General features: G+C 65.6%; 53 protein-coding genes and 2 pseudogenes (2 of these 55 only partly in view). 25 read left to right on the top strand and 30 right to left on the bottom strand.

What is annotated here, in order from left to right; all coding sequences use genetic code 11:
• A protein-coding gene (locus BIWAKO_RS30705; RefSeq protein WP_069881867.1) for an efflux RND transporter permease subunit crosses the window boundary here: on the top strand, positions 1–1,405 show its end. It extends 1,769 nt beyond the left edge of the window; the window shows 1,405 of its 3,174 coding nt (coding positions 1,770–3,174); its start codon lies off the left edge, out of view; the stop codon is at positions 1,403–1,405.
• A 27-nt stretch (positions 1,406–1,432) separates the two neighbouring features.
• Here the strand turns inward: BIWAKO_RS30705 and BIWAKO_RS30700 are convergent, their stop codons facing one another.
• Both BIWAKO_RS30700 and BIWAKO_RS30695 read right to left on the bottom strand, forming a co-directional pair.
• Positions 1,433–2,701, bottom strand: coding sequence for a Gfo/Idh/MocA family protein (locus BIWAKO_RS30700; protein WP_244523594.1), 1,269 nt, complete (start codon positions 2,699–2,701; stop codon positions 1,433–1,435).
• 85 nt (positions 2,702–2,786) lie between these two features.
• On the bottom strand, positions 2,787–3,527 hold the full coding sequence (locus BIWAKO_RS30695) for a GntR family transcriptional regulator (protein ID WP_069881866.1): 741 nt from the start codon (positions 3,525–3,527) through the stop codon (positions 2,787–2,789).
• A 415-nt stretch (positions 3,528–3,942) separates the two neighbouring features.
• Here BIWAKO_RS30695 and BIWAKO_RS30690 point away from each other — a divergent pair, with 415 nt between their 5' ends.
• The 6 genes from BIWAKO_RS30690 (at position 3,943) to BIWAKO_RS30665 (ending at position 10,332) form a co-directional block, all read left to right on the top strand.
• Positions 3,943–5,229: an ABC transporter substrate-binding protein gene (locus BIWAKO_RS30690; RefSeq protein ID WP_069881865.1), complete on the top strand. Its 1,287-nt coding sequence runs from the start codon at positions 3,943–3,945 to the stop codon at positions 5,227–5,229.
• A gap of 4 nt (positions 5,230–5,233) precedes the next feature.
• Positions 5,234–6,178 (top strand): carbohydrate ABC transporter permease, encoded by a 945-nt coding sequence (locus BIWAKO_RS30685; protein ID WP_069881864.1) that lies wholly within the window; start codon positions 5,234–5,236, stop codon positions 6,176–6,178.
• Complete coding sequence (locus BIWAKO_RS30680; protein ID WP_141740298.1) at positions 6,171–7,049, top strand: carbohydrate ABC transporter permease; 879 nt, start codon at positions 6,171–6,173, stop codon at positions 7,047–7,049. The genes BIWAKO_RS30685 and BIWAKO_RS30680 overlap by 8 nt, the downstream gene beginning before the upstream one ends.
• A gap of 11 nt (positions 7,050–7,060) precedes the next feature.
• Positions 7,061–8,101 carry a Gfo/Idh/MocA family protein gene (locus tag BIWAKO_RS30675; protein WP_069882947.1) on the top strand — a complete coding sequence of 347 codons (1,041 nt, stop codon included), beginning with the start codon at positions 7,061–7,063 and terminating at the stop codon, positions 8,099–8,101.
• Entirely contained in the window at positions 8,101–9,177 is a 1,077-nt protein-coding gene (locus BIWAKO_RS30670; protein WP_069881862.1) for a Gfo/Idh/MocA family protein, read from the top strand. Before BIWAKO_RS30675 ends, BIWAKO_RS30670 begins: the two co-directional genes overlap by 1 nt.
• Positions 9,178–9,255: 78 nt before the next feature.
• Positions 9,256–10,332, top strand: coding sequence for an ABC transporter ATP-binding protein (locus BIWAKO_RS30665; RefSeq protein ID WP_069881861.1), 1,077 nt, complete (start codon positions 9,256–9,258; stop codon positions 10,330–10,332).
• An 86-nt stretch (positions 10,333–10,418) separates the two neighbouring features.
• Here the strand turns inward: BIWAKO_RS30665 and BIWAKO_RS30660 are convergent, their stop codons facing one another.
• Together BIWAKO_RS30660 and BIWAKO_RS30655 are read right to left on the bottom strand one after the other, a co-directional pair.
• Complete coding sequence (locus BIWAKO_RS30660) at positions 10,419–12,005, bottom strand: MDR family MFS transporter (protein ID WP_069881860.1); 1,587 nt, start codon at positions 12,003–12,005, stop codon at positions 10,419–10,421.
• A gap of 48 nt (positions 12,006–12,053) precedes the next feature.
• On the bottom strand, positions 12,054–13,232 hold the full coding sequence (locus BIWAKO_RS30655) for an HlyD family secretion protein (RefSeq protein WP_069881859.1): 1,179 nt from the start codon (positions 13,230–13,232) through the stop codon (positions 12,054–12,056).
• Between the two features lie 112 nt (positions 13,233–13,344).
• On the opposite strand from BIWAKO_RS30655, the gene BIWAKO_RS30650 reads away from it, so the two are divergent.
• A complete protein-coding gene (locus BIWAKO_RS30650) occupies positions 13,345–13,992 on the top strand; it encodes a TetR/AcrR family transcriptional regulator (RefSeq protein ID WP_069881858.1) in 648 nt (215 codons plus the stop codon).
• Positions 13,993–14,077: 85 nt separating this feature from the next.
• Here BIWAKO_RS30650 and BIWAKO_RS30645 read toward each other — a convergent pair whose 3' ends face one another.
• Positions 14,078–15,421, bottom strand: a complete 1,344-nt coding sequence (locus BIWAKO_RS30645; RefSeq protein ID WP_069881857.1) for an aminotransferase-like domain-containing protein — start codon at positions 15,419–15,421, stop codon at positions 14,078–14,080.
• A gap of 172 nt (positions 15,422–15,593) precedes the next feature.
• Here BIWAKO_RS30645 and BIWAKO_RS36925 point away from each other — a divergent pair, with 172 nt between their 5' ends.
• Positions 15,594–15,908, top strand: a complete 315-nt coding sequence (locus BIWAKO_RS36925) for a hypothetical protein (protein ID WP_244523593.1) — start codon at positions 15,594–15,596, stop codon at positions 15,906–15,908.
• 70 nt (positions 15,909–15,978) lie between these two features.
• A complete protein-coding gene (locus tag BIWAKO_RS30635; RefSeq protein WP_069881855.1) occupies positions 15,979–16,737 on the top strand; it encodes a sulfite exporter TauE/SafE family protein in 759 nt (252 codons plus the stop codon).
• A gap of 89 nt (positions 16,738–16,826) precedes the next feature.
• Here BIWAKO_RS30635 and BIWAKO_RS30630 read toward each other — a convergent pair whose 3' ends face one another.
• On the bottom strand, positions 16,827–18,824 hold the full coding sequence (locus BIWAKO_RS30630) for a transcriptional regulator (protein WP_069881854.1): 1,998 nt from the start codon (positions 18,822–18,824) through the stop codon (positions 16,827–16,829).
• Between the two features lie 130 nt (positions 18,825–18,954).
• On the opposite strand from BIWAKO_RS30630, the gene BIWAKO_RS30625 reads away from it, so the two are divergent.
• Entirely contained in the window at positions 18,955–20,043 is a 1,089-nt protein-coding gene (locus tag BIWAKO_RS30625) for a PLP-dependent cysteine synthase family protein (RefSeq protein WP_069881853.1), read from the top strand.
• Between the two features lie 15 nt (positions 20,044–20,058).
• Complete coding sequence (locus BIWAKO_RS30620; RefSeq protein ID WP_069881852.1) at positions 20,059–21,558, top strand: pyridoxal phosphate-dependent decarboxylase family protein; 1,500 nt, start codon at positions 20,059–20,061, stop codon at positions 21,556–21,558.
• 103 nt (positions 21,559–21,661) lie between these two features.
• On the opposite strand, the gene BIWAKO_RS30615 is transcribed toward BIWAKO_RS30620, so the two are convergent.
• The 6 genes from BIWAKO_RS30615 to BIWAKO_RS30590 all read right to left on the bottom strand — a co-directional run bounded on the left by BIWAKO_RS30615 (position 21,662) and on the right by BIWAKO_RS30590 (position 29,281).
• On the bottom strand, positions 21,662–22,831 hold the full coding sequence (locus tag BIWAKO_RS30615; RefSeq protein WP_069881851.1) for a cystathionine beta-lyase: 1,170 nt from the start codon (positions 22,829–22,831) through the stop codon (positions 21,662–21,664).
• A gap of 513 nt (positions 22,832–23,344) precedes the next feature.
• Complete coding sequence (locus BIWAKO_RS30610) at positions 23,345–23,995, bottom strand: TetR/AcrR family transcriptional regulator (protein ID WP_176733446.1); 651 nt, start codon at positions 23,993–23,995, stop codon at positions 23,345–23,347.
• A 133-nt stretch (positions 23,996–24,128) separates the two neighbouring features.
• The gene (locus tag BIWAKO_RS30605) at positions 24,129–27,263 is read right to left on the bottom strand and encodes an efflux RND transporter permease subunit (protein ID WP_069881850.1); all 3,135 of its coding nucleotides are present in this window, start codon (positions 27,261–27,263) and stop codon (positions 24,129–24,131) included.
• Between the two features lie 15 nt (positions 27,264–27,278).
• Positions 27,279–28,388, bottom strand: coding sequence for an efflux RND transporter periplasmic adaptor subunit (locus BIWAKO_RS30600; protein ID WP_069881849.1), 1,110 nt, complete (start codon positions 28,386–28,388; stop codon positions 27,279–27,281).
• A 215-nt stretch (positions 28,389–28,603) separates the two neighbouring features.
• A complete protein-coding gene (locus tag BIWAKO_RS30595; protein ID WP_069881848.1) occupies positions 28,604–28,834 on the bottom strand; it encodes a hypothetical protein in 231 nt (76 codons plus the stop codon).
• Between the two features lie 33 nt (positions 28,835–28,867).
• Positions 28,868–29,281, bottom strand: a complete 414-nt coding sequence (locus BIWAKO_RS30590) for a YunG family protein (RefSeq protein ID WP_069881847.1) — start codon at positions 29,279–29,281, stop codon at positions 28,868–28,870.
• A 367-nt stretch (positions 29,282–29,648) separates the two neighbouring features.
• On the opposite strand from BIWAKO_RS30590, the gene BIWAKO_RS30585 reads away from it, so the two are divergent.
• Complete coding sequence (locus BIWAKO_RS30585; RefSeq protein ID WP_069881846.1) at positions 29,649–30,098, top strand: hypothetical protein; 450 nt, start codon at positions 29,649–29,651, stop codon at positions 30,096–30,098.
• 109 nt (positions 30,099–30,207) lie between these two features.
• Here BIWAKO_RS30585 and BIWAKO_RS30580 read toward each other — a convergent pair whose 3' ends face one another.
• The gene (locus BIWAKO_RS30580) at positions 30,208–30,891 is read right to left on the bottom strand and encodes a TetR/AcrR family transcriptional regulator (RefSeq protein ID WP_069881845.1); all 684 of its coding nucleotides are present in this window, start codon (positions 30,889–30,891) and stop codon (positions 30,208–30,210) included.
• Between the two features lie 52 nt (positions 30,892–30,943).
• On the opposite strand from BIWAKO_RS30580, the gene BIWAKO_RS30575 reads away from it, so the two are divergent.
• The 6 genes from BIWAKO_RS30575 (at position 30,944) to BIWAKO_RS30555 (ending at position 35,986) form a co-directional block, all read left to right on the top strand.
• Entirely contained in the window at positions 30,944–31,765 is an 822-nt protein-coding gene (locus tag BIWAKO_RS30575; protein ID WP_244523592.1) for a cyclase family protein, read from the top strand.
• Positions 31,766–31,816: 51 nt separating this feature from the next.
• Positions 31,817–32,743, top strand: a complete 927-nt coding sequence (gene kce, locus BIWAKO_RS30570) for a 3,5-dioxohexanoate:acetyl-CoA acetone transferase (RefSeq protein ID WP_069881844.1) — start codon at positions 31,817–31,819, stop codon at positions 32,741–32,743.
• Between the two features lie 8 nt (positions 32,744–32,751).
• Complete coding sequence (locus tag BIWAKO_RS30565; RefSeq protein WP_069881843.1) at positions 32,752–33,774, top strand: SMP-30/gluconolactonase/LRE family protein; 1,023 nt, start codon at positions 32,752–32,754, stop codon at positions 33,772–33,774.
• A gap of 44 nt (positions 33,775–33,818) precedes the next feature.
• On the top strand, positions 33,819–35,030 hold the full coding sequence (locus BIWAKO_RS30560; protein WP_069881842.1) for an ABC transporter substrate-binding protein: 1,212 nt from the start codon (positions 33,819–33,821) through the stop codon (positions 35,028–35,030).
• A gap of 106 nt (positions 35,031–35,136) precedes the next feature.
• Positions 35,137–35,283, top strand: a complete 147-nt coding sequence (locus BIWAKO_RS36215; RefSeq protein ID WP_176733445.1) for a hypothetical protein — start codon at positions 35,137–35,139, stop codon at positions 35,281–35,283.
• On the top strand, positions 35,270–35,986 hold the full coding sequence (locus BIWAKO_RS30555) for an amino acid ABC transporter ATP-binding protein (RefSeq protein WP_069881841.1): 717 nt from the start codon (positions 35,270–35,272) through the stop codon (positions 35,984–35,986). Before BIWAKO_RS36215 ends, BIWAKO_RS30555 begins: the two co-directional genes overlap by 14 nt.
• An 89-nt stretch (positions 35,987–36,075) precedes the next feature.
• On the opposite strand, the gene ubiA is transcribed toward BIWAKO_RS30555, so the two are convergent.
• The 6 genes and pseudogenes from ubiA to BIWAKO_RS30525 all read right to left on the bottom strand — a co-directional run bounded on the left by ubiA (position 36,076) and on the right by BIWAKO_RS30525 (position 41,553).
• The gene (ubiA, locus tag BIWAKO_RS30550) at positions 36,076–36,990 is read right to left on the bottom strand and encodes a 4-hydroxybenzoate octaprenyltransferase (protein ID WP_069881840.1); all 915 of its coding nucleotides are present in this window, start codon (positions 36,988–36,990) and stop codon (positions 36,076–36,078) included.
• Between the two features lie 213 nt (positions 36,991–37,203).
• Positions 37,204–37,719, bottom strand: a complete 516-nt coding sequence (gene msrA / locus BIWAKO_RS30545; protein WP_069881839.1) for a peptide-methionine (S)-S-oxide reductase MsrA — start codon at positions 37,717–37,719, stop codon at positions 37,204–37,206.
• A gap of 261 nt (positions 37,720–37,980) precedes the next feature.
• On the bottom strand, positions 37,981–38,379 hold the full coding sequence (locus BIWAKO_RS30540; protein WP_069881838.1) for a cupin domain-containing protein: 399 nt from the start codon (positions 38,377–38,379) through the stop codon (positions 37,981–37,983).
• Between the two features lie 257 nt (positions 38,380–38,636).
• Positions 38,637–39,653 carry an alpha/beta fold hydrolase gene (locus BIWAKO_RS30535; protein ID WP_084652046.1) on the bottom strand — a complete coding sequence of 339 codons (1,017 nt, stop codon included), beginning with the start codon at positions 39,651–39,653 and terminating at the stop codon, positions 38,637–38,639.
• A gap of 11 nt (positions 39,654–39,664) precedes the next feature.
• Positions 39,665–40,144 (bottom strand): annotated as a pseudogene (locus BIWAKO_RS30530) (VOC family protein); the annotation flags it as partial.
• 107 nt (positions 40,145–40,251) lie between these two features.
• The gene (locus tag BIWAKO_RS30525; RefSeq protein ID WP_069881837.1) at positions 40,252–41,553 is read right to left on the bottom strand and encodes an epoxide hydrolase family protein; all 1,302 of its coding nucleotides are present in this window, start codon (positions 41,551–41,553) and stop codon (positions 40,252–40,254) included.
• Between the two features lie 202 nt (positions 41,554–41,755).
• On the opposite strand from BIWAKO_RS30525, the pseudogene BIWAKO_RS37455 reads away from it, so the two are divergent.
• Positions 41,756–41,944 (top strand): annotated as a pseudogene (locus BIWAKO_RS37455) (LysR family transcriptional regulator); the annotation flags it as partial.
• A gap of 28 nt (positions 41,945–41,972) precedes the next feature.
• Positions 41,973–42,440, top strand: coding sequence for a GGDEF domain-containing protein (locus tag BIWAKO_RS30520; protein ID WP_069881836.1), 468 nt, complete (start codon positions 41,973–41,975; stop codon positions 42,438–42,440).
• A 100-nt stretch (positions 42,441–42,540) separates the two neighbouring features.
• Here the strand turns inward: BIWAKO_RS30520 and BIWAKO_RS30515 are convergent, their stop codons facing one another.
• From BIWAKO_RS30515 to BIWAKO_RS30505, 3 genes are all read right to left on the bottom strand, one after another.
• On the bottom strand, positions 42,541–43,035 hold the full coding sequence (locus BIWAKO_RS30515) for a hypothetical protein (protein ID WP_069881835.1): 495 nt from the start codon (positions 43,033–43,035) through the stop codon (positions 42,541–42,543).
• A 227-nt stretch (positions 43,036–43,262) separates the two neighbouring features.
• A complete protein-coding gene (locus tag BIWAKO_RS30510; RefSeq protein WP_069881834.1) occupies positions 43,263–44,192 on the bottom strand; it encodes a hypothetical protein in 930 nt (309 codons plus the stop codon).
• 11 nt (positions 44,193–44,203) lie between these two features.
• The gene (locus tag BIWAKO_RS30505; protein WP_069881833.1) at positions 44,204–45,010 is read right to left on the bottom strand and encodes a MerR family transcriptional regulator; all 807 of its coding nucleotides are present in this window, start codon (positions 45,008–45,010) and stop codon (positions 44,204–44,206) included.
• 156 nt (positions 45,011–45,166) lie between these two features.
• Here BIWAKO_RS30505 and BIWAKO_RS30500 point away from each other — a divergent pair, with 156 nt between their 5' ends.
• The 3 genes from BIWAKO_RS30500 to BIWAKO_RS30490 all read left to right on the top strand — a co-directional run bounded on the left by BIWAKO_RS30500 (position 45,167) and on the right by BIWAKO_RS30490 (position 48,937).
• A complete protein-coding gene (locus BIWAKO_RS30500; protein WP_069882943.1) occupies positions 45,167–45,385 on the top strand; it encodes a hypothetical protein in 219 nt (72 codons plus the stop codon).
• Between the two features lie 428 nt (positions 45,386–45,813).
• The gene (locus BIWAKO_RS30495) at positions 45,814–47,721 is read left to right on the top strand and encodes a potassium transporter Kup (protein WP_069881832.1); all 1,908 of its coding nucleotides are present in this window, start codon (positions 45,814–45,816) and stop codon (positions 47,719–47,721) included.
• A gap of 580 nt (positions 47,722–48,301) precedes the next feature.
• Positions 48,302–48,937, top strand: a complete 636-nt coding sequence (locus BIWAKO_RS30490) for a DUF1062 domain-containing protein (protein WP_069881831.1) — start codon at positions 48,302–48,304, stop codon at positions 48,935–48,937.
• A 68-nt stretch (positions 48,938–49,005) separates the two neighbouring features.
• Here the strand turns inward: BIWAKO_RS30490 and BIWAKO_RS30485 are convergent, their stop codons facing one another.
• The gene (locus BIWAKO_RS30485; RefSeq protein ID WP_084652042.1) at positions 49,006–51,342 is read right to left on the bottom strand and encodes a xanthine dehydrogenase family protein molybdopterin-binding subunit; all 2,337 of its coding nucleotides are present in this window, start codon (positions 51,340–51,342) and stop codon (positions 49,006–49,008) included.
• 105 nt (positions 51,343–51,447) lie between these two features.
• On the opposite strand from BIWAKO_RS30485, the gene BIWAKO_RS37200 reads away from it, so the two are divergent.
• Positions 51,448–51,579: a hypothetical protein gene (locus BIWAKO_RS37200; protein WP_274533602.1), complete on the top strand. Its 132-nt coding sequence runs from the start codon at positions 51,448–51,450 to the stop codon at positions 51,577–51,579.
• Here the strand turns inward: BIWAKO_RS37200 and BIWAKO_RS30480 are convergent.
• The 7 genes from BIWAKO_RS30480 to ada form a co-directional block, all read right to left on the bottom strand.
• On the bottom strand, positions 51,576–51,821 hold the full coding sequence (locus tag BIWAKO_RS30480; protein ID WP_069881830.1) for a hypothetical protein: 246 nt from the start codon (positions 51,819–51,821) through the stop codon (positions 51,576–51,578). The two genes, BIWAKO_RS37200 and BIWAKO_RS30480, sit on opposite strands and share 4 nt — an antisense overlap.
• Before the next feature lie 308 nt (positions 51,822–52,129).
• Positions 52,130–52,516 carry a DUF6157 family protein gene (locus tag BIWAKO_RS30475; RefSeq protein WP_069882941.1) on the bottom strand — a complete coding sequence of 129 codons (387 nt, stop codon included), beginning with the start codon at positions 52,514–52,516 and terminating at the stop codon, positions 52,130–52,132.
• Between the two features lie 89 nt (positions 52,517–52,605).
• Complete coding sequence (locus BIWAKO_RS35670; RefSeq protein WP_274533621.1) at positions 52,606–52,707, bottom strand: MGMT family protein; 102 nt, start codon at positions 52,705–52,707, stop codon at positions 52,606–52,608.
• A 156-nt stretch (positions 52,708–52,863) separates the two neighbouring features.
• Entirely contained in the window at positions 52,864–53,115 is a 252-nt protein-coding gene (locus BIWAKO_RS30470) for a hypothetical protein (RefSeq protein WP_084652040.1), read from the bottom strand.
• Between the two features lie 116 nt (positions 53,116–53,231).
• Complete coding sequence (gene alkB / locus BIWAKO_RS30465) at positions 53,232–53,882, bottom strand: DNA oxidative demethylase AlkB (RefSeq protein WP_069881829.1); 651 nt, start codon at positions 53,880–53,882, stop codon at positions 53,232–53,234.
• 7 nt (positions 53,883–53,889) lie between these two features.
• Complete coding sequence (locus tag BIWAKO_RS30460) at positions 53,890–54,531, bottom strand: DNA-3-methyladenine glycosylase family protein (RefSeq protein WP_069881828.1); 642 nt, start codon at positions 54,529–54,531, stop codon at positions 53,890–53,892.
• Positions 54,532–54,568: 37 nt separating this feature from the next.
• Positions 54,569–55,517, bottom strand: partial view of a bifunctional DNA-binding transcriptional regulator/O6-methylguanine-DNA methyltransferase Ada gene (ada, locus tag BIWAKO_RS30455; RefSeq protein ID WP_084652038.1) — the 3' portion only. It continues 158 nt past the right edge of the window; the window shows 949 of its 1,107 coding nt (coding positions 159–1,107); its start codon lies beyond the right edge, outside the window; the stop codon is at positions 54,569–54,571.

The raw sequence follows: 55,517 nt of genomic DNA, 5'->3' as shown, positions 1-55,517 counted from the left end.
GGTCGCCTCGGTCTACGGCAAGGCGGGCCGCGCCCAGACCGCGACGGACCCGGCCCCGACCGAGATGTTCGAGACCATCATCAACCTGAAGCCGCAAGCCGAGTGGCGCGACGGTGTCACTGTCGACAGCCTCAAGGCCGAGATGGACAGGGCCTTGCAGTTCCCCGGCGTCTCCAACGCCTGGACCCAGCCGATCCGGGCCCGCATCGACATGCTGGCGACGGGCATCCGCACGCCGATCGGCATCAAGGTCTTCGGAACCGACCTCACGCAGATGGAGGGCATCGCCCGCCAGATCGAGACGGTGCTGCGCGCTGTGCCGGGCACGACCAGCGCCTATGCCGAGCGCGTCATCGGCGGCTATTTCCTCGACATCGTGCCGGATCGGATCGCGCTCGGGCGCTATGGGCTCTCGGTTGGCGACGTCCAGAACGCGGTCGTGATGGCCATGGGTGGCGAGACGGTGACGACGACGGTCGAAGGCCGCGAACGCTACGGCGTCACCATCCGCTATCCCCGCGATCTGCGTTCCGACCCCCACGCCATCGCGCGTGAGGTCCAGGTCGCGTTGCCCTCCGGCGGCACCGTCCCGCTCGGAGAGATCGCCAGGCTTGAACGCAAGCGCGGCGCGACCACGATCCGCACCGAGAACGGCCAGCTCGCGACCTATATCTTCGTCGATATCGCCGGGAGCGATCTCGGCGGCTATGTCCGCGAGGCGCAGACCGCGATCGATCTGTCGGTGAAACTGCCCTCCGGCTACAGCGTCGCCTGGAGCGGGCAGTTCGAGTATCTCGAACGGGCAAAGGCACGGCTCAAGCTGGTCGTACCGCTGACGCTCGCGATCATCTTCCTGCTGCTCTACGTGAATTTCCGCCGGCTGACCGAGACCTTCATCGTCATGCTCTCGCTGCCCTTCGCCCTGATCGGCGGGGTCTGGCTGCTCTGGTGGGAAGGCTTCAACCTGTCGGTCGCCGTCGCGGTCGGCTTCATCGCCCTTGCCGGCGTCGCGGCCGAGACCGGCGTGATCATGCTGATCTATCTCGACCACGCGTTGAAGGCGGTGCAGGCGCGCTGCGCGCGCGAGGGCAGGGCCTTCACGCGCGCAGACCTGCAGGAAGCGATCATGCAGGGCGCAGTCGAGCGCGTGCGGCCCAAGGTCATGACGGTGATCGCGATCACGGCCGGTCTGCTGCCGATCCTGTGGAACACCGGCACGGGGTCGGAGGTGATGCAGCGCATCGCCGTGCCGATGATCGGCGGCATGGTGTCGTCGACCGTACTGACGCTGATGGTGATCCCGGCGATCTACGGGCTCGTGAAAGGATGGGGTGTCGGGATCGCGGACACGGCGCTGTCTTCCACCGCACAAGCCAACACCCAACCGCAGGGCGCGTCGGGATGACCTGACCTTCGCGGGCCCTCGCGCGGATCAGATCTGGATGCCGTCCGGCAATCCGCCCAGTTCCTTGAGCGTGATCGGCCGCCCCTGCTTGACGCTGGCCATCGCGGCGGCGCCGCACAGCATCGACATGGCGCCGGCCAGCGCTCCGGCGCGCTGGCCGAGCGGGTCCTTGAGGCCGGGGCGCAACAGCATGTCGCGCAGGCGGTCGTCGCCACCGAAATGGCCGCCGCTCGCATGCGGCACGCGGATGCGCTCGGCCTTGCCGAAATTCCGCATCAGCATGATCTCGTCATGGTCGGGCACCTCGAAGGCCTGGCGCTCGTACTGGCGGATCTCGATGCGGCCCTTGGTGCCGTTGAAAGCGAGGTGGTGCCCCTCGATCGGCATGAAGGTGTTGAGCGAGTAGGAGGCGATCACGCCGTTCTCGTAGCGCAGCATCGCCGTCATCGTGTCGGGGATATCGATGTCCTCGCGATAGACGCAGCCGTCGCGGAAATAGCCGTCGACCTCGGCGGGCTCGTCATAGAGCGCCGTCAGCCAGGGGTCCTTGCGGATGTCGAGATAGAAGTCGCATGCGCCGGCATGCGCGCAAGTCTGGCAGCGCTCGCCGCGGAACGGGCCATTGCGGCCGTAATGGCGCTGGGTGCCGAAAGCCGAGACCTCGAGCGCGGTCGAGTCCAGGTACCAGTTCAGCAGGTCGAAATGATGGGTCGACTTGTGCACGAACAGGCTGCCCGAATTCTTCTCATAGGCGTGCCAGCGCCGGAAGTAGTCGGCGCCGTGCTTGGTATCGAGATACCAGTGGAAATCGACCGAGGTGACGGTGCCGATGGCGTTATCGAGCAGCAGCTGCTTGATCCGGGCGGCGGTCGGCGCGAAGCGATAGTTGAAGGTCACGTCGATCTGCCGTCCGGTGCGGATCTCGGCCTCGAGGATACGGCGGCATTTCTCCGGCGTCGTGGTCATCGGCTTTTCCGTGATGACCCGGCAGCCGGCTTCGAGCGCCTTGATGATGATGTCGTCATGGGTGTCGTCGCGGCTGCAGACGATGACGATCTCGGGCTTTGCCACGGCGAGCATCGTGTCGACATCGGTATAGATCGGGGCGTTGGTGCCGATCTCCTGGCGGGCATGGCTGGCGCGCCGTTCGTTGATATCGCAGATCGCGACGAACTCGGCGCAATCGCGCCAGCCGGCGAGGAGCTCCCGCCCCCACATGCCGGCGCCGCGGTGGCCGGTGCCGACCAGGGCCACGCGATGGCGTTCGTCACTCAAGGTCATCGCCGCATCTGTCATTTCAGCATTTCCTCGTCAGTCTCTTGTTTTTGAAACCCTCCGGATCACCGCGCCGGGCTTGATCGCCGGCTGCAATGGCCGGCCGTCAGACGAAATAGTCGGGATGAGCGACGCGCAGCCGAGCGAGGTCGGGGATGACCACGTTGAGATGGGTCTGCATCGCCTCCCTGGCGGCCTCGACGTCATGCCTCGCGATGGCCTCGCGGATGATCTCGTGCTCGCCGATGACCTGGTGCATGCGGCCGGGGACCGGCAGGGTCAGCCGGCGCGCCCGGTTGATCTGGACCTTCACCTGGCGCAGCAGCTTCCAGATGCTGGGATAGCCGGCGATCTGCGCGATCGCCTCGTGGAAGGCCTCGTCCGCCGCGTGGAAGGCGTCCATGTCGCCGATCTCGGCCAGCATCCGCTGGCTCGCCAGCTTGGCGTCGAGCTGGGCGATGTCGGCGATGGTCGCGATCTCGGCCGTGCGTTTGATCGCCGTGTCTTCAAGGGCCAGCCGGATGACCTGCGCCTCGGGGATCGCGCTGAGCGGTACATGCGAGACGAAGGTGCCCGATTGCGGGAAGATGTCGACGAGTCCGTCCTCCGAGAGGCGGATCAGCGCTTCGCGCACCGGTGTCTTGCTGACTCCGAATTGCTGGGTCAGCGCCTTCTCCTGCAGGGGGGTGCCGGGGGCGAGATGCATGTTGACGATGGCTTCGTAGAGCTCGTCGTAGATCACCGTCGCCGTGGTGACGCGTCGCTGCGGCGGACGAAGGCCGGACTTCGCCGACCGCCCCCGTGGGGCGGGCCCCTCCGCCGTTTCATGCTCATCGTGGCGTTCCATCGCTCTCGCCTGTTCGGCCTGTGCAGCACCGCTCAAGGCGGTTTTGACATACTAGTATCTTAGTGTATCAGTTTATCAAGGCTCAAAGGAAGGCGCTTGGTTGGAACGTCACAAAACCAGCTTGCTACCGCTCGAAGCGCATGCCCGTCCGCGTTCGTCCGTCTGTTGGGCATGACGGGGCAGGGTTTGCTGCCCCTGCGGGCTGGGATCGGCGCCGCGCTCGTGCAAACATGGGCAGGTGCAGCACGCCGCCTGACACCGGCCCCGACGACTGCAGATACTTTGACGCCTGAAGAAGCTTTGACGCCCGAAGTAGGTTTGCTGCCCGAAGACTTCTGCGCGCGTCGGCGCGCCAAGAGCAATAAGTTCAAACAAAAACAAAATCTGGAAACGCACCAATCGAGGGAGAAAGTCGATGAGCGCCTATTCTGTTAGCCGTCGAGGGTTGCTTGGCGCCGGCGCCGGTATCGCTGCTGCTTCGCTGCTGGGCCTCAAGCCCGCCGCTGCGCAGCAAAAGGACATCAGGGTGTTCTGGTGGGGCTCGCAGGAGCGCGCCGACCGCACCAACCGGGCCGTCGATGCCTTCAAGAAGGCGAATGCCGGCATTGACGCCAAGACCGAGTTCGCCGGCTGGAGCGACTACTGGCCCCGCCTCGCCACGCGGGTCGCCGGACGCAATGCGCCGGACCTGCTCCAGATGGACTACCGGTACATGTTCGAATACGCCCGCCGCGGCGCGATCGTGCCGCTGGACCAGTACCTGGGCAACGCGCTCAAGATCGAGGATTTCGGCAAGGCCAACCTCGAATCCTGCAGCGTCGACGGCAAGCTCTACGGCATCAATCTCGGCGTGAACTCGTCCTGCGCCGTGTTCGATCCTGCCGCCTGGGAGGCGGCCGGCGTCGCGCCGCTGGCGTTCGGCAACAGTTGGGACGAGTTCGTCAGCAAATGCGCGGCCTTCGCCAAGGGCAACAAACGCAAGAAATTCTACGCCACCATGGATGCCAGCGGCCATGAGCCGGGCTTCGAGCTCTGGCTCGTGCAGAACGGCCGGGCGCTCTACGGCGAGGATGGAAAGCTCGCCTTCGACGAAAAGGACGCCGGTAACTGGTTCAAGCTCTGGGCCGAACTGCGCAAATCGGGCGGCTGCGTGCCGCCGGATGTCCAGGCCCTCGACAAGTCGACGCTCGACACCTCGACCCTGACGCTCGGCTATGCCGCGACCGCGTTCCCGCATTCCAACCAGTTCGTCGGCCTCCAGCAGCTCAACAAGGCCAAGCTCGACATCACCGCCTTCCCGGTCACGGCGGGTGGCAAGCCGGGGCAGTATCTGAAGCCGTCGCAGATGTGGTCGATCGCCTCGGATTCGAAGAACCCCGAGATCGCGGTCAAACTGGCGAATTTCACCGTGGCGGAGGCGGCCGGCGCGAAGATCCTGGGCGTCGAGCGCGGCGTGCCGGCATCGTCCGGCATGCGCGAACTCCTCGGGCCGGACCTGGACGAGGTCAGCAAGAAGGTCGTCGATTATATCGGCAAGCTCGGCCCCTACACGGCCAAGCTGCCGCCGTCTCCACCCAAGGGTGCCGGCGAAGTCGCCTTCGTCCTGGAGCGGGTCAGCCAGGAAGTCGCCTTCGGTGTCTCACCGGAAGAGGGCGGCAAGAAGTTCGTCGCCGAGGCCGCTTCGATCCTCAAGCGCGGGTGACGCGATGGTGTCCTTTACCGCAGGTGAAGCGGTAGACAGGCGCCCGGCGAAGCCCGGGCGTCTCCGCCGCTTCTTTTTCGCCGGCAACGGCGCGGGCTACATGTTCCTCGCGCCCTGGCTGATCGGCTTCCTCGGCCTGACGCTCGGCCCTGCGCTGGCCTCGCTCTATTTGTCCTTCACCGACTACGACCTGCTGCAGTCGCCCAAATTCGTCGGCATGGACAATTACGTCCGCATGGCCACGGGGGACGCAAAATTCGCGGCGGCGATGAAGGTGACCTTCATCTATGTCATCCTCTCCGTGCCGCTGAAGCTGATCTTCGCGCTGGCGCTCGCCATGGCATTCAACCGCGGCATCAAGGGCCTGCCATTCTACCGCGCGGTGTTCTATCTGCCGTCGCTGCTTGGCGGTTCGGTCGCGATCGCAGTGCTCTGGCGCCAGCTCTTCGCTGCCGACGGCCTGGTGAATTCGGTGCTCTCGGTCTTCGGCATCGATGGTCCGAGCTGGATCTCCAACCCGAACTACTCGCTCTACACGCTGGTCGTACTCTCGGTCTGGCAGTTCGGCTCGCCGATGATCATCTTCCTCGCCGGCCTGCGCCAGATTCCCCAGGACATGTACGAGGCGGCGAATATGGACGGCGCCTCGAAGGCGCGGCAGTTCTTCAGGATCACCTTGCCGCTGCTGACGCCGGTGATCTTCTTCAACTTCGTCATCCAGACGATCGACGCGTTCAAGGCCTTCACGCCGTCCTTCATCATCTCGGCCGGGACGGGCGGGCCGATCAACTCGACGCTGTTCTACACGCTCTACCTCTATCAGGAGGCCTTCGGCTTCTTCCGCATGGGCTATGCATCGGCGCTCGCCTGGGTGCTGGTGCTGATCATTGCCGTCTTCACGACCTTCTCGTTCCTGTCGGCGCGCTACTGGGTGCACTATGATGAATGACGCCGCGCATGCCGCCCCGCCCGGCGATACGCCGGAGCGGTCCATCCTGCACTCCGTGCTGATCCACTCGGTGCTGATCGGCGTCTCGTTCCTGATGCTCTATCCGCTGCTGTGGATGGTATCGGGCTCGGTGCGCCCGGCCGACGACATGTTCGGCGGGCAGACCTCGCTGATCCCGTCGCAGGTGACGCTGCAGGCCTACAAGACCGGCTGGTTCGGCCTGCAGGTCAGCTTCGGCACGTTCTTCCTGAACTCGCTGGCCATTTCGGTGCTGGCGACGATCGGCAACGTCATGGCCGCCTCGGTCACGGCCTTTGCCTTCTCGCGGCTCGAGTTCTTCGGCAAGAGCTTCTGGTTCGCGTTGATGCTGGGCACGCTGATGCTGCCCTATCACGTGACCCTGATCCCGCAATATGTCCTCTTCCTGAAGATGGATTGGGTGAACACCTGGCTGCCTCTGGTCGTTCCGAAATATTTCGCGGTCGACGCCTTCTTCATCTTCCTGATGGTCCAGTTCTTCCGTGGCCTGCCGCGTGAACTCGACGAGGCGGCGATGATGGATGGCTGCAGCGCCTGGCGGATCTACTGGAAGATCGTGCTGCCGCTCTCGCTGCCGGTTCTGGCGACCGCCGCTATTTTCTCCTTCATCTGGACCTGGGAGGATTTCTTCGGGCCGCTGATCTATCTCGGCGATATCCATAGCTATACCGTGCAGATCGGCCTGCGCTCGCTGATCGACTCGAGCGGCACCTCGGATTGGGGCGCGCTGTTTGCGATGTCGGTGCTGTCGCTGATCCCGATCTTCCTGATCTTCCTGTTCTTCCAGCGGCTGCTGATCGAAGGCATCGCCACCACCGGCATGAAGCGCTGAGGATGCCTGCGATGAGAACGCTGAATTTCGCCGTGATCGGCATCAACCACGACCACATTCATGGTCAGATCGGCGCGCTCCGGCGCGCCGGCGCCACCTGCGCCGGCTTCTACGCGGCCGAGGACGATCTGGCGGCCGCGTTCATGGCCAGGTACCCGGAGATCCCGCGTGTCACGCAGGCGGCCCGGCTCTATGAGGACCGGGCGATCGACCTGGTGGTGAGCGCTGCTGTCCCCGCCGACCGCGCCGCGATCGCGATCACCGCGATGCGCCACGGCAAGGACGTGATGCTGGACAAGCCGGGGGTGACCAGCCTGGCCCAGCTGCGTGAGGTCAAGACGGTGCAGGCCGAGACCCGGCGCATCGTCTCGATCATGTATTCCGAGCATTTCGAGGTGGCGGCGACAGTGCGGGCTGGCGAGCTGGTGGCGGCCGGCGCGATCGGCGAAATCGTCAACCTGATCGGCATGGGCCCGCACCGGCTGCGCAAGCCCGAGCGCCCGGGCTGGTTCTTCGAGCGCGAGCGCTATGGCGGCATCCTGACCGACATCGCCTCGCATCAATGCGAGCAGTTCCTGTTCTTCGCCGCTGCGGACGACGCCGAGATCCTGTCCGCCTCGGTCGGCAACCGCGCCAATGCCGACCGTCCGGGCCTGCAGGATATCGGCGACATGCACCTGCGCACGCCCAATGGCGTCACCGGCTATATCCGCGTCGACTGGTTCACGCCCGATGGGCTGCCGACCTGGGGCGATGGCAGGCTGACCATCATCGGCACGCAGGGCACGATCGAGCTGCGCAAATATCTCGACATCGCCGGCCGTCCCGGCAAGGACCATCTTTTCCTCGTCGACCGCAGCGGCATGCAGCATATCGACTGCTCGGCCGTGGAGCTGCCCTATGGCCGCCAGCTCGTTGCCGACGTCTTCGACCGGACCGAGACGGCGATGCCGCAGGCGCGCTGCTTCAAGGCGATGGAGATCGCCCTCAGGGCTCAGCACCTCGCCGAGACCGGCAGGCTGCCGAGCGGATATTCCCAAGAGGCTGCCTGATGAGTGAAGTGAAATCCGTCGCGGTTGTCGGCTGCAATATCGGCCGCTCACATATCCTGGAAGGCTACGCGCCCCGCCCCGAGCGCTGGCGCCTTGCCGCGGTCTGCGACCTCAACCAGGAGCGGCTCGACAAGGTCGCCGACGAGTTTTCGGCCGAAAGCCGCACGCAGCATTTCGACGAGCTGCTCGGCCGCGACGATATCGACGTCATCGATATCTCGACCCCGCCGGCGACCCATCTCGAGCTCGCCACCAGGGCGCTCGCCGCCGGCAAGCATGTCGTCTGCGAAAAGCCGCTGGTCGGTTCGCTCTTCGACGCCGACCGTCTGCTCGTGGCAGAGGCGCAGAGCGGGCGCATCCTGATGCCGGTCTTTCAGTACCGCTATGGCGACGGGGTGCAGAAGGCCAAGCGCATCATCGATTCCGGCATCGCCGGCACACCCTATCTCGGCACGGTCGAGACCCATTGGAAGCGCACGGCGGCCTATTACGACGTGCCATGGCGCGGCAAATGGGAGACCGAGCTCGGCGGCGTGCTGATGACCCACGCCATCCATATCCACGACATGCTGACCTATCTGATGGGGCCGGTGGCGAAGCTGTTCGCTCGCGCGGTGACGCGGGTCAACGCGATCGAGGTCGAGGATTGCGTCGCCGCCTCGCTGGAGATGCAGAGCGGCGCCCTGGTCGCGGCCAGCGCGACGCTGGGAGCGCAGAACGAGATCAGCCGCTTCCGGCTCTGCTTCGAGAACGTGACCTTCGAGAGCGGCGGCGGCTGCTATTCGCCGGGCGACGATCCCTGGACGGTCCTGCCGGCGAATGACGCCGTGGCTGCTCGGATCGAGGCGTTGCTGGCCGACTACCGGCCGGTCGGACGGCGCTTCCTCGGCCAGATGGATGCGTTCCACGAGGCGTTGAACGGGCGGGCGCCGGTTCCGGTGACGATTGCCGATGCACGCCGGGCGCTGGAACTGGCGACGGCCTTCTACCAGTCGGCGCAGACGGGCGCGGATGTCTCACTGCCGATCGGGCCGGATCACCCGAAATACACGAGCTGGCGCCCGAACGGGCACTGAACCGGGACAAGAACACCAGGACCGATCGCTGTCACACGGCCGGAACGGCGGGGCGATCGGCAAGATGGGGAGGACGCGATGGCGACGAGCATCAAGCTCAACAAGGTGGTGAAGCGCTATGGCGCGGTCGAGGTCATCCACGGCATCGACCTTGCGATCGATCCGGGCGAGTTCGTGGTCTTCGTCGGTCCCTCGGGATGCGGCAAGTCGACCTTGCTGCGGATGATCGCCGGGCTGGAGAAGATCACCGGCGGCGACCTCCTGATCGACCGCGAGCGCATGAACGATGTCCCGGCCTCGCAGCGCGGCATCGCCATGGTGTTCCAGTCTTATGCGCTCTACCCGCACATGACCGTCTACAAGAACCTGGCCTTTGGCCTGGAGACGGCCGGCTACAGGAAGGCCGAGATCGACGAGCGCGTGCAGCGTGTCGCCAGGATCCTGAAGATCGAGAGTCTTCTGCAGCGCCGCCCCCGCGCCCTGTCCGGCGGCCAACGCCAGCGAGTCGCCATCGGCCGCGCCATCGTGCGCGAGCCCAAGATCTTCCTGTTCGACGAGCCGCTCTCCAATCTCGACGCCGAGCTGCGCGTGCAGATGCGTGTCGAGATCGCCAAGCTGCACCAGGACCTCGGCAACACGATGATCTACGTCACCCATGACCAGGTCGAGGCCATGACCATGGCCGACAAGATCGTGGTGCTGCGCGACGGCATCGTGATGCAGGCCGGCGCGCCGCTCGAACTCTACAACCGGCCGGCCAACCAGTTCGTCGCCGGCTTCATCGGCTCGCCGAAGATGAACTTCCTGGCGGCGCGCGCCAGCGCTGCGGCCAACATGATCGAGGTCGCAGGCCGCAATGTCTCCCTCGATGCGGCTCTGGCCGTGCGCCGGGACGAGCCGCTGACCTTCGGCGTCCGCCCCGAGCATATCGTGGTCGGTGGCGAGGCGGGCGAAGTGCTCGGAGAGGTCAGGGTCCAGCTCGTCGAGCATCTCGGCGGCGGGACCGTGCTTTACGCCACCACGGCGGGAGGCGAGAATCTGACGATCTCGGCCGCCGGGCAATTGCGCGTCCGGCACGGAGAGAACGTGCCGTTGCGCATCGACCCGTCGATCTGCCACATCTTCGACAGCCAGGGCATGGCGCTGCGCAGCTGAGCGAGGCTGCCGAGCCCGGGCTTCACACGCGCCGTGGACGAGAGGGAGATGGGCGTCGGTATCCACCTGCTTCGAGGCAGGGCGTTTCAATGCGCGGCTGCTGCACCGCCGCTTTGGCCCTTCCTGGCGAACAGGACCACGATGGCGGCGAGGACCAGTATGATGCCGATGACGGCGAAGGTGTCGCTGAAGCCGAGCACCAGGGCCTGGCGCTTGACCGTCTTGCCGAGCGCGATGACCGCCTGCTGCTGCGCGGCCGCATGGTCGGAGATGCCATGCGCCATGAAGTAGTTCGTCATCTGGTCGAGGCGGGTGCGGACCTCCTCGCGAAAGGGCGTGACCGCCTGGCCGATGATGTTGGAGTGGAACTGCTCGCGCTTGGTGATGATCGTGCCGAGCACCGCGGTGCCGACCGCGCCACCGAGATTGCGCAGCATGTTGAACAGGCCCGACGCATTGGCGGCGTCCTTCGGCTGGATGCTCATCATCGCGATCGCCGTCAGCGGCGTGATCACCATGGACTGGCCGATGGCGCGCACGACATTGGGCCAGAACAGCTGGTCGCCGGAATAGTCGAGCGACATGTGGATGTTCATGAAGCAGGAGGCCGCAAACAGCGAGATGCCGACGAAGGTGATGTAGCGAACGTCGAAACGCTTCATCAGCATCGGGACGAGCGGGATCAGCAGGAGCTGCGGCAGGCCGGTCCAGGCCAGCACCTTGCCGATCTGCTCGGCATTATAGCCCTGCACCTGGCCGAGATATTGCGGCAGCACATAGACCGAGCCGAACAGGCCGAAGCCGACGAGGACATTGGCGATCGTGCCGACGCTGAAATTGCGGTTCTTCAGCAAGGAGAGGTCGACGAGGGGCTTCCTGACCCGGAGCTCGATCCAGATGAAGGCCGCCAGGAACACGACCGCAATCACGGTGAGGCGGATGATGAAACTCGACTGGAACCAGTCTTCCTTGTTGCCTTCCTCGAGCAGGGTCTGCAGCGCTGACAGGCCGATCGCCATCGTGGCGATGCCCGCCCAGTCGCCTTCGCGCAGCAGCCCGAGCTGCATGGGCTGGTTTTCCAGCGTGAAGGCGAGCGCGATCACCATTGCGATGCTCGGGATGGTGTTGATGAAGAAGATGGTCTGCCAGCCGTAATTCTCGGTCAGGTAGCCGCCGATGGTCGGGCCGATCGCGGGCGCGAAGGTCACGGCCAGCGCGAACATCGCCAGGCCCATCGGCTGCTGCGACTTCGGCAGGCGCGTCACCACCATGGTGAAGGCCATCGGGATGAGGACGCCGCCGGCAAAACCCTGCAGGCCGCGCAGCGCGATCATCTGGCCAAGTGTGCTGGCAAAGGCGCAGGCCATGGAGAACAGCGCGAAGGCGACCGTGCTCCAGATCATGTAGCGCTTGAACGAGAACACCCGGCTGAGAAAGCTCGTCAGCGGGATGACGATGATCTCGCCGATCAGATAGGAGGTCGAGATCCAGGCGCCGTTGTCGACGCCGGTCCCAATGCCGCCCTCGATGTCGAGCAGCGAGGCATTGGTGATCTGGATGTTGAGGATCGCCATGAAGGCGCCGATCGCGCCGGCGACGATCGCGATCCAGGTGGAGAGGCTGGCCTTGTCCGGCGCAGGGGGAGCCTGCGGGGGGACGGCGGCAGTCGGCATTGGGTTCGGCATGGCCCAGCTCCTTGCAAGCCGGGCGCGCGGGAAGAGCTAGCGCGCGTCCGCCACAACAGATGTGTTCGAAACCTTGGTGTTGATGGTCGGCACGACGGACATGCCCGGGCGCAGGTCACCCGCGAGGCCATGGCCGGGGTCGAGCACGATCTTGACGGGAACGCGCTGGACGACCTTGGTGAAGTTGCCGGTCGCGTTGTCCGGGGGCAGCAGGGCGAATTCCTGGCCGCTGGCCGGCGCGATGCTGTCGACATGGCCCTCGACCTTGACGCCCGGGTACATGTCGACCTCGACCTCGACCGCCTGGCCGGGCTTCACCTCGGTGAGCTGCGTCTCCTTGAAGTTCGCGACGATATAGGTGCCGGCCAGCGGCACGACCGCCATGAGCTGCGTGCCGGCCTGCACATACTGGCCGATGCGCAGCGTGCGGTTGCCGACGACGCCGTCGACCGGGGCGGTGATTTCGGCATAGGACAGGTTCAGCTCGGCCTGGCGCTGCACGGCCTCGTCATGGGCGACGGTGGCGCGCGCCTGGGCGAGATCGGCCTTGATCAGGTCGACCTGCTTCTGCGCCGCGGCGAGCGCTGCCGTGTCGCGATCGGTTGCGGCGCGGGCAGCCGCAATCTTCGCGACGGCGGCCTGCGCGTTCTGCACGGAGCCGTAGCCGGTCCTGGCCAGGTTCGTGTAGCGGTCATTGTCCTGCTCGGCGAAGGTCTGGTTGGCCTTGTCGACCTCGACGGTCGCCCTGGCGGTGTCGATCACCGACTGCTGGGCGTCGAGCTGGGCCTGCTTGCTGGCGACGGCGGCGCGGGCCGCCGCGACATCGGCCTTGGCCTGATCCAGCGCGACGGCGAAGTCGCGATCGTCGATCCGGGCGAGGACCTGGCCGGCCTTCACGGGCTGGTTGTCGCGCACCAGCACGTCTCCGATATACCCCGAGATCTTGGGGGCGATCGTGGTGCTGTCGGCCTTGACATAGGCATCGTCGGTCGAGACCTCGAAACGGCCGGTCGTCCAGTAGTCATGGCCCCAGGCACCGGCGCCAAGCAGAGCCGCGAGGGCGACGCCGGCCAGCGCTGCACGGCGCAGGCCGTTGCGCGGGCGGGCGGGCTCGGCGGCTGCCGCGCCGACCAGCGTCTCGGTGGCGATGTTCGGGACTGCCTCGTTGGCGGGGATGGCGCGTTCGGCGGAAATCCGGTCTTGATGGGTGCTCATCGTTTCATCTCCCGCAGGGCTGGGCGATCCGCCGTTCCTGCAATATGGAAACTTGATGTTTTCTAAAATAGGGCCTATCTTTCCCAAGTCAACGATAATTTGGAAAACCGTCATGGTACAAATTCACGAAACGGTGAAGCGTTGCCGGGGGCGGCCTCAGGCCAGGCCCGACGAGGAGACGATGCGCCTGATCGTCGAGGCCGCGGACCATGAGTTCCAGTCGAACGGCTATGCCGGTACGAATATCAAGGTTGTGGCCGAGCGCGCCGGCGTCTCGACAAAGACGCTCTACAAGCTCGTGCCGACCAAGGCCGGGCTGTTCGAGGCGACGATCCGTCTCCGCATCAGCCGCTTCCTGCTCGATCTGGATGACGAGGTCGGCGAGGAGCTCGACCCGCGCGAGGCGGTCGAACGCATCCTGTTCGCCTTCGGCGTGCTGACGCTGAGCGCCGAGACGATCGCCATCAACCGGCTCGTCATCGGCGAATGCGGGCGCTTCCCCGAGGTCGCACGCGCTTTCTACCAGTTGGCCATCGTGCCGGTGAACGGCGTCATCGAGGCCTGGCTGACGCAGCAGAAGGACAAGGGCACGCTTCGCCTCGACGATGTCCATATCGCATCGGGCATGCTGCGCGGCATGATGATCATGGAGCCGCAGCGCACCGCGATGATGGGGCAGCGCGCCGCGCCGCATCGCGACGAAATCGCGCTTCGCGCCCGGCAATGCGCCGAGGTGTTCTATAACGGCTGCAGGATGTGAGGGTGCAATCTGGCGGAGAGCGGCCCTGGGCGCGCTTGCCTGCCGGTCCCTGGATGCGGAGCGCGCATGAGCGGCCGTGCTGCGCTCATTCCGTCGAGTCGAAATCGTCCTCCCCACCATTCAGCATCGCGGCCAGTGTGCTGAGGCCCATGTCGAGCTGATCCATCGCCGGAGAGGCCAGCGCCAGCCTGACGGCGTTCGGGGCGTGGCCCGGGCTGACGGCGAAGGTCGAGGACGGCGTCAACGCGATGTCGCGCCTGGCTGCTGCGGCGACGAAGGCCTGCGAGCGCCACTGCGCCGGCAAGGTTAGCCAGAGATGATAGCATTTTTCGTTGGCCTGGATGTCGAAGCCGGCGAGACGATCGGCCGCCAGCCTCTGGCGCGCGCGCGCGTCGATGCGCTTCAGTCTTGCAAGCTCGGCCACGGTGCCGTCGCCCAGCATCCGCTGGGCGGCCGCAAACGCAAACCCCGAGGCGGTCCAGCCGCCCGAGCGCACCGAGGCTGCCACGCTTTCCCGCAACCGCGGCGGCGACGCGATGAAGCCCAGCGTCAGCCCGGGAGCAACCTTCTTGGAGAGGCTGTCGATGACGATGCAGCTGTCCGGCGCCAGCGCGGCAAGCGGCGGCTGATCGTCGAGGAAGCCGTAGACATTGTCCTCGATGACCGGAAGCGCGAGCGCCTCGACAACGCGCAGGAGATCGGTTCGGCGTGCCGGACTCATCGTCATGCCCAGCGGATTCTGGACCGCCGGCTGAACATAGATGGCCGAGAGCTGGGCCTCGCGATGCGCCCTTTGCACCGCGTCGGGCCGCAGGCCGTCTGCGTCCACCGCCAGCGGCACCAGCGAAATCCCGAGCCGGGCGGCGATGCTCTTGATGAAAGGGTAGGTCAAGGCCTCCACGCCGCAGCGGCCGCCCGTCGGAACCACGGCCGCGAGCGCGGCGGCAAGGCTCTGGCGGCCATTGCCGGTGAACACGAGCTGTTCGGGCGAGGGGGACCATGCGCCCTGCGACAGATACGCGGCTGCGGCGCCTCTCACCGCCGGCGTCCCGATGCTGGTCGCCTGTCGCAACGCGGCATCCAGCGCTGCAGGATTGTCCAGGCCGCCCAGGCTCTTGACGATCAGTGCGGTCTGCTCGGGAAGGATCGGGTAATTGAACTCGAGGTCGATCCGGCTGCCATGCGGCTCGCCTGGCGCCGCCACGCCACGCCGGGCCTCGCCCGAGATGAAGGTGCCCCTGCCGACTTCGCCGACGACGAGGCCGCGGCGCAACAGCTCCGCATAGACGCGGCTCGCCGTCGAGACGGCGATCGCGCGGTTATAGGCGAAGCTGCGCTGCGGCGGCAGGCGGTCGCCCGGCTTGAGCGTGCCGTCGGCGATCTCCGCGGCGATCGCGTCAGCGAGTTTCAGATAATCGGATTTCGACATTATTGCACCGAGAACAATGTTTCGATTGCTCGGAGCATTATGTCGGATCATTTTGTCTGCATCAACCCGATTGAACCGGAGCCACGAAGGCTTCCGCGATCACCCGGCAAGCGATCCCCTCGCTTGCGACGGCGGTATCGCATGGCCCGGAGCAATCCCTGGGAGACAGGACATGTCTGCAGTTTCGTCCACTCAAATCCCTTCCACCCAAATGCTTGCGACCCAAGCCCCTGCAACCCGAGCCCCTGCAACCCGACGTCCTGCAATCCTCGCCCGGCCTGCGGCCGCCAGGACGCCCGGCGCACTGTCCCGCCTGCTCGGCGCCTGTCGTCATGGGATCGCGGGTTATTTCGCCCGCCGTGACGCCATTGCCTGGCTTCGCGAGGTCGATTCCTCTGCCCTGGAGGATATCGGCCTGACGCGCAGCGAGATCGAGGACGCGGTCCGCGGCCGCATCATCCCTCCCGACCGGGCGCGGGGGCGGTGATGGCCTCATTGGTCGCAATCAGCCCAGGCGCGGACGCTAACCGGTGCACCGCGATCGCGGAGGCCGCGACATGGAACTGACCGTCGCCACCATCCTGGTCGCCTTTGCCGGCGTCTTCCTGATTGGCTTCATGAGGGGAGCCTTTGGTGGCGGCTTCGCCATCATCGGCATTCCGCTCTTGTCTCTCGTGATGGACCCGGTCACCGCCGGCGGGCTGCTCGCGCCCCTGTTCATCGCGATGGATCTCTACGCGCTGCGGTACTACAGGCCCTCGACCTGGTCGAAGCCGGACCTCGCGCTGCTCCTGCCGGGGCTCGTGACCGGCATCGGGGCGGGCTTTCTGCTGTTCCGCGTTCTCGACCACCGCACCATCACGCTCGCGATGGGGGTGATCACCCTGATCTTCGTCGGCCTTTGGCTTGTCGCAGGCGCAGAAGTGCGGCGCCGTCCGCGTTCGACGCCGAAGGCGATCACGGCCGGTCTAGCCTCGGGCGTCACCACCATGGTGGCCCATTCCGGCGGGCCGCCGCTGGCGATGTATTTGCTGCCGCTCGGGCTCGGCAAGGAGATCTATGCGGGGACGACGAGCCTGTTCTTCACCGTCGGCAACGCGACCAAGCTGGTGCCGTGGCTGCTGCTGGTGAAGCCGGGCGCAGAGGTCTGGAGCTTGATGGCGCTTTGCCTGCTCGCCATTCCCCTGGGCGTCGGGCTGGGCTGGCGGCTTCACGGCGCGCTCGACCAGCGCCAGGTCTATCGCGCCTGCTACGGCTTGCTCGTCGTCACAGCGCTGAAATTGCTCTGGGACGGCGCTTCCGGTTTCTTCGGCTGAGCGCGACCGTTCGGAACGGGCGGGCAGCGAAAGCGATGCGGCACTGTCAGGGTGCAGGCATGGTCTCGCGCTCTGCGCCCCGCGCGCCTTCACGGCGCCAGGCCGATGGCCGCCGCAGCCTTGCGGTAGCGCATTTCGGTGTCCGTTTCGAACCTGAACGTCTTCAGGAAATCGTCGAGGCGGTAGCCCGGGTTGAGACTCTGGATGCGTACGACATGGGAGCGCGCCTCGTCCATGCGGCCGGCGAGTGCGAGGCAATGCGCTGCGATGGCCAGGATGTGCACATGCGCGTTGGGCCGCGCGGCAGCCTTCACGCTCCACTGCGCCGCCTCCGCGAAGGCGCCCAGCCTGACCAGCGCCATCGCGCGCGTACCGAGAATGCCAAACAGCAATGGATCATGCGGGCTCAGCAGCCGGGAATGGTCGGACGCGGAGATCGCGGTCTCGGGATCTCCCGCCAGGCAATGGACGAAGGCGAGAGCGTAATGCCCGAGTGCGAAATTCGGGCTGAGCGCCACGGATCTTTCCAGCGCGCCGATGGCGCCGGCCTGATCGTCGACGAGCCAAAGGGCTCGTCCCATCGACCAATGCGCGGCCGGATTCTGTTCGTCGATCAACAGGCTCTGCTCGGCGGCTTCGATGGCCCGTCGCGCTTCGTCATCCCGTTCGCCCCAGCGCTGGAAGGCCCTTTGCCAATGCGTGAAGGACAGGCCGGCCTGAGCGCGCGAGAATGTCGGATCGAGCTGCGCGGAGCGGCGGAAGAGTGCTGCGGCGTGCTCATTTTCCGCCGCGGTGAAGCGGTACATATGCCAGAGACCGCGATGATAGGCCTCCCAGGCGTCGAGCGATTCCGGCGGTCTCAGGATCGCGCGGTTGCGCTCGGCGGACTCGATCTCGGAGGCGATCGCCGAAACGATGCCGTCTCCGATCTCGTCGAGCACGGCCAGCCGATCGAGCGAAGAAGCCTCGAACCGATCCGTCCAGACGATATGCGCTGTCGCCGCCTCGACGACTTCGATGACGGCGGTGGTGGTGCCCTCGTGCCGCTCCAGCAGCCCGGTGACGACATAGCGGACGCCCAGCCGCTCGCCGATTTCGCGATATCCCAGCTGCTCCTGTGCGAGGGCGAAAACCGAGCCGCGCGCGATGACGAAGAGCCCGCGCAGACGCGCGAGGCGGCTGATCACGTCATGCGTCAGGGCGTTTCCGAGATCGCTGGGGCCGATGCCATCCGCGCTCGTTTCCTGGAGTGGCATGATCGCGACCGAAACCCGGCGCTGTTCCGAGGGCTCGGCGGCCTCAGGGCCGGCGGCCTCCGCGGCGACTGTCGCGGGCGTCTTCCTCAGCTCCTTCCAGGCGGCCGCGATCGGGCCGAAATCGATGCCGTCGGCCGTGAAACTCCTCGCTGTCCGCTCGAGATGCCGGGTGCAGTCGTCGATCAGGCGCCGGTCGTAGAGCTCGGCCAGGAACCGGGCGTGAGCGCCGATATCGAACGGCGCGAGCCCGATCCACCGGCCGGCCGCGGCCCAGCCTGCCGCCGTTCCCTTCGGCGCCCTGCGCGCCGTCTCGGCCACCACCGCGATTTCGAGCGAGCGGAACTCGCTCCGGCGGCCCGCCACCCAATGTTCGAACTCGATGCTCTCAGCGAGTTCGGTGCCTTCCAGGAATTCGTGCTCCGCCGCAGCGGCGAGGGTCAGCAGATCCGTGTCGCCAAGCCGCTCGAAGCCGCTTTCTGCCGCCGCAAGCAGGCGCAGGACATCGACATCGCAGCCCTCGAGATCGAGCGCGATTCCGTCATCGCAGGCCATGATGCGCCGACGGCCGGGTTCGTCGACCAGCGAACGCAGCTTGCTGAGGCACCATCTCAGCTCGCCGCGCGGATCGTCGGGCACCTGCCATAACAGGCTGCAGAGCCGCTCGCGGGGGATCGGTCGCGAAGCCAACGCGAGATAGGCGAGCACGGCCCGCACCTTGCGCGAGGGCGGAAGCTGCACGGCAACGCCGGCACGCAGGAGCTTCAGCGGGCCGAGGAGCCGCAGCTCGAGCCCGGGCCTTGAGGATTCAGCATCGGAACCCTGCGATTCCATGCGCACTCCAACGGTGGCTCCCACGCGAAAAACGCCGCCGTCATCCTAGCATCCCCTGTCTGTCAGCACAGCCGGAAGCGTCGGCGGCCGTGACGGCCGCCGGGCAGGGCTGTCGAGAAGGAGGGAAACCATGCCTTCGATGGAGATTTCGAGGACGACCCAAGGTCGTGGCCGCCTGTTCGACACGGTGCTCGACACGATTGGCGACACCCCGGCCATCCGCATCAACAATCTCGGCGTCGATCACGCCACGATCTATGTGAAGGCCGAATTCTTCAATCCGGCCGCCTCGGTCAAGGACCGGCTGGCCGTCGCCATCATCGAGGAGGCCGAGCGCACCGGCGCCTTGCGCCCCGGCCAGACGGTCGTCGAGGCGACCAGCGGCAATACCGGCATCGGGCTCGCCATGGTCTGCGCGCAGAAGGGCTATCCGCTCGTCGTCACCATGGCGGATAGTTTTTCGGTCGAACGCCGGCTGCTGATGCGGATGCTGGGCGCCAAGGTCGTGCTGACACCCCGGGCGCAAAAGGGGTTCGGTATGTATCTGAAGGCCGTCGAACTGGCCGAGAAGAATGGCTGGTTCCTGGCCCGGCAGTTCGAGACCAAGGCCAATGCCGCGATCCACGAGGCCACCACGGGCCGCGAGATCGTCGGCGACTTCGCCGGCTCGCGCCTCGACTATTTCGTCACCGGCTATGGCACCGGCGGCACGGTCGTCGGCGTCTCGCGGGTGCTCAGGCGCGAGCGCCCGGAGACCAAGATCATCCTGAGCGAGCCGGCGAACGCGCAACTGATCGGCAGCGGCCAGAGCCAGCAGCGTGATGCGGCCGGCGCGCCAGCGGCCAGCCATCCGGCCTTCGAACCGCATCCGATCCAGGGCTGGACGCCGGATTTCATCCCCGATGTGCTGCAGGAGGCGATCGACGAGCGTTATTATGACGATGTGATCCCGATCGCCGGGGCCAAAGCGATCGAGTGGGCCCGGATGCTGGCGCAGAAGGAAGGCATCTTCACCGGCATCTCGGGGGGAGCGAGCTTCGGTGTCGCCCGGGAGATCGCCGCTGCGGCACCAGTGGGCTCCGTCATCCTGTGCATGCTGCCGGACACGGGCGAGCGCTACCTGTCGACGCCGCTATTCGACGCGATCCAGCCCGGGATGGACGCAGACGAACTGGCACTGTCGCAATCGACGCCCGGTTTCCAGATCGCGGCCGAATAATGCGGGGAGACAGCCATGGACGCGCGTGTGGGACCATCGATACAGGCCGATCCTGACGGGTATGGCGGGGAGGAAACGCTCGATCCGCAGGACTGGGACGCGGTTGCCGCGCTGGCGCATCGCGTCGTCGACGACGCGGTCGACCATCTCAGGGATCTGCGCGAGCGGCCGGTCTGGCGGCCGATGCCGGGCGAGGTCGACGCGCTGTTTCGCGCACCTGTGCCCGAGCAGCCCATGCCGATCGAGCAGGTCTATGGCCTGGTGCGCGACAGCGTGCTGGCCTATCCGATGGGCAATATCCATCCGCGCTTCTGGTCGTGGTTCATGGGGGGCGGCAATTTCTCCGGTGCGCTCGGCGATTTCATCGCCGCCGTTCAGGGCTCTAACGTGGCCGGTGGGAGCCACGCCGCCGCCCGCCTCGACCAGCAGGTCGTCGGCTGGCTGCGCGATATGGTCGGCCTGCCGGCCTCGGCAAGCGGCACCCTGGTCAGCGGCGGCTCGATGGCGAACCTCATCGGGCTGACGGTGGCGCGCAACACGGCGGCGGGGATCGATCTGCGCGAGCACGGGGTCGCCGCGCTGGATCTGCCGCTGCGCTATTATGCGTCCGATCAGGTCCATTCCTGCCACCGCAAGGCCGTCGAGGCGCTCGGGCTAGGCAACCGGGCCCTGCGCCGGATTCCGAGCCGCGCCAACTGCCGGATCGACCTTGACGCGCTGCAGGCCGCGATCGCGCAGGACCGCGCGGAGGGCTTTCATCCCGCTTGCATCATCGGCACGGCCGGAACCGTCAATTCCGGCGCGGTCGACGATCTGGCGGCGCTCGCCGACATCGCAGCCGACGAGAACATCTGGTTCCACGTCGATGGTTGCATCGGCGCCCTGCTGGCCATCGCACCGGACAACGCCTGGCGGGTGAGGGGCATCGAACGCGCCGATTCAGTGGCGCTCGATCCGCATAAATGGCTCCACGCCCCGTTCGAGGTCGGGTGTGCGCTCATCCGCGACCGGGCACGCCACCGCGACACCTTCGCCGTCTCCCCGGAATACCTGCAGAACACGGCGCGCGGCATCGCGTCGGGTGACTGGCTTTACGAGTACGGGCTGCAGACGACGCGCGGCTTTTGCGCCCTCAAGGTGTGGATGGCGCTGATGGAGCATGGCGTCGCGAAATTCGGCCGCCTGATCGACCAGAATATCGCGCAGGCCGCCTATCTTGCCGACCTGATCCGGTCGCAGCCGGGCTTGGAGCTGGTCGCCCAGCCGGAGATCAACATCGTCTGCTTCCGTGTCGCTCTGCAGGGGGCTGACGAGGAGCGCGTCAAGCAGAGCAACGTCGAGATCATGCTTCGGCTGCAGGAGGCGGGCGTCGCGGCCTTGTCAGACACGACGCTCCGGGGGCAGCACTGCCTGCGCGTGGCGATCTGCAATCACAGGACGAGGCTGGAAGATCTGGATCAGCTCGTCACCGCGGTGCTGGCTCTGCAGAAAGGCATGACAGCACACGCAGCCTGAGAGGGTCGCGGTCGATCTTGCCCGAGCCTGAAAATGGGTTGCGGCGGGCGCGGTCGAATCGACCAACGGTGAATGCCGACCCGACATGGGGCCGGTGTCGAGTTTACGCTGCCTGGTTCAGGGCCTGCTCCAGGTCGGCGAAGAGGTCGGCGGGCTCCTCCAGGCCGACATTCAGTCGTACGATCCGGCCATCATAGCCGCGCTGCGTGCGCGGCAGCGGCGGGTAGGCCATCGCCAGGCTATGCGTGCCGCCCCAGCTGAAGCCCAGCCGGAACAGGCGCAGCGCCTCGACGAAACCTGTGATGCGCTGCGTATCCCAGCCCGGCTCGAACACCACCGAGAACACGCTCGCCGAGCCGGTGAAATCGCGCCGCCAGATCTCGTGCCCCGGACAGTCCGGCAGGGCCGGGTGGAGCACGAGCGCGACCTCGGGGCGCGCCTTGAGCCAATGGGCGATTTCCAGCGTCGTCCTCTCCAGGCGGTCGAGGCGAACGGCCAGCGTCTCCAGCCCGCGCAGGGCGAGCGCGCAATCGTCCGGAGAGACGGCCATGCCGAGCAGGCGGTGCGTCGCGCCGATCCGCTCCCTGGCCTCCTCCGTGCCGGCAGAGACAGTGCCGAGCAGGATGTCGCTATGGCCGCCGACATATTTGGTCAGCGCCTGCATGCTGACATCGACCCCATGCGCGAAGGCATCGAACAGCACGCCGGCTGCGTAGGTGTTGTCGAGCGCGACGGGTACGCCCGCCGCATGCGCGGCCGCGACGATGGCCGGCACGTCCTGTACCTCCATGGTGATCGTGCCGGGGCTCTCGCACCAGATCAGCCGCGTGTTTGGCCGGATCAGCGCAGCGATGCCGGAGCCGATCAGCGGATCATAGGTCTCGACCGTGACGCCGAGCCCGGCCAGCAGTTCATCGGCGAGTTCGCGGTTGGGCCCATAGGCGGTCTCAGGCAGGAGGGCGTGATCGCCCGCACGGCAGAAGGCGAGATAGATCAGCGCGATGGCGGCCTGGCCGCCCGGTACGACGAAGCTCGCGCGCGCGCCTTCAAGATCGGCGATGCGGAGCGCGAGTTCCCGCGTCGTCGGCGTGCCGTAGAGGCCGTAGGAGTAGCCCTCGCCGCGCCAGTCGTCGCGCGCCTCGGCGACGCGCTCGAACAGCACGGTCGAGCCGCGATGAATGGCGGGAACGAGGGCGCGAAAATCCTGCGACGCTGCGACCCTGGGGTGCACGAGCCTGGTCCGCCAGTGCCGGGCGGGATGTTCGTCGGTCATTGCGCCTCACCGAATCGTCGGGGGTCGACAGCCCCCCGTATCTTTGAGGGTGAAGGCCGCTCTCGTCCGGTGTCAAAGGGGACAGGGAGGGAGCAGGTTCCGGGGAGCGATCGGCCGGCAATCACGCTTCGGGGAGGGCCGACAGCACGGGACGTCCTGCAATCTGTGGCCGACCCGGATGGATGAGATGCGTCTGCGCGACCTCGGGCGCTCATATGGGATGCGTCACACGCTCGCGGACTCCCGAGATGCGGGCTGGCCGTCTGCCTCCGCTGCCCCATCGGGCGTGCACCGGCCGCAGCCGATGCCGTTCCTCGACGGATCGGCGGCGCCGAACATGCTGTATCCCAGTAATGATCAGGCCGTGGTTTTGCCCCCGGCCTGATCTCACAGCGTTGGGCTGGCGTGACGCGCCGGCGTGAGCGCCCTCGTGACTGGCGATAGCGGCCCATCGGGATCGGTGCGGCAGAGAGCGCTGATGGTCGCCCTCGGAGCGCGTGCGGGCATCATTCGTCAGCGCCCTGGCTTGGCCCCGAGTCCCCGCAGGGCATAGGCGATAACCTGTTCGATCTCAGGCCTTGCATGCTCCGCGCTCAGCGCCATCATCGTTGGGTGCATGAAGCAGACCATGGTCGTCTTCACGCAGGATGCGCCGGCGGCCGCATCCTCGACGCTGAAATCACCTGAAGTCTGGCCTTCCTCCACGATTGTCCTGATCAGGCCTTCGACGCGCTGAATATAGCGAAGACAGACGCCCCAGCTTTCGGCCATTGCGTCCTCCACCATGTCGTTCACGCGGCTGTTGGTCATGAAGTGCCGCTCGCTGAGCTCGGAGAGCGCAAGCAGGAAGGCGGCAAGACGCTCGGGAGGAGGCGAGTTTCCGGCGGCGATCACCTCGAGTTCGTCGCCGATCTGACTCAGCAAAAGCTCGGCGACGGCCTCGTTGATGGCCCTCTTGCTGTCAAAGAAGCGGTAGACATGCGCGGGGCTCTTGCCGAGTTCGGCCGCGATCTCGGCAACCGTGGTCTTCTGGTAACCAATGGTTGTGAAGAGCCGCCGGGCGACCGCGAGAATGTCTTGCAGCGGCTCGATGCCGTCCTGCCGCCGGCTCGCATTCTCCGTCTGGGCAGTCACTCGCGCCGTGTAACGGGATGGATTTGTCACCAAGGCTACTCCGAGACAGTCGTGAGGGGCAAAGGCCAGAGCATCGGCCCGAAAACTGCGTTGCGGTTTTCGGAAAAGCCGCAAACACAGAACGTCAGATCATTGGGCCGGATGTGATATCCGGTTCGATGACCTAGTGGGCAACCGAGGTCGCGAGGGTCGGCACAAGCGTGCCTGGCTCCGGCCTCAGCGGCGCGCCACGTTCATCCAGCGACTTGCGGAACCATAGAGCGTAAAGCGCCGGCAAGAACAGGATCGTGAGAAAGGTCGCGACAAACAGCCCTCCCATGATGGTGACAGCCATCGGGCTCCAGAATGCGCTCGACGACAGCGGAATCATGGCAAGGATAGCCGCAAGCGCCGTCAGCACCACGGGCCGCGCCCGCCTGACCGTCGCGTCGACGATGGCCTCGCGCCGGCTGTGCGATCCCGATGCGACGTCGCTCTCGATCTGGTCGACGAGGATGAGCGTATTCCGCATGATCATGCCGGCGAGTGCGATCAACCCCAGCAGCGCGGTGAAGCCAAAGGGCTGATGGGCGAGATTGAGACTGGCCGATGTCCCGATCAGGCCAAGCGGAGCCGTCATGAAGACCAGGGCGAGGCGGGAAAAGTTCTGCAGCTGGATCATCAGCAGGGTCAGCATCGCGAGAAACATGATGGGGAAGAGCACGAAAAGCGCTGCGTTCGCCTTCTCCGACTCCTCGACTGCGCCTCCTGTCTCGATGCGATAGCCCGGCTCCAGGCTGTTCTTGATCGACTGCAGGCGCGGCAGGATTTGCGCCGTTACATCCGGCGGCTGGACCCCGTCCACCACGTCGGCGCGCACGGTGATGACGGTGTCGCGGTTGCGACGCCGCAGGATCGGATCCTCATGGACATAGTCGAGCCTTGCGACCTGGGACAGAGGAACGGCGACGCCGTTGCGGGCGACGATGGTCAAGTCGCCGACATGGCCGAGATCCAGCCTTTCGCTTTCGCCGGCCCGCGCGACCACGGCGACTTGCTCGACGCCGTCGCGAACCGTCGTAATGGTCACCCCGGAGACAAGGGTCTGCAGCGTCTGCGAGACGTCCTGCACGTTCAGCCCCAGAGCACGAGCCCGCTCCTGATCGACCACGAGTCTCACCGAGGGCGACATCTCGTTCCAGTCCAGATGTGGGTTGACCGCGTTCCGGTTGGTACGAACGGCGTCACGGACCTGGTAGGCGACCTCGCGCACCTTCATCGGGTCGGGGCCGATCACGCGGAACTGGACGGGAAAGCCGACAGGCGGTCCAAACGAGAAGCGGTCAACGCGCGCGCGCGCCTGGGTCAGGGCGCCGGCGCCAATCGCGGCATCGAGGCGCGACTTGACGCGCTCTCGGCCCTCGATCGACTTCGTCAGGATCACGATCTCGGCGAAGGCCTCGTTCGGCAACGTCGGATTCAGCCCGAGCCAGAACCGCGGGGAGCCTTGGCCGACATAGGCCGTAAAGGTCTGGATGTCGGGGTCGGTCTGACCGATCAGCTTCTCGGCCTCGGCGACGACGCCTGTCGTTGCTCCGATCGACGAGCCCTCGGGCAGGCGAAGCTGGAGAAAGAGCTCCTTGCGCTCCGACAACGGGAAGAATTGCTGCTGGACGAAGCCGAAGCCGACGACGGCAGCAGCGAAGATGCCGATAGTGACGACGACGGTCGTCATCCGCCAACGCACGCAGGTCTGGATCGCTCGGCGCAGGGCGCGGTACAGGCGGGTATCGTAGATTGCGTCAGGATTTCCATGTGCGCCGCCCTTGGACAGCGACGACGGCAGCAGCAGGACCCCGAGATAGGGCGTGAAGACCACCGCCACGATCCAGGACAGGGCGAGCGCGATCCCGACGACCCAGAAGATGCCTCCGGCATACTCGCCGGCACCTGACTTCGCGAAGCCGACGGGCAGGAAACCCGCGACTGTGACGGCGGTACCAGTCAGCATCGGGAAGGCGGTCGATCGCCAGGCAAAGGCCGCGGCCTGGATGCGGTCGTAGCCCTGCTCCATCTTCACCACCATCATCTCCACGGCGATGATGGCATCGTCGACCAGCAGTCCGAGCGCGATGATCAGCGCACCGAGCGTGATCCGGTGCAGGTCCATGCCGAGCATGTACATGACGACGAAGGTCGCTGCGAGCACCAGCGGCACCGAAAGCGCCACCACGATCCCCGTGCGCCAGCCAAGCGACAGGAAGGAGACGCCGAGCACGATGGCGAGCGCTTCCACGAAGGAGCGCTCGAACTCGAAGATCGACTCCTCGACGATCTCGGGCTGGTCGGCAATCTGCTCGAACTTGACCCCCTGCGGCACGTCCAACTGGAAGGCGCGCGTCGCGGCGGCCACGTCCTTGCCGAAATTCAGGATATTGGCGCCGCGCGCCATGACGACGCCCACGCCGAGTGCGGGTTCGCCGCGTTGGCGCACGAGAAAGCTTGGTGGGTCGACGAAGCCGCGCGTCACGGTTGCGATATCGCCCAGCCGGAAGGTGCGCCCTCCTGCATCGACCGGCGTTTCGGCCACCGCCTTCACGCCGTCGAGAGCTCCGGTGACGCGAAGCGGAATCCGTTGCGCGTTCGTCTCGACGGTCCCGGCCGGCGTCACGTCGTTCTGGCGGGCCAGCGAGTCGAAGAGCGCTTGCGGCGCCACGCCGAGTGTCGCCAGCTTGGCATGGCTGAATTCGACGAAGATGCGCTCCTGCTGGACGCCGTAGATGTTCACTTTCGCGACGCCGGGAACCCGGAGCAGCCGTTGCCGCAACGCATCGGCGACCTTCTTGAGCTGAGCGTAGTCTGCGCCGTCGCCCGTCAGCATCGTCAGGATCGAGTCGACATCGCCGTACTCGTCATTGACATTCGGGCCGATCACCCCCGCCGGCAAGGAGGGGCGGACATCGTCCAACTTCTTGCGGAGCTGATAGAACAGGCCCGCGACCTCGGCCGGCGGAGTGCTGTCCTTGAACGAGATCTGCATGGCCGCAAAGGACGGCTTCACATAGGTCTGCACCTTGTCGAAATACGCCAGCTCCTGGAGCTTCTTTTCGATGGGGTCAGCGACCTGGTCCTGCATCTCGCGCGCCGTGGCGCCTGGCCACACCGCCGTCAGCACGGCGTCCTTGATCGTGAAGTTCGGATCCTCCGAACGCCCGAGCCGCATGAAAGACAACGTACCCGCTATCGCGATCACGATGATCAGGAAGAGGACGAGTGCGCGGTGCTCGACAGCCCAGCGCGAAAGGTTGAATTCTCTCATGGCGTCCTGGCCTTCTCAGAATGAGAACTGATCGACGGCGCGAACCGTCAGACCGGCGTCAAGTTTCTGGGCGCCAAGCAGGACCACGCGGTCTCCCTCGGCGAGTCCGGCAGAGACGATCACGTCCTTCGATTCGTAGACTGCGACAGTGACCGGCTTGGCTGCGAGCGTCCCATCAGGGCGCACGGTCCACACCGATGGCCCCGTGCCCTGGTTGACGAGGGCTGTCAGAGGCAGGCGGACGATGCGCTCGGGATCGGAATCGGTCAGAGTTACGGTCGCCGTCATGCCGAGTTGCACCTCCGGGCCTGCTGCAGCGACCGTGAAGCGCGCGAGATAGGTCCGCGTCGCAGCGTCGGCGGCAGGCGACAGCTCTCGCAGGGCCGCACCATAGCGGACCCCGGCGTTCGACCAGAGCGTTACCACGGCCTTTGCCTGTCGCGCGCGATCGACCGAGGCCTCCGGGATAGCCACGACGGCTTCCTTTTCTGCCGTGCGGGCAAGCCGGATCGCCGCGTATGCCGGCTGGACGACCTGGCCGGGCTCGACCGCAGTCGCCGTGATGACGCCGTTGGCGTCGGCGCGCAGGACGGCATAGGACGAGGCGTTCTTCGCGAGGTCCAGCGCACGCTCCGCGCGGGCGAGGCGGCTCCTCGCCTCTTCCGAAGCGGCGCGCCGGGCATCGAGCGTGGCGGCCGTCGTCCAGCCCTGTTTGATCAACGACCGGGCGCGATCGAAATCTGCCTCGGCCTGCGCCCGGCTAGCAGCCGCCGCCGCGCGCTCGGCCTCGGCTTGCTGGACCTGGAGCCCGAAATCGGCCTCGTCGAGCGTGGCGAGCACGTCGCCGTCCCGGACCACGTCCCCGACATTCACGAGCCGCTTGGCGACCTTTCCCTGCACGCGAAAGCCGAGATCGCTTTCGACACGTGCCCGAATGACGCCGACGAGGCTGCGCTCGCCGGTCCTTGGCTCGAAGGCGACGGCCGGAGCCAGGACCGGGCGAGCCTGGTTGTGAGTTTCGGCGCGCTCTGCACCATCCGAAGGCTCGCAACCGGCGAGCACCACGGCGAGCCCCGCAAGGGAGATGGCGCGAAAGACGGTGGGAAGCAGTGGTGTTCCGCGCATGGCGCCCTCGAATTGTTGTGAGGCCGAACAGGGGTGCTGCGGAGGGTTGGGATCGCGGGTTTGCCGCGCGGATCGCACCTTCAGGAACACCGTTAGCCAGAGGACTATCAGCTAACGTGTGACGAATGTCAACATTCGTCACACGTTGTTCGTCACTTCATTATTGCTAGGTGTGCCGTCCCGAATGCGCCGCCCCGGTGCTCGCTGCGGGACCGTCACCGTGCCGCTAGCAGCGGTGCGATGTCGCTTGCGACGAGATCGAACGCGGCCGGCAGGAGCGGCGGCATGGCATCGAGGCCAGTGGCGCCGGCGCCGAACCGCGCGAAGGAGGGGAGGTTGGGGATCAGCGTGGCCGAGACGGTCCCACGCTCTGGAACCGAAGCGTCTGCTTCGTGGCCAAAGCCGCCAGGGGGAAATGTCGGTCCATGGCGGGTTGTCTGGCTCAACCCGCTCAAATCGCCTGCCGCCGCGCTATGCGGCTACGAAGAGGGGTGACTTTGGAGATGTCGCCTAACCCGGTCCAGCAACAGAGCGCACCGTCGAAGCGTCGATTCAGTGTCGCCGAGCATCTTTCGGTCGAGAACAACAAAGTCCCTTATGGTCGATCCGGTCGGGAATTGCTGCCAGCTCAGGTCGATGTGATACCATTCCTCTCCAACGCGAAGCCCGTTCCAGAAATGGGTTTCCTCACTTTCGCCTGTCCAGACCTTTCCTTTGATGATTTCCGTTTCCGGGAAGTAGTGTTGCACCACCCGTGAGGTGGGGTAGCACTGACCAAAGGCGGGATTGCCCGGCTTGACAGCCGCCCTATAGGCGGTTTGCCCGTCCCAGGACGCCTCCAACGCCTCGCGCATGCGGAGCATGCGGTCCTGGTATTTGGATCGATCGGGCATGGCGGCTCCCCTATCAGATCCTGCCGAAATTCAAGGTCGGCCCCCAAGCCCGTTGCGGAGCTATGCGGCAGGGTGCTTCATCGTCTGGCATTCAGATTAGGTGAAGTCGGCGTGGATCAAAGTCTCAAGCGCTTCGGCATTTCTGGAAACAAGTGCCTCGGCTTTCGCTTCCAGCACGCTGCGGATTTGAGTGCTTAGGGGCGACATGGATGGAGCCTCACGTTCCAGCGTTCGGGCTTATCAGCCGTGTCTCGGGTGTCCATCCATCTCGGAACGCGCTCCGGCACAACTTATCGCTGCATCGGGATCGAAATCGCCCTTTGCGCGTTGAGCTTTTGCGCCACCAAGCGAGCGCGAGGAGCAGACGATGACGACGATGAGGCAGACAGCCGTTTCTTTCGCGGCCCTTCTGATGCTGGCATCACCCGCCTTGGCGCAGTCGCCGCCGCTCGGGCGTTCGACGGGCACTGTTCGCATCGAGCAGGTTTCCGCTGGTTTCATCGCCTCGGGCGAAGCGGGCGGCGGCACCTTGCGCTTTCAGGGCCGCTCCTATCCGATCTCGGTCGGCGGCCTTGGCATCGGCTCCATCGGCGCATCTCGCACCGTCGCATCCGGGACAGTCTATGGCCTTCGTAAAGTGTCGGACTTTGCTGGCGCCTATGTCCAGCTGAAGGAAGGTTGGGCCGTCGGCAGGCAGGGCGGCGGCAACGTCTATCTGCGCAACGACAAGGGCGTGACCCTGCGTTTGGCCACGCGCCGGCAAGGGCTTCAGCTCTCGCTCGGGGCGGACGGCGTGCTGATCGGCTTCAAGCAGTAGAAGGCCATCCGCCAGGCGGACCGGATCTCGTATCCGGTCCGCTACTCCAGCCTGTCCCTGTGTGAATCGACTTTCCCAAAGACCGCCATTCCCTTGTCGGGCAATGGCCTTAGCCCTCGCGCAGCACGGCTTCGTCCCCCGCGGCCGGAAGCGCCCGGAACAGGGCGGCGATCATGTGCACGAAGAAGGCGCACATGCGCGGATCGCCCGATTGCGCACGGCCCTCGGACAGCCGTTCGACCCGGCGGTCGGCGACATGCATCAGGAGCGCGCCGAGCGCATATTCGTAGCCCCAGACCATCGTCTCGCGTGAGCGGCCGGGCAGGGCCTGCATCATTGCATCGATCAGACTATGGGCGAGGCGGTCATAGACGCGTTCGATGATCGCGCTCGCCTCCGGTCCCGGATCCCAGGCGGTGCGGGCGACCAGCAGCGAGAATGCGTCTGCGCCGGCTTCCCGCAGGCGAATGACCGGCTCGGCCCAGGCCCGGACCAGATCCTCGACCGCATGGGGATTGGCGCCGGAGATATCGACCGCGGCAATCCTGTCGATGCGCTCGGTGACGTAGCCGCTGCGATGCGCGAAGACCGCGGAAAACAGGTCCTCCTTGCGCCCAAAGTGGTAGCCGACGAGGGCGAGCGGCACCTTGGCCGCGCCCGCGATGTCGCGGACCGAAACGCCGGAATAGCCGCGTTCGGCGAACAGGGCCTCGGCCGCACTGAGGATCGCGAGCCGCCGATCTTGCGCCGCCTCGGCCTTCCGCGAGCGTTTTGCCTCGACCGGTCCCGTCATGCCGCCTGCTCCATCAGTACTCCTCGTCGATGATCTTGTACGATCGTCCAAGATGTCCTATCCCATTCCCGACGCCGGCAAGCCCGGCATGTGGCTGGCGGCGATGACACTGATCGATCTGTCCATTCCCCTGGAAAACGACGTACCCGCCGATCCGCCCTTCCAGAAGGTCAGGATCGACTACCGCCATCACGGCGAGACGGCGACGGAAATCGCTGCGGCCTTTCCCGGCCTGCGCCCCGAACAGCTTCCGGACGGCCAGGGCTGGGCGGTCGAGCAGGTCAATATCTCGACCCATAACGGCACGCATGTCGATGCCCCCTGGCATTACCACCCGACGATGGATGGCGGCGTCCGGGCCGCGACGATCGATGAATTGCCGCTCGACTGGTTCATCCGGCCGGGTGTGAAGCTCGATTTTCGCCATCTGCCGGACGGGCATGTCGTGACGCCAGACGAGATCGACGCCGAACTCCGGCGCATCGGCCATCGCCTGCAGCCTTTCGAGATCGTCGTCGCGAATACCCGCGCCGGGCAGCGCTATGGCGAGGCGGACTATATCCATTCCGGCTGCGGTTTTGGACGGGCAGCGACCCTGCATCTCGTGCGGCAGGGCATCCGCGTCGTCGGCACCGATGGCTGGAGCTGGGATGCCCCGTTCAGCCATACCGCGCGCCGCTTCGCCGAAACCGGGGACGCCTCGCTGATCTGGGAAGGGCACAAGGCCGGCCGGGAGGCGGGCTACTGCCAGATCGAGAAGCTACACAATCTGGAAGCGCTGCCGCCGACGGGATTCACCATTTCCTGCCTGCCGGTGAAGGTGAAGGGCGGCTCGGCCGGCTGGACCCGGGCCGTCGCCATTCTGAACGACTGACATCGCAGGCGCAGGTCGCAACAAGACGGCGCCGATCCCGGGGAGGGGCATATGGGCAAGGTCATCATCACCTGCGCGGTCACGGGCGGCATTCATACGCCGACCATGTCCGAGCACCTGCCGATCACGCCAGGCGAGATCGCCCAGCAGGCGATCGAGGCGGCGGAAGCCGGCGCCGCCATCCTGCATCTGCACGCACGCGATCCCAGGGATGGCCGGCCGACGCCCGATCCCGCCGTGTTCATGGAGTTTCTGCCGCGGATCAAGCAGGCGACGGACGCGGTGATCAACATTACCACGGGCGGCGGTCTCAACATGACTGTCGAGCAACGTCTGGCCGCGCCGCTGCAGGCCGCGCCCGAGATGTGCTCGCTCAATATGGGCTCGATGAACTTCGCGCTGCATCCGCTCGCCAAGCGCTACAGCAACTGGAAGCATGGCTGGGAAGAGCCCTATCTTTCCGGCACCAAGGATTTCATCTTCCGCAACACCTTCGCCGATATCGAGCGGATCTATAAGCTGCTCGGCGAGGGGCATGGCACCAAGTTCGAGCACGAATGCTACGACGTGGGCCATCTCTACAACCTCGCCCATTGCCTCGATCAGGGCTGGTTCAAGCCGCCCGTCTTCTTGCAGCTGATCTTCGGGATTCTCGGTGGCATCGGCGCCGACATGGACAATCTCATGTTCATGAAGCGTACGGCCGACAAGCTGTTCGGCTCGGACTATCAATGGTCCGTCCTGGCCGCCGGCCGCCACCAGATGCCGTTCTGCACGCAGGCCGCGATGATGGGCGGCAATGTCCGCGTCGGCCTCGAGGACAGCCTGTTCATCGGCCGCGGGCAGCTTGCCCGCAGCAATGCCGAGCAGGTCGCCAAGATCCGACGCATCGTCGAGGAACTCGGCATGGAGATCGCGACGCCGGCGGAAGCACGCGCCACGCTCGGGCTCAAGGGCGGCGACCAGGTGAACTTCTGAGGCGCGCCATGGCGGGGACATCCAATCCGATCGACGGTTTCACGGTCGATCCCGCGGCGATCAGCTATGTCGGAGAGGGTCTGCAGCGCCCGGAATGCATCCTGGCTGAGCGCGACGGCACGCTCTGGTCGGCCGATGCGCGCGGCGGGGTCGTGCGCATCGCCCCGGACGGGCGCCAGCAGCTGATCGTGCAGCAGGCGAGCCGCGGCTTTGCCGAGGCCGGAAACGACGAGGACCGCTTCGTCGCCGGCACCTTGCCGAACGGGCTCGCCTTTGCCCGCAATGGCGACATCCTGATCTCGAATTTCGGGACCGACCGGCTCGAGATCATGACCCGGGACGGAGAGACGCGCGTCCTCATCGACAACATCGACGGCGAGCCGATCGGCAAGGTCAATTTCGTGCTGCGCGACAGCCGGGACCGGATCTGGCTGACGATCTCCACCCGGACGAAGAACTGGATGAAGGCGATGAGCCCCGCGATCCGGGACGGCTATGTCGCGCTCTATGATGGCGGGCGCCTGCGCGTCGTCGCCGATGGCTTCCATTTCACCAACGAGATCAGGCTCGATGCTGCCGAGGAGTGGCTCTATGTCGTCGAGACCTGCGGCCGCCGCGTGACGCGGCTGCGCGTCGGCCGGGATGGCAGCCTCTCGCAGCACGAGACGTTCGGCCCCAGCGATCATGGCGCCTTCATCGACGGCATCGCCTTCGACGCCCACGGCAATCTCTGGGGCACCCATGTCATGACCGACCGCATCTTCGCGATCACGCCCGTTGGCGATCTGCGCATCCTGCTCGACGATGATCGCGGCAGCGCGGCGGGCAGGGCCCTCATGGCGGCTTTCGCCCGCGACGAGGCGACGCCCGAGCTGATGCTCGCCTGTGGCGGCAGCATCGCCCCCTGGTTCGCCAGCATCACCTTTGGCGGCCCCGATCTGCGCACGGCCTATATCGGCAGCCTGAGGGGCACGCGCATCCCGGCCTTCCGGTCGCCTGTCGCCGGATTGCCGATGGCTCATTGGAACTGAAACGATCGACCCGCCTGACGGTCGACGGAATGGGAGGATTTGGAATGCGGATCAAGTTCGTGGCAGCCACGGTCGCGCTGGCGCTCGGGTGGCCGGGTCTCGCGGCCAAGGCGGAGGTCTCCGACGGGGTCGTCAAGATTGGCGTCCTCACCGACATGTCCGGCGTCTATTCCGACATCACCGGCAAGGGATCGGTGCTGGCGACCCGGATGGCGATCGACGATTGCCTGGCGGCCGAATGCGCCGGCATGACAATCGAGACGGTCTCGGCCGATCATCAGAACAAGGCCGATGTCGCCTCCGTGATCGCGCGCGAATGGATCGACCAGCAGAAGGTCGATGTCCTCGCCGACATGTCCAATGCCTCGCTCCAGCTCGCCCTGCCGCCGCTGCTGAAGGAGAAGAACCGGGTCGGCCTGTTTCCGGGCGGCACGGCGCGGCTGACCGGTGACGCCTGCCAGCCCGATCACATCGTGCAATGGATGTGGGACACCTATGTCCAGGTCTCCGGGGTCGCCAATGCGCTGACGAAGCCGGGTTCGAAATGGTATCTGGTGACGGCGAATTACGCGCTCGGACACCAGCTCGAAGCCGATACCAAGACCTTGGTGACGGCCAAGGGCGGGAACTATCTCGGCTCGGTCCGCCATGCCTTTCCCGCGACCGAATTGTCGTCGCAGCTCCTGACCGCGCAAGGGTCGGGCGCCGACATCATCGCGCTGGCCAATGCCGGCGGCGATACCATTGCCGGCATCAAGACGGCCCGGGACTTTGGCGTCGGCCAGGGCGCCCAGAAGCTGGTCGCCTTCTTCATGACCGTGATGGATGTGAAGAGCGTCGGCCTCCAGGGCGCGCAGGGCACCGTGCTGACCGAAGGCTTCTACTGGAACCTGGATGATCGGACGCGCGCCTTTTCCGAGCGCTTCAAGGCGAAGAACGGCACCGTTCCCTCGGCCATCCATGCCGGCATCTATTCGGCGGTCCGGCACTATCTCAAGGCGGTCGCGGCCGTGAAATCGGACGATGCCAAGGCGGTCATCGCCAAGATGCGCGAGATCCCGATCGAGGACGATGTCGTGCGCAACGCGAAGCTGCGCGAGGATGGACGCATGGTCCATGACTTCTACGTCTTCCAGGTGAAGAAGCCGGAGGAGTCGAAGGGCGACTGGGACTTCTACAACCTCGTTGCGACCATCCCCGGAGACCAGGCCTTCCGCTCGCTCGCAGACGGCGCCTGCCCGGCCCTCAAGAAATAGGCGCGCGCCGCCGACGGTCTGGGGCTGGGGACGTCATCGCCCTGGCCACCAGGCCAGCAGCCGACGCCGCCGCGCGCGCTGCCGGTTTCGTGGAGACCAACACGGGGTGTTCGGTGACGCTGGAGGCGGCGCCTGTACCACCTTCCGGCTCATCACCGTCTATGTCATGATCACCATCATTGACTTCGCGCATTGCTTCGACCTGACGCAATGGAGCCGGCGGCTCGAGCGGAGGCTGCATGTCGCTCCTTGATCTGAAAGACGTCGTCAAGCGCTACGGCCAGCACACTGTCTTGAACGGCGTGTCGCTCACCGTCGCGAAGGGGCAGATCATCGCCGTCATCGGCCGCTCGGGCTCGGGCAAGAGCACCTTGCTGCGCTGCGTGAACGGGCTGGAGCCTATCCAGGGCGGCACCATCTCCTTCGACGGTACCGTGGTCAACGATCCCGGCACGGACTTGAGCAAGCTGCGCCTGCATGTCGGGATCGTGTTCCAGAGCTTCAATCTCTTCCCGCATCTCAGTGCCGAGGAGAACATCACGCTCGCGCCCAATGTGGTGAAGGGGGTGCCGCTGGCCGAGGCACGGCGCCTGGCGCAAACCGTGCTGCGAAAGGTGGGACTGGCCGAGAAGATCGACGCCTATCCCGACCAGCTCTCCGGCGGCCAGCAGCAATGCCTGGCCATCGCGCGTTCGTTGGCGATGGCGCCGCAACTCATCCTGTTCGATGACCCGGAACTGGTCGGCGCAGTGCCGAAACTGCTGGAGGAGATGGCGCGCGACGGCATGACCATCATGCTGGTGACCCACGACATCGGCTTCGCCTGCAAGGTCGCCGACCGCGTGGCGTTCATGCACCAGGGCAGGATCTGGGAGGAAGGTCCCGCGGCCGCGACGCTCGCCCGGCCACGCACGCCCGAGCTGGGGAGCTTTCTAAGCGCAGTCCTGCTGCATTGAGCTTACCGCCGGCTGCAGCATGAGAATGCATGTCAGCCGGACAACATGGACTTCCGCGAGCGAGTGTCGCGACGGACTGCGCCGGCGCCTCACATCGTCCCCAGGAATGCCGCAGCGGCCAGCAGCGCCCCGGTCAGGATGTTCGCCAGGAACAACCCGAAATTCACATCCGGGCGGGCAAGGTCGATCCGCCAGGTCTGCCAGGCCAGATGCGCGGCGATCACCAGCATTCCGATGGCGTAGGGCAGCGACATGCCCAGCAGCCAGCCACCAAGCGACCATGCTGCAATCGTCAGCGCATAGAACAGCCCGACCCAGGCCTTGCCATGCCGGCCGAACAGGATCGCCGTCGATTTCAGGCCGAGACGGCTATCGTCCTTCACGTCGACATAGGCATAGACGGTATCGTAGCCGATCTGCCAGGCGATGGCCCCGGCCCACATCAGCACCGCGCCGGGTGGGATATGCCCTGCGACCTCGGCCCAGGCCATGAGCATCCCCCAATTGAAGGCCGCGCCCAGGACCGCCTGCGGCCAATGGGTGAAACGCTTGCAAAGCGGGTAGATGAACACGAGCGGGAGAACGCATAGCGCGACCAGAGCTGTGTATGGGGCAAGGACAAGCAGCAGCGCAGCTGCCAGCGCGAGCTGGACGCCCAGAAAGACGAAGGCCTGTCGCGTGCCGATCTGCCCGCTTGCCAATGGCCTGAAGCGGGTTCGCTCGACATGGCCGTCAAAATTCCGATCGGCAATATCGTTGACGGTGGAGCCGGCGCTTCGCATCAGCAACGCACCGAGAGAGAAGATGGCCAGGAGCCCGAGGTCGGGGACACCCTGGGAGGCCTGGATCAGGGCGGCCCAACAGGGAAACAGGGTCAGCCATATGCCGACTGGGCGATCGAGCCGCGCCAGCCGCGTATAGGGCCGCCATGCGGCCGGCAGCCGGCGATCGACCCAATCGCCCCGATGGATGTCGCTCAAGTCTGGGCGGCTTGCAGATGTCATGACCCGGTCCAAGTTCCTGTCGCGAAGCTTTCGATGAAAGCGGCAGGTTTGTCCCAGATTCCCGCACCATCCTGAATGGATTTTTGGCGGGAAGGATCGAAGCGGGCAACGGGGCCAGCACGATGCTCGCGCCGCAATGCCGGAGCCGCTCCGCTAATCCGCGGAAGGGCTCGGGTTGCCGCGAGCCCTTCTCCTTAACCCTGTCTGCTGTCGCTATGCGGCGTGGCTGCGGCGCGGCAGCTTCCAGTTCGGGCGGGCGAAATGGCAGGTGTAGCCTCCCGGATGGCGCTCCAGATAATCCTGGTGTTCCGGCTCCGCCTCCCAGAAGTCGGATGTCGGCGCGAGTTCCGTGACGACCTTGCCCGGCCATAGGCCCGAGGCATCGACATCGGCGATCGTGTCCTGCGCCTCCCTTCGTTGTTCCTCGGACGCGTAGAAGATCATCGACCGATAACTTGTGCCGATGTCGTTGCCTTGCCGATCCTTCGTGGTGGGATCGTGAATCTGGAAGAAGAGTTCGAGCAGATCCCGGAAGCTCGTCTTCTCCGGATCGAAGGTGATCTCGATAGCCTCTGCGTGCGTGCCATGATTGCGATAGGTTGCGTTCGGTACGTCCCCGCCGGCATAGCCGACCCGGGTCGAGATGACGCCCGGGCGACGTCGGATCAGATCCTGCATGCCCCAGAAACATCCTCCAGCCAGGACAGCCCGTTCAGTTGCACCAGTCATGCGTCTTCTCCTTCCTCAGTAAAAACTGTGCGAAATTCGCCGCAGCCTTCGCTCGCCAGGTCATCGAGATGGATGAAACGCAGCGAGGCGGCTCGCCTGAGACGACGTCAACATACAGCCCCGGCTCCTCGTTGTCCCAGGCAAGGCCCTCTCGGTGCCGTCCGTCTGCGTCACCCGGTACTGCCCCGGCGTCAGATTGGCATCCGGGTCCTTGAGATAGGTCATCATCGGCTTTCTTCCCTGGTCGATCTCACGGGCCGCTCACTTGAGAGAAAGAAGCGGCTTCCCCTTCTCGACCAGGTACGTGGCGAGCTCAGCTGCATTGGCGTTCCCGGCATTCCTCGCTGCGTGGGGTGTTCCTGCCGGGATGAAAAGAGATTCGCCAGCCTTGAGCGTGACGGGCGGCTTGCCTTCGAACTGATACTCCAACGAGCCCTCGAGGACATAGGCGACCTCTACGCCTGGATGCGTGTGCATGCCGAATGACGCCCCCGGAGCGAAATCGACACGCACCTGGATGACCTCGCGCCCGGGCTGCTCGAGATCGCTCCGCAACACGTCGGTGCGACCTATTCCTGTTGGTTGCGCCTGCACAAGCGACAGCGACAACCCGCTTCCAACGAGTAGGGCCAAGCTTGCCAGAGTTCGGAACGGCTTCATGTGACTCTCCCTTTGTTTTCTCGATGCATTAGAGTCAGTGTTTGTATCCACGTTATTTCGTTTTATTGATGGTTTGTATCTCAGTATGTCTTGATGGTGAGGTCATATCTCTACGCGGAGGCGACCGTTGCTGGGTTGGTGATCCAGGGTGCGATGGTCGATAGAAACGACCGGCGCCGCGCCTTGCGCCGCAAGCGGTCATCGGCACCCGCCTTGGGAATGGCAGCGATGGGCATCGCGCGCGCGTTGCCGCGCACTCAGGGCAACGAGGCGCGAACCTCGTCGATCGTCTGCTTCGGGTTCTGAAGGTGAGGGTAGTGCCCGATGCCGGGAAGAAGAGTGAATTGAGCCTGGATCCTCTCGGCCAGTTCAACGCCCATGTCCTTCTTGATGTAGAGGTCCTTCTCGCCCCAGACCACCTTCACCCTGGCCTTGAACCGGGCCAGTTGCGACTCGAAATGGTCCTGGTCGCGCGTGAACTGCGCGTAGTAGTGCGCGAACGCGTCGGCCGTCGTCAGCGTGCCATGGTCCCATCCGCGGGACATGTCGGTCCTGAATTCCCCGGAAATTTCGAACTGGGCTTCGTTCGGCAAGCCCCTTCTGAAGGCGTTCTCGAGGATATCCTCGCGGTTCCTGTTCAACTGAGCGCGGGCCTGGTCCATCGCAGGCCCGGCCTTCAGGGTCTGCAGGCTCTCATACATGTAACCCGGCCTGTTGAACGGGGCGAAATCGCCAACGATGATCGTCTTTGCAATGTCGGGCTTCTCCAAGGCCAGGAGAAGCACAGGCAATGCCCCGATATCGGTCGCGTAGATCGTGAGTTTTGATGTGTCGATACCTGCTTTGACGATGTAGTCATTCAGGATGCGCGCGTAGTCTTTGGGTGCATAGGAAAACCTGTCGACCGTTGGTCTCGATGAAAGTCCGTAGCCCGGCCAATCGAATGCATGGACTTCGTAGTCATCGGCGAGGGCGAGTGAAATCTTCTTCCAGGCGTACAAGGTCTCTGGAAATCCATGCAGAAAGAGTACGGTCCCTTTCGGTCGCGGGCTGCGCACCACCATTCGCCTGAGGGTGATGTCCTTGTCGACTTCGAGGAAGCCGATCTCGACTGTCTCCGGTCCGGAATGAGTCTGCGCATATCCCGGTACGACGGCAGGCCCAAGCACTGCCGTGGCGGTGAACAGGCCAAGCCGGGCGCCAGCGGCGCCAATCGCAGCGGCGCTCACGAGATGGCGGCGACTGGGGTCGATCCCTTCGGGCCTGGTGTTCATGATGAGATCCCCTGGTTCGCGTCCACGCGCCCCGGCAACCGCACGGTCACCTCCTGCAGGAGCCAGGAGTTGCCGTCCGGATCCTTGAACGAGGCATAGGAGCGATAGCTGCGCCGTTCCGGATCCAGGCCGGGGATCGGCGGGTGTCCCGGACCAGCGACGTGGAAGATGTCGCTGACATCGACTCCGCGCCCGACGAGTTCGGCGCGCGCGGCCTCGATGTCGGAGACGACGAGAAAGAGCCCGCTCGCCGAGCCTGGCGTGGCCGGTGTCACGCCCTTGCCGAAATGGATCGAGGCAGGGGAGCCAGGAGGCGTGAACTGCACGCCCCGAAACGTGTCGCCGACGACAAAGTCGGCGTCGAGCCTCCAGCCCAGGCTGCCATAGAAGTGCTTGGCGCGATCGACATCCGCGACGGGGATGGCGGCGACCTCGAACTTCATGGCGACAGGGCGCGCGGATGCCGCGGCGTCGTTATGAGCTTGAGCCATGGTGATCTCCTCAGGTTTGATGATGGGTGGAAGCGTTCGCTTGCCCTGCGCGGCGAGCGGTCTGCTGTCTTCGGCGCTGCACGGGACGAGCGCGTTCGCGGGCGTGATCAGCGGGCCGGGCGCAGCGGTCTGAAGGCAGAGCGAAGTTCGGCGGCAAGCAGCTCGGGCTGCTCCCAGGCGGCGAAATGTCCGCCCCTATCGAGCTCGTTGAAATACACGAGATTGCGGTATGCGCGCCGCGCCCAGGTCTCCGGGGCGCGGTAGACCTCATCGGGAAACACCGAAACCGCGACCGGAAGCGAGATCTCGCTGGTCTTTTGTGCGGCTGAGAGGACGACACTTTGACCAGCGGTCTCCCAGTACAGGCGCGCGGCCGAGGTCGCGGAATTCGTCAGCCAGTACAGCGTGATGTTGTCCAGCACGTCGTCCCTGTCGAGCCGACGCTCCGGCTCGCCGTTATTGTAGTCGAAGATCCAGGCCGCAAGCCCGACCGGAGTATCGGCCAGGGCGTAGCCGAGCGTCTGCGGCCGCGTGCCCATGATCACGCCGTAAGCCCTGTACATCTTGTAGAACGTGTCCAGTGCGCTGAAGGCCGCGCGCTCCTTGTCTGAGAGGCCGGCTGGCGCGGGCCCGCCGGTGGCAAGCGCCGCAGCGACCTCGGGCGGCACCGCCGCCGGCAGGTTGATGTGGATGCCGAGCAACCCGGCAACCCCCTGGCGCGCCATCGCGCTGGAGACGGGCGAGCCCCAGTCGCCGCCCTGGGCAACGTAGCGGGTGTACCCGAGCCGTCGCATCAATTCGGCCCAGGCGCGTCCTATGCGATCGGGATTCCAGCCCTTCTCCCTTGGCTTGCCGGAGAAACCGTAGCCGGGCATCGACGGAATCACGAGATGGAAGGCGTCCGACGCGTTTCCGCCATGTGCCGTCGGATTGGTGAGCGGATCGATGATCTTGAGTTGCTCGATGATCGAGCCGGGCCATCCATGCGTCACGATCAGGGGCAGGGCGTCTTCATGCTTCGAGCGAACATGAATGAAGTGAATCTCGACGCCATCGATCTCGGTCATGAACATCGGCATAGCGTTCAGGCGCGCTTCCACCTTCCGCCAGTCGTAATCCGTGCCCCAGTGGCGAGCGATCTCCCGGAGCGTGCCCAGCTGATTGCCCTGCGACCGGTCGCTCACCGTTTCCTGGTCCGGCCACCGCGTGGCGGCGATGCGCTGGCGAAGATCCGAGAGTTGCGCCTCCGGCACGTTGACGCGGAAGGGGCGAATGGAGTCGTCGACCGGGGCTGCCACCAAACGTGACGGCAGCAGGTTCGCGGCACTTGCCACGACGCCGATTGCGGCCATGCCCAGGAGCCGCCGGCGATCCTGGTCGATGACATCGCTGGTGTTGCGTTCACGCATGGCTCTCTCCCGTGTTGCTCTCTTGTTTCCGGGTGCTAGGCGCTGAGCTGCTGGCGTTGCCGCAGGTTGTAGCGAGGGGCTGCGATCGCGTTTGGAATCTTGTCAGCCAAGGCGTGGCGAGCGGTCTCGAAGCGCTCCCAATCCACCAAGTTCGGGAGCGAGGGGCCGCGTCGGCCATCTCGCGGACATTACCCTGATCGCCGTGCGTGTCGGAGAAATTTCTAGCGTTGTCTGCGCCAGCCCGGTCTATCTGCAAGCCCGCGGGACGCCCAGCTCGCCCGGTGACCTCTCCGCACATGACTGCATCAGTTATCCGCCGATCCAGTCGCCTAACACCTGGAGATTCAAGCGGGACCAGACCGAATACGCGGTGCCGGTCAGGTCGCGGTCCGTCGCGAGCAATCTCGAATCGGCCTGCGATGCGGCGTGCGCAGGCATCGGGATCACCGCGGGGCGGGGCGCTCGTCCTATGCGATATCGATCACTTCAAGCAGGTGAACGATCGCTACGGCCATCAGGCCGGCGACGAGATTATCTGCGCCTTCGCGCAGCTGCTCGAACGAACCGGCGAGGCTGCGGCCCGCATCGGTGGAGAGGAATTCGCTCTGCTGCTGCCGGGCCAGGGCGCGTCAGTCGCCGGGGAGCTCGCCGGCATGGTCCGTGCGCGCTTTCATGCGGCGGGCCACCCGCTCATTGCGCCGGATCACAGGCTCAGCGCGAGTTTCGGTGTTGCGACATACCGGGCAGGCGAACCGCTTCGGGACGTGTTCGTCCGGGCCGACGCCGCGATCTATCGGGCCAAGCATGAGGGCCGCAACCGCGTCGTCATCGGTCTGGAGGGCGCTGCCTGTGCCACTGCGGCTGCCCCGCATCAGCAAGCCGCCTGACCCGGGCCGAGAGACGGGCGAAGCCCGGCCGGCGCAGTCGACTGCCGTCGGGACTTCCACCTTGGCCCCGCCGGCTCGCACCGGCAGGGCTCTTGGCTTGTCAGTTGATCGACTTGATGCTGCCGAAGATATCGTCGAGCGCCTTGGCGTGCGTCGCGCGCTCTTCGTCATTGCCCCAGACGGTGATCATGATCATCCGGCCGCTGCCGGCCGGCATCAGGATGAAATCGACTGTCGTCGGGCCGTTCGCGTCAGTGGTGCGGAACTGGAAAACAGTCGCGGAAATACCGTTGATCGGGACTTCGGCCTGGATCGGCTTCACCTGCTTGATCTTGTTTTCCTTCATCCAGGATTCGTTCGTGGCCATCATCTTGTCGATCTCGCGGGCATGTGCGAACTCGACCGAGAAGAAGATCGCCTCGTCCTGCGGGCGCGCGGAGTAGCCGAACTCGATCTCCTGCGTCTTCCAGTTGTTCGGAACGGTCAGCGTGATGGCGGGGTTCTTGTCGGGAACCGCGAAATTCTTGGCGGCGGCAGGCACGACACACAGAAGCGCGGCGGCGAAAGCCGCAAGGAAAAGACGGGCGATAGGCATTGGAGCGTTCTCAAGGGCCAGGTGACACATGTGACCTGCAACCCGCCCACTTCCTCTGCGCCGCCAATGGCACTGACGCAATGCCGATTGACCGGCCGTGTCGCGTAAACCTTAACCGGCCCGGCATTCGTCCGGGGATCCCCCGGCTGAAGGTGAGATCACTGCAAGGTTTCCCCGGCTCCGACGAGCGTCCAAATGTCCAGGCAGGTCTACATCCGGGCAGGTATTCAGCTTTGATGGTGCAAGGCCGTCCGCAGCATGTCGTAGGTGGGGGCCAGGTCACGAAGGGCCGTTGCCGCAACGGCGTCCTTGCCGACAACCAGCGGATATTGCATCGCGCCGATCAGGCGCGCTTGCCTGTCGGCAATCTGCGCGGCCTCGGCATAGCCCGCGCGCGCCAGGCAGGTTGCGGCATCAGTGGCGCGGCGGGCGCCGACCCTGACCGCGAAATGGATCATATGGCCGCGCAATTCCTCGTCGCATCCGGCCTCGATGCGTGCCGCCAAGGCTTCGGCTGCTGCGCCATTGCCGAGGCTTCCCGCCGGCATGCCGAGATCGCCTTCCATCGACAGCCAGCGGATCGCCGCCGGGACGGACGCGCGGATCGTCTCCACTTCGCTCACGTCCGCGACGCGTCGGAATGCGGTCCGCATGGTGTAGGGCGTGCCGTAGATCAGCGTGCTGGCACTCCAGGCGGCCATGAAATCGGCGATCGGCAGGCTGGCATAGGGATAGCCCTGCGGATCATGCATCACCACGCGCTCGTCATTCGCTTCGAGAACGACGACATAGTGGTCGGCCTCGATCGGTCCACGCATGCCCGGCTGGTGCCGCAGATGTCCCATCTCGACCGGGCCGATCCAGACCGGTCCTCCAGCCAGCGCCGCCTTGAGGCGGGCGAGGGCCTCTTCGGCGTCGCCGCCCTGCGTGACCGTCGATGTCCAGCCGAGCGACGAAAGCGCGTCCTCAAAGCCCTTCTCCGGGTCCCAGCCATAGGGATCGAAGAATGGCAGCGTGCCGCCGATCAACTGCATGCCGAACGGACTGCCGATGGCGATCTCGATCACCGCGGTAGAGGGAGCACTGGCGCCGAACATCATCGCGAAGGAATTGGCGTAGCAATAGGGGCCGGAGCCCGTGTAGGAAAAATGCGTCATGGCCGGTTGCCTTACAGGGTGATCGGATAGGCGACGTCGAAACGCGCGCCGCCGGTTCCGGGATAGGTCTCGCAGGGGCTGTCGCTGCAGCTCAGGTCGCTGCGGGCGTCGAGCCACGCCTCGATGGCGTCGTAGACGCGCAGGACGAGCGGGAAATCTTCATAAGCCCTGGGCACCGGCAGATAGGCCTCGCGTCGCGCCGGCTGCAGCCATAGGCGCAGGTCGCCGACTGGTTCCAGGCTGCCCTCATAGGCGATGGCGACCTCGACCAGGCCGTCGCTGTCGCGGCTGACGAGGCTGTGGCAATGCACCCTCATCGGCCCGTCGCCCGGCAGGCCCGAGCCCCGCAGATGGGCGCGGATATCGGCCTCGGCACGGGCGATGAAATCGTCGAGGGCCTCGACGCCGACATGGCGCTGACGCGACACGACCTTGCTGGCCCCGATCTCGCGCAAGCTGATCGCCGTGGCCAAGGCGGGTTCACCACCGTCGGCGTGCCGGGCAAGCGCCCGCACACCCTCGGTCTGCTCGGCCAACAGCGCGTTCTGCGCGCTGAGCCATGTCTGCAGCTCGACGGCGCGCGCCTCGGGTGCAAGCGCGACAAGCTGCCCGACACGCCCCACCGGCAGGCCAAGCCGCCGCAGTCTCGCGATCAGCCGCGCCCGTGGCGCCTGCTCGGGTGCGTAATAGCGGTACCCGGTCTGCGGATCGACATGGGCCGGCACGAGCAGGCCCTGTTCGGCATAGAGCCGCAACGCCTTCGGGGACAGCCGCGTGGCGGCGCCGAAGCGTCCGGCAAGAAGATAGGAATCGCTCATGAGCCTATGTCTAGGGCCAGCCCTTGGGGCGAGGTCAAGCGGCCGAAACAGCCTCCGCCATGGCGGCGCGACCTCGGCCTTCCAGTCTCCGGGCTGGCGATGTCATCGGGCTTCATGGCACGATCCGGGCCTTGCCATTCTGACGTGGAGCGCCTGATGACCAATGCCAGCGCCGGGCATCTCGTTGCCGACGAAGCTCCGACACATCCCGAGGAAATCAGATCCGAGTTCGACCTGCGTGTCGGCAAGCACATCACCCTGCAGGGACGGGCGCGGATCACTCCGGCTGGCTTGATCTGCTCCGGGCTCGCGGTCGCCATGGTGACGTTTGCTCTGGGCTACCTTGCCCGGTCGCTCCCAGCGCGGCGGCGGTGAGCCTTCAAACCGGGATGGTCTATCGCCTATGCGCCAGCTCATCCGGGCTGTCCTGGTCAAAGCGGCCGGCTGCGAACTCCGACCCGTCGCGGACGCTCGCAGGCCTTGCCCTGATCGACTGGCCTGCCGCATCCGGCGAGCGCCAGGCGCTGGAGGACTTGGTGACGCCCTCGGCCCTGTTGCCTCCCCGTCACTGAGGGGACGTGGCTTCCGCGCCTTGCGGAGCCCGTCCTGCCTGATCGCGAGCCGCAATCGTCAGTCTTCATCTGAACCGGCCAGGACCGAGCTCCCTGAAGGCGTCCGGGTGGCTCAGCGCGTGACCTGCGCAACGACGATCGTCCTTCCGCCCCGCGACCGCACCCTCGCCCCCTAGCAATTTGCCGCCAATGCTCGCAGACTATGTGTTGGGTTGCAGCTGGGATCGAACCATGACTGCCAACAGCGTTCAGGCGACGAGGCCGCCCGCAACCCTGCCGATCGCGGCAACGCTCGGCGCTCTCGGCGTCGTCTATGGCGATATCGGAACAAGTCCGCTCTATGCCTTGCGGGAAGCGGCGAGGGCGGCGACCCGCGGCGGCAGCCTCGGCCAGGATGCGGTGCTCGGCATCGTCTCGCTCATCCTCTGGGCGCTGATCCTGATCATCTCCATGAAATACGCGCTGCTGATCCTGCGTGCCGATAATCGCGGCGAGGGCGGCATCGTCGCCATGCTGGCCCTGCTCTCGGCCCGCAACGCCGAGCCCGGGAGCTGGCGCGCCTATCTCCTGATCGTCGGCCTGATCGGCGCGGCGCTGCTCTACGGCGACGGCGCCATCACCCCGGCGATCTCGGTGCTGAGCGCCGTCGAAGGCCTGAAGCTCGACGCCCCGGCGCTGCAGCATGTCGTGGTGCCATTGACCGTGGTCATCCTGATCGGCCTGTTCTCCGTGCAGAAGAAGGGCACCGGCTTCATCGGCGCGATCTTCGGGCCTGTCATGCTCGCCTGGTTCATCATCATCGCGCTGCTTGGCGTCCACGGCATCGCCCAGGCGCCCGGCGTGCTTGTGGCGCTGAGCCCGCTCTACGCGGTCACTTTCCTGATCCACCAGGACTTCCATGTCAGCTTCGCCATTATCGGCGCGGCATTCCTGGCCGTCACCGGCGGCGAAGCCATGTATGCCGACATGGGGCATTTCGGCCGCCTGCCGATCAGGCTAGCCTGGTTCGGCATTGCCCTGCCGGCGCTTGTGCTGAATTATTTTGGCCAGGCCGGGCTCCTGATCACCAACGCTGCCGCGCTGGATAATCCATTCTACCAGCTGGCTCCGGACTGGGCGCATTACCCGCTGGTCGCCCTTGCCACAGTGGCGACGGTGATCGCCTCGCAAGCCATCATTTCCGGGGTATTCTCCCTGACGCAGCAGGCGATCCAGCTCGGCTTCCTGCCCCGCATGCATATCGAGCACACGGCAAGCCACGAGATCGGCCAGATCTATGTGCCGCTGGTCAATTGGCTGCTGGCGGCAGCGACGCTTGGCGCGGTGATCGGCTTCGGCTCGTCCGACGCGCTGGCAGGCGCCTATGGCATCGCCGTCTCCCTGCTGATGGCGATCACCACCCTGCTTGCCGCGCTCGTTGCGCTGCACTGGGGCTACCCGCCGCTGATCGTGATTGCGGTCAACGGCTTCTTCCTCGTCATCGACTGCATCTTCTTCGCCGCGAACACAACCAAGCTGTTCGAAGGCGGCTGGTTCCCACTCCTGCTTGCGGCCGCGGCCGCCTTCGTGATGCTGACCTGGCGCAGCGGCGTCAAACTGGTCGAGCGCGCCCGCCGCAATCTGCGCCAGCCGGAGGAGGAACTGATCGAGAGCGCGGTCGCGACCTGCTGCTCGCGACTGCCCGGGACCGCCGTCTTCATGGCCTCGGCTCCCCATGGCGTGCCGCTCGCGCTGACGCAGTTCGTCCGCCACAACCGCGTCCTGCATGAGCGCATCCTGCTGGTCACGGTCGTCATCGCAGAGGTTCCCCGCGTCGAGGAGGACGGCCGGGTCGAGGTCATCGAGCTCCATGAAAGCATCACCCGGATCATCCTGCATTTCGGCTTCATGCAGTATCCGAGCATCGCCGACGGACTTCGGATGGCCTGCGAACAGGGCAGGCTGCCCGAAGTGGACCCCGCCCTGATCACCTATTTCATCAGCCGCGAGACAATCATCCCGACCAAGCAGATCGCCGGCATGGCGGTCTGGCGGGAAACGCTGTTCGCCTTCCTGCAGCGCAATGCCGAGCGCTCGGCTGCGTTTTTCGGCGTGCCGACCAAGCAGGTGGTCGAGCTCGGAACCGAGATCGAGATCTGACGGCGTCGAGACGAGGCGCCAACCGCCGGCGCCGCCGCGGTTCACCTCCCGGCCTAATGGTCCTTGACAAGGAACATCAAGGGGCCGGCGATGGATCCAGGAGCAGGGTTCCACCCGCCCATCTCGACATCATCAACCCGGACCCGTCGGCCTCCATGAGAAGTCGATCGGCCGGGTCGCGACCAGCGAGGGGGCAGGCGATCCCGGCTCTCTGCACCACAAAGTTGCATAGAAGTCGCAGCCTTGCAGATTTCGATGTCCGGGCGCGGCAGTGGGCTCCCCTTGCTGCCGATCTTTTGGTATCGCTGCGAGTGAAGAGCTTTGGCACACCGAGGTCACTTTGCCTAAGTAAACACCGGTCTCAATCCAGTTTCACCTGTATGTCGGATAGCAACGTGCTGTCCGCGTATGATCACGTTCATCGGGTGGTGGCAAGAGACCGGTCTGGCATTGTTATTTTGTGCCACGAGCAGCTTCGCTGTCTCCGCTCTTCAGCCGCCCGAAACATCGCCACACCGTACCCGCAAGGGTTTTCTCGCGCACCCTCTTGGTGGACTTCCGAACGGAAGACCAAGACGTCATGTGCAATATACTTCGGGTTCGCTGGACCATCATTCCCCAGACAGCTCCCCAGCCCTGGATTGCCTGCCGCGGATGCGGGGGCCTGAGAGCCTTTCAATCCAGCGGCAAGATCCGGCTCAACGCCAACGGCCGCAAGCTTGATGCGTGGCTGATCTACAAGTGCCTGGCTTGCGAAAAGACATGGAACCGGCCGATCTTCGAGCGGCAGAATATCCGCGACATCGACCCTGTCGTGCTGGAAGCGCTGCACTCCAACGATCCGCACTGGATCCGGACGGAGACCTTCAACCTCGAAGCATTGAGACGCAAGTCGCAGCGTGTCGATGAATTCTCCGAGTTTGATATCCAGAAGGAGGTCCTGCACGACACTCTCGATTGGACGAAACTGGAAATCGACCTGAAGGTCGCGCTTCCCATCAGCACGCGCCTTGACCGGCTGCTGGCGTCCGAGCTGCGGGTTTCGCGTGCGCGGCTTCAAACGCTTCACGAGGATGGCGCACTTCGGACCAATCCGGAGCGCGCCGACATTCTGAAGCGGCGTATCAGAACGGGTACGCGGGTTACGATCGATCTCTCCACCGAGGCTGACCGGGAGCACGCATGGAAACCCTTGGCGCAGGGTGGTCCGCTGTAACGGCACCAGGAAGGCCCGAGATCTCGGGCCTTCCTGAATTCACTCGGAGCAGGCCTCTGCCGGAGCCCTCAGGGCTGCGTCCGCGCCTCGCTGGCTGCCCGGATGGCATGCCAGATCCGGGCCGGGGTCGCCGGCATGTCGATATGGCTGACGCCGAGCGGGCGCAGTGCATCGAGGATCGCGTGGATCACCGTCTGCGGCGCCCCGATGCAGCCGGCCTGCCCGGCGCCCTTGACGCCGAGCGGGTTGGCCGTCGTCGGCAGCTCGACCAGCGAGAGCTCGAAACAGGGCAGGTCGGCTGCGCGTGGCAATGCGTAGTCCATGAAGGTCGCGCTCAGGAGCTGGCCGCCTTCCGGATCGTAGCGGATCTCCTCCATCAGCGCCTGGCCGATGCCCTGCGCCAGGCCGCCATGGACCTGAGCCTCCGTCAGGAGCGGGTTGATCAGGATGCCATAGTCGTCGACGGCGACATAGCGCAGCAGCGTCACCGCGCCGGTCTCGGGATCGATCTCGACCTCGGCCGTCTGCGCGCCGTTCGGGAAGGTGAGGGGGGCGTCGCGATGGGCGCCATGGCCTGAGAGCGGCCGGCCGGTCGTCTCCCCGATATGGCGCGCAACCGCCGCGAGAGCGACCTCGCCGGCGCCGGGCGCCCGGAACCAGCCATCCCTGAAGATCACGGCTTCCGTGGGCGCCTGGAGCAATTCGGCGGCGGCCGGTCTTGCGGCGCGGATCAAGGCTCGCGCCGCCAGGACGAGGGCACCACCGCCCATATGCAGCGAGCGGGCGCCGCCATGGCCGCCGCCGGTGGGGACGCGCGCCGTGTCGCCCTGCACGAGATGGAAATGCTCGGCCGACAGGCCGAGCTGCTGCGACAGGACCTGCGCGAAGCTCGTCTCGTGCCCCTGGCCGTTCGACTGGGTGCCGACCGCCATCTCGACCCGGCCGTCTGCACGGAATGAGAGCCAGGCATCTTCATTTGGGCCGCCGCGCGCGGTTTCCAGGAAGCAGCCGATGCCGAAGCCGCGCGGCATTCCGCGCCGGCGCGATGCGGCGCGGCGACGGCGAAAGCCGGCGCGGTCGGCCGCCGCCAGCACGCGCTCGAGATTCCCCGTGAAGGCGCCGCAGTCGAGGGCCGCGCCAAAGGGTTTTCGGTAGGGGAAGCTGCGGATGAAGTTGCGTTTGCGCAGCACGGCCGGATCGATCCGCAGCAGATGCGCCGCCTCATCGGCAAGCCGTTCGATCAGGTAATTCGCCTCCGGCTTGCCGGCGCCGCGATAGGCGTCGACCGGCGCGGTGTTGGTGAAGACGCAGCGGACATCCATGCTCATGGCCGGAATGTCGTAGAGCCCGCCCATGGCGGGCGTCGGCGCGGTCGTCGAACTTCCGGGCCCGAGCGAGGAGACATAGGCGCCGAGATTGGCGATGGTTTCCACGGCCAGCGCCAGGAAACGCCCGTGCGCATCGAGGGCGAGGCGGCCCGTCGTCAGGTTGTCGCGGGCATGGGCGCCGCCGGCGAAATCCTCGATCCGCTCGGCAAGCCAGCGCACCTGCCGGCCCAGGCGCTCTGCCGCGATCAGCACGAGCGCATATTCGGGGTAGGTGACATTCTTCATGCCAAAGCCGCCGCCGACATCGGGGCAGGTGACATCGATCTGCTCGGGCCCGACCCTGAGAACGAGGCCAAGTTCGCGACGGATGTCGTGAACGGAGGCGCCGCTGAGCGAGAGCCGGTAGCGGCCGCTCTGCGCGTCGAAGCGCCCGAGCGCCACCCGCGGCTCCAGGGCGGCAGCCGTGATCCGGTTGTTCACGAGCCGGCAAGTCACGACATGCGCGGCGCGGCGGAAGGCGCTCGCGACGGCACCGTCATCGCCGAGACGGTAGCGCAGCGCGAGATTGCCCGGGGCCTCCGGCCAGATCACGGGAGCGCCCGGCTCGGCTGTCGCGGCAAGCTCGGTGACCGCAGGCAGGATCTCGTAATCGACGGCGATCAGCTCGCAGGCCTGGCGCGCCGCATCCACGCTTTCGGCCACGACGAAGGCGACGGGGTCCCCGACATGGCGGACGCGCCCGCGCGCCAGGGGGAAACGCGGCGGCACGATCAGCGGCGGCTCGGCCTTCAGCGCGAGCGAGCACGGCAGCGGACCGAGATCGTCGATCTCCGCAGCGGTATAGATGGCGCAGACACCCGGCAGGCTTTTCGCTGCTGCCACGTCGACCGCAAGAATTTCGGCATGGGCATGGGGTGAACGCAGCACCACGGCGTGCAAGGCCCCGGGCACCTGCTCATCGTCCTGGTACTGTCCCCGACCCGTGAGAAAGCGCTCATCCTCGAAACGACGCAGCGATCGTGGATCTGTTGCCGCTTGCGAAACCAGGCTGATCGTCGCCACGCCGATATCGTTCATAGGCCGGTATCATTCATGTCGTGTCGCCACCCCCCCAGCCGTCGCGTCCTGCCGCAGGGCAGCGATGGGCGCGAAGGATGCGAGCATGGCATTCGGGATCGGCTTTTGAAACAGAACAGCGCCGACGCACGAAGCGCCGGCCGCATCTCGGCCCAGGCCATGGACCTGCCTGGTCTCGCGGCAATCGCCGCAGCGCCGCGCGAAGGCGGGCGCTTCCGGGAGTGCGCCGGTGCCTAGGAACGCTGGTTGGCGGCCCGCTGCCGCGCCACTTCGCGGATGAACGGCATGAAGGCGGGCGGAATCTCGACTGGCGCCAGGGCCTCCTGACGGATGTCGAACTCGGCGATGGCCTCGGTCAGCATCTCGAATTCATGGTCTTCGTCGGAGTCCATCGCGCTTTGGAGCAGCGCGGCCGCCCTCAGGACGGCGGCCCTGCGGTCTTCCAAGGAGCCAATCGTCAGGGTGTCGGCGTTCGGCATAGCCACCTCCCGTTCAAGATCCTCGCTCCCTAGGCTAGCGGCCAGAAGAGGGCTTGACGAGTCAAACGAATCAGTTTTCGCGGGGCCGCGAGGATTCCGGAGAGAGGGAGTTCCGCAACCTCCCCATCGGAGTTAGGAGCGAACTCTGTTTCAGCGTCCACGTGTGGACCTGACCGGCCCGGCTGCGGGAAGACCGAAATCGCCCCTTGCGACCTGATGCCGTACGCTTCCCCGTCCGTCTCGGGCCAGCGCCATGCACAGTGTCCGGTATTGGGATTGTGATGATCGGGGGCAGCGGGAACGGTCCCCTACTTGCGAGATGACCGCATTCCCGGCCGTTTCTTGACCTCAGGATCGGCCAAAAGGCGTGCGTATTCATCGCTTTCCAGCGGCACGAGCGCCACCCGCGCCTCGGCAGCATGATGCAGACCGAAACCGTATTGCTTCACCAGTGGCGAGGCGCGCAAACAGGCTTGCGGCTTGTCGAATAGCCGCGCCGCAGCATCCGCTCCTTTGCGCGCTTGCTCGACCGCCCGCAGAAGTTCGTCTGAAGTCAGTTCATAGGGCCGCGCTGACAGCATCTCGTATTGCATCCCAGCGACTGTGCCTGGCTTTGCCGGAGGCGCACTCAGCAGGGCCGCACAATCCGCCGCCACGGTGATCAGCGTCGTGCGGTAGTTGGTGGAATGGCTCATCGAAGCTCTCTGGGCAGGCGAAACGTCCGCGCAGACTGTTGTCGCGGAATGGCCCGCGGAGGCAAGCGACAGCGCGACAACCCCAACATTCATGCCATGGCCTCCTTCTGGATGAGAGCGCGCTTGCGCTCGAGACCCCAGCGATAGCCTGCCAGATCGCCATTGCTCCGGACGACGCGGTGACAGGGAATGGCCAGCGCGATCGGATTGGCGGCGCAGGCACTTGCGACGGCCGGTGGCGCGACGCCTGCATGATGGACGATGAGGCCGCGGGGCGCGTGATGCGCCGGCTGGAACCTGCCGGATGCAGGCAGGTTCTCGAACCTCGCGTCGGTGAGTGCGCCGGATCAGGCGAGCCTGAGAATCGTGGTCTCGGCCAGAAGATAGGTTTCCCCCGTGGTGAAGCGGACCTCGACCTCCCCGGTTTCGAGCTGCTCCCAGACTGCGAAACCGCCGGCCACCATTTGGCCGATATGGCTCATGACAAGCGCCTTGTCCGGGTTGTCCTTTGCAAGCGCGACGAGCGCGCCAATCGCGTCCTCCGTCCCGGGGAGTCTGCACCGGCTCGTCCTGGCGTTGAAGCCGCCGCTCGAAAACATGGCGAAAACGTCCCCGCATCGGTCGCCGGGCGCGGCAGGCTGCAGCACCTGACTGCTTGCTACACGTCGCCCCGTCGAATGATCATCCAGTGGCTCACAAGGCTATCCTGATCGCGCTACAGCGCGCCGCGAAAGGTCAGATTGAGACGCATGCGCCCGACGGTTCCGTGGACGCCATCCCTGAGTTCGGGGACGCCGTGATAGAACAGGCGCGATGGTCCGCCCCAGACGGCGACATCGCCGTGCCGAAGCGCATATCTCCTCACCGGGTCGGTCCGCTCCAGGCCACCGAACTGGAATGTCGCGGGCAAGCCGAGCGAGACCGAAACGATCGGGTTGGCGAAATCTCGCTCGTTCCTGTCCTGATGCAGTGAAAGCCGGGCGCCTGGTTCGTAGCGATTGATCAGGCAGGCATCAGGCCGGAAATCAGGATAGCCGGCGCGAGCGGCGGTCGTGACCGCGAGCGCGAAGAAGCAATCCGGCATGACTGGCCACGGGCGCCCACTCCTGGGGTCATTCCGATCATAGCGATAGCCGGTCCGATCCGTGACCCATCCGGCCGTCCCGCAATTTGTCATGGCCACGGACATGACGAAGCCCCCCGGCGTGACCATGTGCCGGAAGGGGGCCTGTTCGGTGATCTCGGTAAGGGCGCTGAGCAAGTCCGCCTCGAAGGGCAGCGCTGCTCCACGCAACAATACCGCGCCATCGGCCATGATTTCGGTCGATGGCTCCGGCGTCCCGAGCATTTCAAACAGATCGAGCATGGCGTGCCTATTTCAGCGTGTTTCCTCGCGCGCGGGGCATTCGCCACAGATACCAGGAGGCGACCGTGCGATGGGGGCCCCAGGCCTTCGAGATCTCGCGCAACGCCCTGGGTTTGGGTTGCTCGTCGAGCGATTTCAGCGCGCGGTAGCCTTCGCGAATCCCGAAATCATCGGCCGGCAGAATGTCCATCCGCTCCAGCGAGTACATCAGCAGCATTTCGACCGTCCAACGGCCGACGCCCTTGATGGCAATCATCCCGGCAATGAGATCCTCATCATCCATCGCAACGGCGCGCTCGCGCGCTGGGATCACACCCGTCGTCGCGCCTTCCGCAATGGCCTTGATGGTTGCGATCTTGCTGGCGGAGAAGCCACAGGCTCGCAATGCAGCGAATTCCGCCGACATGAGATCTTCAGGACGCGGAAAAGCCTGGCCATCGAAAAGCGCCTTGAGGCGGCCGATGATCGCGTCCCCGGCTTTGGCCGTCAGCTGCTGATAGGCGATGGCACGCACCAGCGCTTCATAGGGCTCGCGGGCTGCCTTGGGATCGTGCCGGCATGGGCCCACGAGGGCGATCAGTTTGGCCCAGTCCTCGTCGAGCCTCGTCAGAAAGGCGACCGAGTCATCGTAGCGAGCAAAGAGATTCATCGAAGTCCATTACTGTCAGGGCATTCGGAGGGGTGGCTTACGCCGTCCGGGCAGCTTCGCGATCGAGAAGGGTTCGCTTGCGCTCGATGCCCCAGGCATAGCCTGAGAGCGCGCCGTCATTGCGAACGACACGATGGCAGGGGATCGCGACGGCCAGGGTGTTGGCTGCGCATGCGCCAGCCACGGCGCGCACCGAACTCGGCGATCCGATACGGCGAGCGATCTCAGAATAGGACACCCTTGCTCCCACCGGAATCTCCTGCAGGGCCCTCCAGACGCGACGCTGGAAGGCGGTGCCGCGGACATCGAGCGGAAGATCGAGGCCGAGGCCGGGATTCTCGACGAACCCGACCACGCGAGCGATCAAGGCCTCGTACGCGCGATCCGCACCGATCAGTCTGGCTTTGGGGAACCTGTCCTGGAGATCCCGGAGGAGTTCATCGGGATCGTCGCCGAGCAGGATCGAGGCGACGCCCATCTTGCTCGACGCGACCAGAAGCGCCCCAAGCGATGTCTGCCCGATGGCGAACCTGATCTCCTCATTGGCTCCGCCGGCGCGAAACTGTGACGGGGTCATGCCGAGCATCCCGGTCGACTTCTCGTAGAAGCGGCCGCTTGAATTGAAGCCCGCGTCATAGATCGCCTCGGTCACGCTATGGCCGGCGCAGAGCCCCTCGCGCACTTTCCTGGAGCGATCAGCCGCAGCATAATCCTTCGGAGTGAGACCGGTCGTCGCCTTGAAGATACGGTGGAAATAACCGGGACTGCGCCCGACCGCTTCGGAAAGAGCCTCCAGCGAAGGTTCCTCCTCGCTGTCCTCGATGATCCGGCAAGCCTTGGCGACCAGGGTCGCGTTTTCGGCTTCTGGTGAAAGACCATCGGGGTTGCAGCGCTTGCAGGGGCGAAAACCCGTCGCCCGCGCGTTCTCCAGCGTGTCGTGAAGCGTGACGTTATTCGGGTTGGCCGTCCGCGATGGGCAAGACGGG

Source organism: Bosea sp. BIWAKO-01, assembly GCF_001748145.1.
Classification (GTDB): Bacteria; Pseudomonadota; Alphaproteobacteria; order Rhizobiales; family Beijerinckiaceae; genus Allobosea.
Note: the sequence above shows the minus strand (reverse complement) of the source record. Positions and strands in the feature narration are given on the sequence as shown.

Excerpts from the sequence above, each read along its gene's own strand:
- BIWAKO_RS30700 (WP_244523594.1), bottom strand. The coding sequence starts at position 2,701 with ATGACAGATGCGGCGATGACCTTGAGTGACGAACGCCATCGCGTGGCC.
- BIWAKO_RS30695 (WP_069881866.1), bottom strand. The coding sequence starts at position 3,527 with ATGGAACGCCACGATGAGCATGAAACGGCGGAGGGGCCCGCCCCACGG.
- BIWAKO_RS30690 (WP_069881865.1), top strand. The coding sequence starts at position 3,943 with ATGAGCGCCTATTCTGTTAGCCGTCGAGGGTTGCTTGGCGCCGGCGCC.
- BIWAKO_RS30685 (WP_069881864.1), top strand. The coding sequence starts at position 5,234 with ATGGTGTCCTTTACCGCAGGTGAAGCGGTAGACAGGCGCCCGGCGAAG.
- BIWAKO_RS30680 (WP_141740298.1), top strand. The coding sequence starts at position 6,171 with ATGAATGACGCCGCGCATGCCGCCCCGCCCGGCGATACGCCGGAGCGG.
- BIWAKO_RS30675 (WP_069882947.1), top strand. The coding sequence starts at position 7,061 with ATGAGAACGCTGAATTTCGCCGTGATCGGCATCAACCACGACCACATT.
- BIWAKO_RS30670 (WP_069881862.1), top strand. The coding sequence starts at position 8,101 with ATGAGTGAAGTGAAATCCGTCGCGGTTGTCGGCTGCAATATCGGCCGC.
- BIWAKO_RS30665 (WP_069881861.1), top strand. The coding sequence starts at position 9,256 with ATGGCGACGAGCATCAAGCTCAACAAGGTGGTGAAGCGCTATGGCGCG.
- BIWAKO_RS30660 (WP_069881860.1), bottom strand. The coding sequence starts at position 12,005 with ATGCCGACTGCCGCCGTCCCCCCGCAGGCTCCCCCTGCGCCGGACAAG.
- BIWAKO_RS30655 (WP_069881859.1), bottom strand. The coding sequence starts at position 13,232 with ATGAGCACCCATCAAGACCGGATTTCCGCCGAACGCGCCATCCCCGCC.
- BIWAKO_RS30650 (WP_069881858.1), top strand. The coding sequence starts at position 13,345 with ATGGTACAAATTCACGAAACGGTGAAGCGTTGCCGGGGGCGGCCTCAG.
- BIWAKO_RS30645 (WP_069881857.1), bottom strand. The coding sequence starts at position 15,421 with ATGTCGAAATCCGATTATCTGAAACTCGCTGACGCGATCGCCGCGGAG.
- BIWAKO_RS36925 (WP_244523593.1), top strand. The coding sequence starts at position 15,594 with ATGTCTGCAGTTTCGTCCACTCAAATCCCTTCCACCCAAATGCTTGCG.
- BIWAKO_RS30635 (WP_069881855.1), top strand. The coding sequence starts at position 15,979 with ATGGAACTGACCGTCGCCACCATCCTGGTCGCCTTTGCCGGCGTCTTC.
- BIWAKO_RS30630 (WP_069881854.1), bottom strand. The coding sequence starts at position 18,824 with ATGGAATCGCAGGGTTCCGATGCTGAATCCTCAAGGCCCGGGCTCGAG.
- BIWAKO_RS30625 (WP_069881853.1), top strand. The coding sequence starts at position 18,955 with ATGCCTTCGATGGAGATTTCGAGGACGACCCAAGGTCGTGGCCGCCTG.
- BIWAKO_RS30620 (WP_069881852.1), top strand. The coding sequence starts at position 20,059 with ATGGACGCGCGTGTGGGACCATCGATACAGGCCGATCCTGACGGGTAT.
- BIWAKO_RS30615 (WP_069881851.1), bottom strand. The coding sequence starts at position 22,831 with ATGACCGACGAACATCCCGCCCGGCACTGGCGGACCAGGCTCGTGCAC.
- BIWAKO_RS30605 (WP_069881850.1), bottom strand. The coding sequence starts at position 27,263 with ATGAGAGAATTCAACCTTTCGCGCTGGGCTGTCGAGCACCGCGCACTC.
- BIWAKO_RS30600 (WP_069881849.1), bottom strand. The coding sequence starts at position 28,388 with ATGCGCGGAACACCACTGCTTCCCACCGTCTTTCGCGCCATCTCCCTT.
- BIWAKO_RS30590 (WP_069881847.1), bottom strand. The coding sequence starts at position 29,281 with ATGCCCGATCGATCCAAATACCAGGACCGCATGCTCCGCATGCGCGAG.
- BIWAKO_RS30585 (WP_069881846.1), top strand. The coding sequence starts at position 29,649 with ATGACGACGATGAGGCAGACAGCCGTTTCTTTCGCGGCCCTTCTGATG.
- BIWAKO_RS30580 (WP_069881845.1), bottom strand. The coding sequence starts at position 30,891 with ATGACGGGACCGGTCGAGGCAAAACGCTCGCGGAAGGCCGAGGCGGCG.
- BIWAKO_RS30575 (WP_244523592.1), top strand. The coding sequence starts at position 30,944 with ATGTCCTATCCCATTCCCGACGCCGGCAAGCCCGGCATGTGGCTGGCG.
- kce (WP_069881844.1), top strand. The coding sequence starts at position 31,817 with ATGGGCAAGGTCATCATCACCTGCGCGGTCACGGGCGGCATTCATACG.
- BIWAKO_RS30565 (WP_069881843.1), top strand. The coding sequence starts at position 32,752 with ATGGCGGGGACATCCAATCCGATCGACGGTTTCACGGTCGATCCCGCG.
- BIWAKO_RS30560 (WP_069881842.1), top strand. The coding sequence starts at position 33,819 with ATGCGGATCAAGTTCGTGGCAGCCACGGTCGCGCTGGCGCTCGGGTGG.
- BIWAKO_RS30555 (WP_069881841.1), top strand. The coding sequence starts at position 35,270 with ATGTCGCTCCTTGATCTGAAAGACGTCGTCAAGCGCTACGGCCAGCAC.
- ubiA (WP_069881840.1), bottom strand. The coding sequence starts at position 36,990 with ATGACATCTGCAAGCCGCCCAGACTTGAGCGACATCCATCGGGGCGAT.
- msrA (WP_069881839.1), bottom strand. The coding sequence starts at position 37,719 with ATGACTGGTGCAACTGAACGGGCTGTCCTGGCTGGAGGATGTTTCTGG.
- BIWAKO_RS30540 (WP_069881838.1), bottom strand. The coding sequence starts at position 38,379 with ATGAAGCCGTTCCGAACTCTGGCAAGCTTGGCCCTACTCGTTGGAAGC.
- BIWAKO_RS30535 (WP_084652046.1), bottom strand. The coding sequence starts at position 39,653 with ATGAACACCAGGCCCGAAGGGATCGACCCCAGTCGCCGCCATCTCGTG.
- BIWAKO_RS30525 (WP_069881837.1), bottom strand. The coding sequence starts at position 41,553 with ATGCGTGAACGCAACACCAGCGATGTCATCGACCAGGATCGCCGGCGG.
- BIWAKO_RS30520 (WP_069881836.1), top strand. The coding sequence starts at position 41,973 with ATGCGGCGTGCGCAGGCATCGGGATCACCGCGGGGCGGGGCGCTCGTC.
- BIWAKO_RS30515 (WP_069881835.1), bottom strand. The coding sequence starts at position 43,035 with ATGCCTATCGCCCGTCTTTTCCTTGCGGCTTTCGCCGCCGCGCTTCTG.
- BIWAKO_RS30510 (WP_069881834.1), bottom strand. The coding sequence starts at position 44,192 with ATGACGCATTTTTCCTACACGGGCTCCGGCCCCTATTGCTACGCCAAT.
- BIWAKO_RS30505 (WP_069881833.1), bottom strand. The coding sequence starts at position 45,010 with ATGAGCGATTCCTATCTTCTTGCCGGACGCTTCGGCGCCGCCACGCGG.
- BIWAKO_RS30500 (WP_069882943.1), top strand. The coding sequence starts at position 45,167 with ATGACCAATGCCAGCGCCGGGCATCTCGTTGCCGACGAAGCTCCGACA.
- BIWAKO_RS30495 (WP_069881832.1), top strand. The coding sequence starts at position 45,814 with ATGACTGCCAACAGCGTTCAGGCGACGAGGCCGCCCGCAACCCTGCCG.
- BIWAKO_RS30490 (WP_069881831.1), top strand. The coding sequence starts at position 48,302 with ATGTGCAATATACTTCGGGTTCGCTGGACCATCATTCCCCAGACAGCT.
- BIWAKO_RS30485 (WP_084652042.1), bottom strand. The coding sequence starts at position 51,342 with ATGAACGATATCGGCGTGGCGACGATCAGCCTGGTTTCGCAAGCGGCA.
- BIWAKO_RS30480 (WP_069881830.1), bottom strand. The coding sequence starts at position 51,821 with ATGCCGAACGCCGACACCCTGACGATTGGCTCCTTGGAAGACCGCAGG.
- BIWAKO_RS30475 (WP_069882941.1), bottom strand. The coding sequence starts at position 52,516 with ATGAGCCATTCCACCAACTACCGCACGACGCTGATCACCGTGGCGGCG.
- BIWAKO_RS30470 (WP_084652040.1), bottom strand. The coding sequence starts at position 53,115 with ATGTTTTCGAGCGGCGGCTTCAACGCCAGGACGAGCCGGTGCAGACTC.
- alkB (WP_069881829.1), bottom strand. The coding sequence starts at position 53,882 with ATGCTCGATCTGTTTGAAATGCTCGGGACGCCGGAGCCATCGACCGAA.
- BIWAKO_RS30460 (WP_069881828.1), bottom strand. The coding sequence starts at position 54,531 with ATGAATCTCTTTGCTCGCTACGATGACTCGGTCGCCTTTCTGACGAGG.